Origin of the sequence: Pseudoalteromonas porphyrae, from assembly GCF_001298125.1 — a bacterium.
Lineage (GTDB): Bacteria > Pseudomonadota > Gammaproteobacteria > Enterobacterales > Alteromonadaceae > Pseudoalteromonas > Pseudoalteromonas neustonica.
In genome coordinates, this window is the sequence record NZ_LHPH01000019.1 from 1 (window position 1) to 57,671 (window position 57,671).

The following is a 57,671-nucleotide window of genomic DNA, read 5'->3' on the forward strand; positions in this document are numbered from 1 at the left end:
GATTATGTGAATCACAATGGGGGCAATGAGATATTGATTCTTCATGGTCGGCAATGGCTTGACCTACTTGGTTAGTGGCAATATTTGATTCAACTTCGTGGCGAAGCTTTTTAAGTTGAGCGTAATTTAAGTTGGTAATGTGATGTAGTATATTTTGAAACTGCTTGGAAGCCATGTTGCACCTACCGTTATTAGGTTTCAGTATATTAAATATAGTTCACCAACACTGAAATACAACATAGCCATATATATACAGCACAACTAGTGGTGATGACATGAAAACGCGCTCTCCATTTTTAAATTATATCGCTGATTATATGTTGGTACGTCAGTATTCATTACGTACCGTGGACACGTACCTGAGATGGATTGCATCTTATATCCATTTTCATGATAAGCGCCACCCCGCCTCAATGGGAGACAATGAAGTCGAGCGCTATCTAGAGTACTTAGTGTTAAAACAAAACGTTGCACCACGAACGCAAGCCACGGCACTCAATTCATTGTCATTTCTATACAAGCACATAATAAAAAAAGAGCTGTCGTTAAACTTAAATTTTGCTCGCAGTAAAAAACAAGCAAAACTACCTGTAGTTATGACGCCAGAAGAAGTTAAGCTGCTTATGACTCATTTAAATAAGCGTTATTACCTTATTGCAAGCCTTATGTACGGGAGTGGTTTAAGAGTAATGGAAGCGGTACAATTAAGAGTGAAAGATATTGATTTTGATTACAAGTGTATTCAAGTATGGAATGGCAAAGGTAATAAACACCGTATTGTAACATTGGCCACCGAGCTAATTCCTATGCTGAGAAATCAAATTCTGCAGGTTGATGACTATCTAAAACTTGATTTAAATAATACGGAATATACTGGCGTATGGATGCCTTATGCTTTAACAAAAAAATATCCTTCTGCCTCAAAATCACTTGCGTGGCAGTATTTATTTCCCTCACATATATTAAGCACAGATCCTCAAAGTGGTGAAATAAGACGACATCATTTTCATCACTCGTGTATAAGAAAAGAAATAAAAAAAGCCGTTCAAAAATCGGGATTAACAAAAATAATAACACCGCATACCTTACGCCATTCATTTGCAACGCATCTATTGCAAAGTGGTGCCGATATCAGAACAGTTCAAGCTCAGCTTGGCCATTCAGATGTCAAAACAACGCAAATATATACCCATGTTTTACAGCAAGGAGCGAACGGTGTAATTAGTCCATTAAGTAAAATATTTTAAACTTTATCAATGTTCACTTCACGGCAAAGGTATGATGAAAAAGCACGCCTATTTGATTAAAAATGATGCCATTACAATTTTGACGAGGATTTACCAAAAGCGCAATATGAGAAAATAGTATTGGTAATTTTAGATAGTATGAAAAAGGAAATTTACAACACCCAAATGAGGAATTTGGGTGGCAGTCTTACCAGCCACATCTCGGCACACACGTCACAAACTGTGGCTGCTCCCTTCCGGGCCTGACCAGGTTCGCCTGCTAGTGTTGCGAGAGGACCAATAAGACTACCATTGAGGGCCTTGGTTGGCGCGGGAGAGATTATCGCTACTTTTGCTGTGTTATTCAAGGGTAAACACAAAAAGAAAGTGCGATTGCATGTTAAACATACAATCGCACTGTTTTTTAAGCTACTTTATCAAGATTACTGGTTATCTAGCTCTTTTTGAACGTTACGTAATACTGCTTTTACCTTTTTCATGTTTTCAGGGCCCATGCGCAATAATTGCTTTTGCGCTGCGGGTAAACGTTCCCATTCAGAGTAAGCGTACTGGTACGTTACTGAATTTCTCAGTAACGGCATGTCACCTTTTGGCTCTGGTGTATCTAGCAATAAATCAATGGCTTCTTGAAGTGTTTGATTAAATGCATCACCTGAATAGCCAATTTCGGTGTACGCGTCATTAATGAGTGGTTTATATTCATCATACAAACGCACAATTTGTGCCGCGCTCATACTGGTAAATACTTTTACATACGGCGTGTATCGCTCGTAACTGTTTGGGTCGATAGTGAGAATGTCACCTTCCATCACGCTAAAACCATCTTGTGGACGCTCTACTGGCGCATGTTTAACCGCTACTTTGCCTTTTGCTAAGTTATCTATAAATACAACAGCACGACGTATTACATCGTCTGTTAGTAGTAAGCCCATTGCTTGATCACTTAAATAATCATCTATGCGCGCGACCACTACAGCGTCACTTTCATTTAATGATGGAAGAGGTGCTACTACTGGCGCGGGTTCAACATTACGTGTTGGTGGACGCTCTACCTGCGGCTGAGCTGCTGGCGGTTCAATTTGTTCAATTTGAGGCTGTGGTTCCTCAACTGTTTGATATTCTTGTATAGGCTGTGCTGTGGGAGCAACTTCTACAATGGGTTGAGGCTGCTCATCAGAGCTCAATAATACAAATGCTCCGGCGCATAAAATAATAACCAGTATTACAGCAGCAAAGAGTAAGTTATTGTTTGGTGGACGTTTTTCGATATCTGGCGGTGTTGATTGATCTGACATACGAACTCCATAAAAATTAAAATGCACGTTTATCTCACTTAGAGTTACCTAAGTGATTATAATTCACAACTTAATGATAAAAAATTTACTATCACTAAGGTATCCTTTGATTCTTCTAGCTTAAAGACTTACAGTTAATAAATAAAGTAAAGACGGTCAACAGTTTAATTGCAATTATGAGAATCAAGCAAGTCAATAAAGATAAACCTAAAATCGCACTATTATTAACCGGTGGTGGCGCACGCGCAGCGTACCAAGTGGGCGTGCTTAAAGCGCTCGCGCAAAGCATGCCTCGTACAGCGCCTTTGCCTTTTACGATTATAAATGGCACCTCTGCAGGGGCTATTAATTCTGCAGCTTTAGCTAGTTATGCTTCATGTGCACACTTGGCGGTACGAAAGCTTGATTCTGTATGGAAAAACTTTTCTACTTCTATGGTGTATAAAAGTGACTTTATCAGTGTTTTTGGGCATATAACACGCAACATGCTCACTAGTTTTCAGTCTGAGCATATAAATCATCCCCCTGCGAGCTTATTAAACAGTCAGCCTTTACGTAATTTACTTAACGATATTTTAGATTTAAACCGTATTGAACGTAACTTACACCGCAATTATTTAGATGCTTTATCTATTACAGCATCAAGTTATACAACGGGCGATTCTGTTGCATTTTTTCAATCTAATACGCAATTACCTTGGCAACGTGCTAAGCGTGAAGGTAAAGCTACGCGTATTAATGTTGAGCATTTAATGGCGTCGAGTGCTATACCTATGGTGTTCCCGAGTGTAAATGTACAAAACCATTACTTTGGTGATGGCTCTATCCACCAGCTTTCACCTCTGAGTCCATGCGTACACCTTGGCGCTGAAAAAATATTTATTATTGGTGTTGATCAACCGAAAGAGTTGCACCCTCCGGGTTATTTACCACACTATCCGGGGTTGTCGTCTATTGCTGGCCACTTACTCGATAGTGTATTTACCGATACATTGCAATCGGACCTTGAGCGACTTGAACGGATCAATCGTACTTTGGGGCTTTTACCCGGGCGTGATAAACATCAAGAACTAAAACAAATTGATTCTTACGTGATCAATCCATCAGAAAACTTTAATGCGATTGCAGCGCAATATTATGACGATATGCCACTGCCTATTAAGATTTTATTGCGTATGATCGGGGTTAAAAAACGTTCACAATCGAGTTTAACCAGCTACTTACTTTTTGAAAAACGCTATACCCAACACTTAATTGATATTGGTTATAAAGACGGTCTAGAAAAGTTACCACAAATACGTGAGTTTTTAGAATTAGATTAGCCCACGACTCTCTATTCAGGCTACAACTTATACCCAAGTCACCTCATGATGCAGGACTCAGCGTTCGCGGGGCTTAATATTTGGGTATTATAGCTGCTCTATACGCTTAGCTACTCACTGCCGTCTAGAATATAACGTTCAACTCGTTCTACCCTGCGTGGTTTGCCTTGTAACACTAATATATCGCCTGCGAGTAAAATCGTTTTTACTGACGGCGTGTCTATTTCTCGGTCTTGACGGCGTAATGCACGTACCGACACTTTGCGCTTTTCGAGATTAAGTTCGCTGATGTTTTTATCTACCGCAAAGGCGTTTTCAGGTAACGCAATAACATGTAGGTATTCTAAGCGATCTGCATTAGTTTCTTCGCTATCAAATTTATCACCTGCAAAAAAACCATGTAAAAACTGATAACGATTACGTCGCTCTTTACTCACTCGGCGCACAATTCGTGTCATCGGCACACCTGACATGTACAAAACATGCGATACTAACATTAAGCTGGCTTCGAGCGTTTCGGGCACAACTTCTGTTACACCAAGCTCTTTAAGTGCCTCTAGCTGGCTGTCATCTCGCATGCGTACTAAAATTTTTACCGTAGGCGCTATTTGTTTAATCGCATCAATAACCACTTGGGTTTGTTCAAAATCAGTGAATGTTATAATCACTAAACGTGCATGCTCTACTCCTGCTGATTTTAAAATATCTTTTTGTTTTACATGACCAAATATAATTGGTTCGCCTGCTACTTTAGTTTCTTGTACGAGTATTGGGTTGCGTTCGATGGCAACATATTCGATCGCTTCAGGCTTTAAAAATCGTGCTATTGTTTGGCCAACCCGAGAAAACCCGCAAATAACTACGTGATTACGATATAAAATACTACTCGTCGGCTCTTGCTGCCATTTATTACGAGGCATTTTTAAGAAACCAAATTGCTTTAATAACCATGGTGTACGTTCTATTAAATACGGGGTTAAACCCATCGACATCACTGCTATTGCGATTAAAAATGAGGCATGCTCCAAAGCTAATAATTGATGCTTAGTAGCCAGTGCAATTAATACAAAGCCAAACTCCCCCATTTGCCAAAGCATAATGCCAGCGGCTATTGCATCTTGTTTGCGCTCCCCCATTAGTTGGGCAAGTAATGTGATCACCCCTATTTTTAGCACTAACATTAAAGCCAATGCTGCAATGATCCAATACCACACGCCAAGCACAAATAAAATATCAAGCTGCATGCCCACGGTAACAAAAAACAATCCCATTAAAATATCGCGAAATGGTCGAATATCGGCTTCTAATTGATGTCGATATTGGCTTTCACCCAGCATCATACCTGCTAAAAATGCTCCTAAAGCCATCGATAAACCAAATAGGTAGGTTAGCCCTGCAGCAAATAAAGCGACCACGAGTGTGGTTAATACAAATAGCTCGTCCGTACGCATTAAAGCGACTTCATTAAATACCTTAGGTAATATCCATTTGCCTATGGCCCATAATAATGCACATACAAAAGCTCCTTTAGTAAGTGCGATGATTAGCGCAAATGCAATGCCTTCTGAGCCGCTGCTTTGCGCCAAAAGAGGTAAAATAATTAAAAGGGGGACTACGGCTATGTCTTGAAACAATAACATACCGATTGCAAGCTGCCCGCGCCGCTCTTTTAAATCGCCAGATTCTTTTAATAACTTAACAACAACAGCTGTTGATGAAAGCGCCATTAATGTCGCGATGGTAAAACTGGTGAGTAGCGAAAGATTCAGTAAGAGTAAAATAAGCATCAGAACAATGCTTGTCACAATAACTTGTAAGGTCCCTAGACCAAATACAATATTACGCATTGCCATTAATCGGCCCAGTGAAAATTCTAGACCTAAACTAAATAATAAAAAAACAATACCAAGCTCTGCAATAAAGTGGATCTCATGGCTTTGTGCCATCCAGCCAATGCCATGACTGCCTGCAAGCACGCCCGTAGCGAGATAAGCTAATATTGGCGGTAAACCTACGCGTTTAAATAGCCAAACCAGCACCACAGCGCCAAGGAGCAAACCAAATATTTGGGCTAATACTGTTTGCAATGAGGCCTCCTCGCGATGCTGCTGTCAAAAATCCATCAGTTCTTATTCTAACTATAGCAACTATCTGTTTTTCAGCCAGTTTGAAATTGTGGCACAAAAATAGCTTAGTTAAGTGAGTAACTAACTCCTGGGGGGAGAATTCAATGGAAAACGTCCATATTTTGACACAACGAGTCTCAGCGCGGGGCGAGTTTTTGCCGTTTTCGGCAGAGCACTACCGTAAAAATGAACCCGCGGCTCTACACAGTTTACTAGAGAAATTACAAACGACTCTAAATGTAGAAGAGCTTTTGACGATTTATGCAAACTACGCTAAGCAAATTATCAATTTTTCGGGCTTACAGTTTCAATCCTCTCTTGGGGTTGCTCAAATCGCTAGCAGTGATAATAGCAAACCGCCTTATTCGTTTGATTTAGATATTAACAACGAACATTTAGGCCAGTTAATTTACTTTTGCCAATATCCACTCACTGGCAATATTGAAAAAAAACTCGCAGGCTTACACAGCGTATTAATTTATCCTTTACGTAATGCATTGATGTATAACCGCGTACTAAAGCTAGCAACCAAAGATGCATTGACAGGGTTAAATAATCGCAGCCAATTTAATGATGTTTTGGCGCAAAAGTTAGAGCGTTGTCGCCGTCACCATCGCCCATTTAGTTTAATGTTGCTTGATTTAGATAACTTTAAACAAGTAAATGATAATTTTGGCCATAAAACCGGTGACGATGTGCTACAAGAATTTTCTAGCGTGTTATGCAGTAGTATTCGTGGTACTGATTGCGTATTTCGTTTTGGCGGCGATGAATTTGCAGTTTTAATTGATGACCCTGAGTTTACGACCAACAAAGTCATTGCCCAGCGAGTAATGCGCCTAGTCACTGAATCAAATTTAATGAAGCAATATGAAGTAACAACCAGTATTGGTTTCACTTTAGCCAATAGCCAAGACTGCGAAAATGAAATTTTTGCACGCGCAGATAAGGGCTTATACAAAGCGAAAGCATCTGGTCGAAATTGCGCTAAAGCCTATTAGCTAACCAAAAGCCTAGCTTCCCCCTCTAGGCTTTAATTTACTATTTAGTGAATATTTTGTAGCCTAATAACGCTAAGCAAAAACCAAAAAAGAAACCACTAATTAAATATAATAGTGCGGCCATCGTTGTCAGTGGTATAACTATCACCATTAACAAAGGTATACTCACTCCCGCAATAAAGAATAACCCGCCTTTCCCCAACCAATAGGCAATTAAAATCATTGCGCAGATCAAGCCACCAGCAATAGAGTAAGCCAACGTTATGATGTCTAGTTCAAACATAACTGTAGCAATAATTGCAATCACTGCTGTTACTATAAGTCCTAACGGCGCTTTATTTACTAACGATAAGCCAACGTGTGGCTGTTGTGTCGTCATATTTTTATCTTCCAAAATATACCTTCTTGTTCATAGTGTTCTGCACTTACAAAGTGCCCTACTACAAAAACTAATTGTTCATTATAAAAAATAAGCGGTATATTTGCACGTAACCAAGGGGCAACTTTAGCATCTTTAAACCAATGCTTAAGCGTATTATGGCCCGGTTTTTTTAATGGCTTAATACGCGCTTGCGGACAATTAAAACGTACAGTTACTTGCTCATCTGCAAATGGTGATCTCACTCCCTCTCCGCGAAATGACATTAAATAACACCCGTCAGACAACTTTTGATTATCACTCGTGACTGACTGTTCTTTTTGGGCCGTTACACTTTCATTAACAAAGTACAAATAGCCTTGATGACGACGTACTTGACCTTCTGCAAGTTGAATCAATAGCTGCGCATCGCGTTGCGCCGTTAAACCTTGTAATAATATTTGCTGGGTTTGTTTTTGCGAAGGCATTAAACGGGTGAACTGCCCAAGCCAACACCGTAATACGTTCGCTTGACGAGGCAGGCTAAATACACCCATCTTTTCACAGCTTAATCCTCGATGCTCATTTTGAGATTGTGCTAAATCTAATTGGGTATATTCATCTAACACATCTTGCTGTTGCTGCAAAAGCGAAATACTACGAGATGCGCTTTTTTCAAATCCTGTAAATTTTTCCGATAAAACGGGTACAACTTTCCCTCTTAAAAAATTTCGATCGAAGCGTTCATCTGAATTTGAGTCATCTGTAATGTGTGATAGGTTAAAATCATCTGCAAATTGCTCAATATTCTGGCGCGTAACATTTAACAAGGGTCGTAAGCACATGCGACCAGAATTAAGCGTTCTAGTTTGTCGCATAGAGGCTAAACCTTGTAACCCTGAGCCGCGTTTTAATCTTAGTAAGAACGTCTCTAGTTGATCATTTAAATGTTGCCCAAGTAAAATAATACTGCCTGTGGGACTATGGTGATCAAGTGCTTTATAGCGAGCATCACGCGCGAGCTCTTCTAAACTAGTGCGGGCTTTGTTTTCGATATTTACTTGCGCTGGATAAAAAGTAATATTCAGTGTTGCACATAATTTTTTACAGAAAGACTGCCAGTTATTAGCATACTCACTTAAACCATGATTTACATATACGGCATTTAATTGCAATTGCGGTACTTCAGTTTTCAGCGCATTCATCACATGAAGTAATACCACTGAATCCACGCCACCAGAAAGTGCCACCGTAAATGAGATTTTATGCTCAACTACATAAGGTGTTATGACGTTTTTTACTTGTTGATATAAAGACGTTGAATGCATGAATTAAACCGCTGCCTAAGTGAATGATTACTTTGCTACTGATAGCTGATAGCTGATAGCTGATAAACATTTTAAAACAAAAAAGCCGCAAAAGCGGCTTTTTTCAGTAATTTGGTATTAATTAACAATAACCAAATGACATTAAACGTTTGTAACGTTGATCAAGCATTTCATCAAGGCTCAATGCCTGTAAATCACTTAAATCACGCTTAAGCTGAGCTTTAAGGTTACGAGCCATCGCTTCATAGTTACGATGTGCACCACCAAGAGGTTCATCTACCACACTATTAATTAAATCAAGCTCTTTAACACGTGCAGCGGTTACGCCCATCGCTTCTGCAGCAAGAGGTGCTTTATCGGCACTTTTCCATAGAATTGATGCACAGCCCTCTGGTGAAATAACCGAGTAAGTGCTGTACTGCAACATGTTAACACGATCGCCAACACCAATTGCCAGTGCACCACCTGAGCCGCCTTCACCTATAACCGTACAAATAGTAGGCACTTTTAATGCTGCCATTACTTTAAGGTTACGTGCAATTGCTTCTGATTGACCACGCTCTTCAGCACCTACACCTGGGTATGCGCCTGGCGTATCAATGAAAGTCATGATTGGCATTTTAAAACGCTCAGCCATTTCCATTAAGCGTAATGCTTTACGGTAACCTTCAGGCTTTGGCATGCCAAAGTTGCGCTTTATTTTCTCTGCAGTATCTCGTCCTTTTTGTTGACCAATAACCATGACTGGTTGGCCTTCAAAACGCGCAATACCACCAAGAATAGCGGGATCATTAGCAAAAGTGCGATCGCCAGAAAACTCATCAAATTCCGTGAAAATACGCTCGATATAATCACGAGTATAAGGACGCAACGGATGACGGGCTAACTGAGAAACCTGCCAAGCACCTAACTTAGAGAATATTTCCTCTTTTTGCTGGGCACTTTTCTCTTTTAATCGGCTGACTTCCTCTTCTAACTCAAGGTTTAATTCGCCAGCGCGGCTTATATTTTGTAACTCTTCAATTTTTGCTTCTAATTCTGCAATTGGAAGCTCAAAATCAAGATAATTGAGGCTCATGCTCTAAACTACCTAATTAGTTAAATTCTAGTTCTACATCTTGCGCCGCCATTAACGATAACTTATGAATTAAGTCATCGCTTGGCGTAACACACCATTCTGTCCCGAGGGTTAACTGGGCCAACGCATCTGGACGCTGATAGAAAACCTTAATCGGACAAGTACCAAACTTATAAGGTTCGAGTACTTTTTGTAACTTATCGAAAAAGTTTGCGTCGATTTGCACCATATTCAGCGTCATTTTAATCGCTTTTATACGTTTTTCTCGCGCTTGCGCTATCGTGCATATATCTCTGGCGGTCATTGTAATGCCACCGGAGAAGTTATCAAAGCTGACCTGTCCGGATATTACCAAGATATTGTTGATTTGCAGCATATCTTGGTACATTTCAAACTGTTCTGGGAATAAGCGTACATCAATACGGGCACTCTTGTCATCTAAAGTTATAAGTCCCCAGCGATTTCCCTTTTTATTTACCAGTACTCTTGCTGCAATCACTAGGCCTGCGGCGGTTGATTGCACGTCTCGATTTGTTGGTTGTAAGTCTACTAATCGCCCACTGGTGTAGTATTTTAGCTCTTTACGGTACTGATTAATCGGATGACCCGTTAAATAAAGCCCTAGAGTTTCCTTTTCTCCATCAAGCCACTGATTATCAGTCAGTGGTATCGCTTTTATAAACGCTTGTTCCACTTCATCAGGCTCTGTGGCTAGCAGGCCAAATAAATCAGTTTGCCCTAACGACTCCGCTTTATTGTGCTGATCAGCAGCGCGCATAGCGTCTTTTAAGCTGGCTAATAAAGTGGCGCGTGCTGGCTGTGTTTTCTCCGGGCCAAGTTGATCCAAAGCGCCAGCATAAATAAGTTTTTCAGTAACACGCTTATTTATACGCTTTAAATCTACACGTGCGCAAAAATCAAAAAGATCTTTAAATGGACCGCCTTCAGCGCGCGCTTCTAATATCGCATCAACTGGCGCCTCGCCCACTCCTTTAATCGCACCGATACCATAAACAATTTCCCCTTTGAGGTTAACCGTAAATTTGTATTCGCCTGCATTAACATCTGGCGGTAATAAAGTGAGTTTCATGTTCTCACACTCATCCACCAAGGTGACAATTTTTTCAGTGTTGTCCATATCCGCTGACATAACCGCTGCCATAAATTCAGCTGGGTAATGGGTTTTCATCCAAAGCGTTTGATACGACACGAGTGCATAAGCTGCAGAGTGAGATTTATTGAAGCCATAACCTGCGAATTTTTCTACCAGATCGAAGATTTTAATCGCTAGTTCGCCGTCAATGCCGTTATTTCGTGCACCATCTTCAAAGGTTGAACGCTGCTTGGCCATCTCTTCGGGTTTTTTCTTACCCATTGCACGACGTAGCATATCGGCGCCACCAAGGGTGTAACCTGCCAATACCTGTGCAATTTGCATAACTTGTTCTTGATACAAGATAATGCCGTAAGTTGGCTCCAAAATAGGCTTTAAACTTTCGTGCTGATATTGCGCATCAGGGTAAGATATTTCTTCGCGTCCGAGCTTTCGGTCGATAAAGTTATCTACCATGCCCGATTGCAATGGCCCTGGGCGGAATAAAGCCACCAAGGCTATCATATCTTCAAAGCAATCTGGTTTTAAACGCCTAACTAAGTCTTTCATACCGCGCGATTCAAGCTGGAATACTGCGGTCGTTTCAGCTCTTAGCAATAACTCAATGCTCTTTTTATCATTGAGTTCTATGGTGTTGATATCTATTGGCTCTTTGCCCTCTCGGGCTAAGCGCACATTGGTCATATCAACCGCCCATTGCAAAATGGTGAGCGTACGAAGGCCTAAGAAGTCAAATTTTACCAAGCCTGCGGTTTCTACGTCATTTTTATCAAACTGAGTAACCGGAAACTTACCTTCGTCATCACAATACAGTGCAGCAAAGTCGGTAATGGTGGTTGGTGATATAACAACACCACCGGCATGCTTACCGGCGTTACGCGTACAGCCTTCAAGGATGCGACACATATCAATGAGATCTTTTACCTCAGAGTCACCATCGTAGGCTTCTTGTAAACGTGGCTCGACATCAAACGCCTTAGCGAGCGTCATCCCTGGATCGCCTGGGATCATTTTCGATATACGGTCAACAAAACCATATGGATGACCGAGCACACGTCCAACGTCGCGTATAACCGCTTTGGCCGCCATGGTGCCAAAAGTAATAATTTGCGATACCGCATCGCGCCCATATAAGGCTGATACGTGATCGATTACTTCATCTCGTCTATCCATACAGAAATCGACGTCGAAATCCGGCATTGAAATACGTTCTGGATTTAAGAATCGCTCGAATAGCAAGTCAAATTCGAGTGGATCAAGATCAGTGATTTTTAGTGCGTAGGCCACTAATGAACCGGCACCTGAACCACGCCCTGGGCCTACAGGGATGTTATTATCTTTACTCCACTGGATGAATTCCATTACGATCAAGAAGTAGCCTGGGAAACCCATTTGGTTGATTACATCGAGTTCGATTTGCAAACGCTCGTCGTATTCAACGCGTTTTTCTTCGCGCTCTGCTTCATCAGGAAATAAAAACAGTAGCCGTTCTTCTAGGCCATCTTGCGATACTTTAACTAAGAACTCGTCAATTTTCAGTGAACCTGTTGGGTAATCAGGTAAGAAATACGTGCCTAGTTGTACTGTTACATTGCAACGTTTTGCAATTTCTACCGTATTTTGTAGTGCTTCTGGAATATCGCTAAAAATCTCAGCCATTTGTTCAGGCGTTTTTAAATACTGCTCTTCGGAGAAGCGCTTTGGCCTGCGTTTATCATCCAGCGTATAGCCATCAAAAATGGCCACGCGTATTTCGTGCGCTTCAAAGTTTTCAGGCTTTAGAAAGACCACCTCGTTAGTAGCAACAACAGGTAATTGCTCAATGCTGGCAAGCTCAACCGCTAAATGGAGGTACTCTTCCTCTTGTGCGCGCTTGGTGCGCACTAATTCAATGTAATAGTTATCACTAAAATGCTGCTTATAAAAGCTCACCACCGATTCTACAATCGCGGGGTTGCCCTTTAATAGCGCCTTACCTAAATCGCCATCTTTAGCACCTGAAAGTAATATAAGCCCTTCTTTGTGTTCAATAAGCCAGTCACGGTCAATCACTGGACGGTGAAATAAATGCCCGCGCTGATACGCTTTAGATATTAATAAGGTTAAGTTTTTATAGCCGGTATTATCTTTCGCTAAGATAACCAACCGACATGGTCCTTCAGGGAACTCTGGGCTATGTAGCCAAAAATCAGCACCGACGATGGGCTTAATGCCTGCGTTGTGCGATGTTTCATAAAAACGCACTAAGCCACACAAGTTCATTTGATCAGTTATTGCCAATGCGGGTAGTTGCAACTCTTGCGCTTTGGCGACAATTGGTTTGGTTTTGGCTAAACCATCAACCATCGAAAAGTCTGAGTGAACCCGTAAATGCACAAAATCTGGAGCGGCCATTATTTCTCCTGCATTGCCAGTACACGTTGCACTGGTTTAAAACTTTTTCGATGCTCTTCAATTGCACCGTATTGCTCAAGGGCAGCGAAGTGTGCCTTGGTTGGATAGCCTTTATGCCCCGCAAAACCATACTCTGGGTGGCGTTTATCGAGCGCTATCATTTCGTCATCGCGCGCTACTTTAGCGATGATAGACGCCGCGGAAATCTCGGCAACTAAACTATCTCCTTTGACAACCGCTTGCGCTGGCATAGCCAATGCTGGCAGGCGATTACCATCAACAAACACAAATTCAGGTGCGGTGCTTAACCCCTCTACCGCACGCGTCATGGCAAGCATCGTGGCTTGGAGAATATTCAATTCGTCAATCTCTGTGGGACTGCAACGGCCAATTGACCAACACAACGCTTTTTCTTTAATCTCAATAGCAAGCGCTTGGCGTTTTTTATCCGTTAATTTTTTTGAATCAGCTAAACCTGCAATCGGTTTAGTAGGATCGAGGATCACCGCTGCAGTGACTACATCTCCTACCAATGGGCCGCGCCCTACTTCATCAACGCCCGCGATAAGCGCTAGGTTTGGTCGTTCAATTTGCATTTATAATCTCCGCAACAGCCGTGGCAGCTTGCTCACTGGCGTTTAAGCGTATTTGTTGATGAATGGCTAAAAAGCGTGCTTTGAGTTCGCTATTGTCACTGTTTAGCATCGGCTCTAGCGCGTTAGTTAAGTTTTCAATGGTGCAGTCTTGTTGCATAAACTCAGGCACAAGTGCTTCATCAGCGAGTAAATTTGGTAAGGAAAAATATTTGATATTGAAGGTAAACAGCGTTTTAAAAATCCAGTAACTCATCGCTTTTATTTTATACCCAACAACCATCGGCTTTTTATACAACATGCCCTCAAGAGTTGCTGTACCAGAGGCTATGAGTATTACATCTGCTGCCTGCATAGCAAGATCAGATTGACCATCGAGCATTTGTACGTTTAAGTTAGGTGCTGTGGCGGCTAAAATAGTAGAAAACTGCGCTTTACGTTGCGGGTTCACTAATGGCACTACAACTTTTAAAAGCGGGTTTTTTGCTTGTAGCCCTGCGGCTGTTTTTATATACGTTTCGCTAAGCAAACCCACTTCTGAGCCTCGACTACCGGGCAATAATGCCAATACTTTATCATCGAGGTTTAAACCTAACTGCTGACGTGCTGCGCTATCATCATGCTCAAGAGCGATATCATCAGCAAGTGTATGCCCAACAAAAGTACAGGGGACGTTATGTTTATCATAAAACGCTTTTTCAAACGGTAATAAAGCCAACACCATGTTAGTTGCTGCGCTAATTTTATGAATGCGTTTTTCACGCCACGCCCATACTGATGGGCTCACATATTGAATTGTTTTAATGCCGGCGTCTTTAAGCGGTTTTTCAACTCGAAGGTTAAAGTCAGGAGCATCAATACCAATATAAACATCCGGTTTATTATCAATGAAATGCTGTACCAGTTGCTTACGAATTTTTAATAACCGCGGTAATCTACCTAGCACTTCAACTAAGCCCATAACGGCTAATTCTTCCATATCAAATAAGCTTTTGCAGCCTTGCGCCTGCATTTTAGGCCCTGCTATGCCTTCAAAAATGGCATTAGGGTAGCGCTTTTTAAGTGCTTTTATTAAGCCTTCGCCTAAAATATCACCAGAGAGTTCCCCAACGACAATCGCTATACGCAGTGGCTGTTTATGTTTATTCATATGAATTTATTTCGCAAATAACTCGAGTGTATAAAAAGAGTAGTTTACCGTGTTTTAAGGTTTCTATAAACGTTTAAGAGATCTCATTTTTTATAATATAAATAGCCCACCTGATTTGCATCTTCATAATTCTAATGTAGCATTTATTATATATATTATGTTTTTCTAATATATATTGACAATATTTCATCAAAAGTAAATAATGCAAAAAGTTTCAGTAATTACTGAAACTTTGTGCGTTAAATGTTTGCTACTTTAATCTGTTGTGTGATTCGTCATCACATACTAGGAGCTATAAAAAATGATAGATGAAACCTTTGTGGATCTATCGCGATTACAGTTTGCTGTCACCGCCCTATTTCACTTTTTATTTGTACCACTGACCCTAGGTATGACTTGGATTTTGGTGATCATGGAATCGGTCTACGTTATGACTGGTCGTGAGATATACCGAGATATGACCAAGTTTTGGGGAAAATTATTTGGTATCAACTTCGCTATTGGTGTGGCTACAGGCCTAACCATGGAGTTTGAATTTGGTACTAACTGGTCTTATTACTCTCATTATGTGGGCGATGTGTTTGGCGCTCCCCTTGCTATTGAAGGCTTAATGGCATTCTTTTTAGAGTCTACCTTTGTGGGTATGTTCTTTTTAGGGTGGGAACGACTAACCAAACGCCAACACTTAGCCGTTACTTTTCTAATGGCCTTTGGTACTAGCATGTCAGCATTATGGATTTTGATTGCTAACGCGTGGATGCAAAATCCTGTTGGCGCTGAATTTAACTACCAAACAATGCGTATGGAAATGACCAGTTTTGCCGAGCTGGTATTTAATCCTGTTGCGCAGGTTAAATTTATTCATACCGTCTCTGCCGGTTATGTAGCCGCATCGATGTTCGTACTGGGGATCAGCAGTTGGTACATTCTAAAAGGCCGCGATTTAGCCTTTGCTAAACGATCTTTCTCTGTTGCCAGTGGCTTTGGTTTAGCGTCAATACTGTGTGTTATTTTGCTAGGTGATGAATCAGGGTATGAAGTGGGCGAAGTACAAAAAGTAAAACTCGCCACCATTGAAGCTGAATGGCATACCGAAGAAGCACCTGCTGCATTTACGTTAGTCGGCATACCTGACTCACAGAAGCAAGTTACCTACGGCGCAGTTAAGATCCCTTACGCTTTAGGCTTAATTGCTACTCGTTCTATTGATGAGCAAGTTACAGGTATTAATGATTTAGAAAAACAGCATGAAGTGCGAATTCGTAACGGTATGATTGCTTACCAATACCTAGAAAAACTAAGAAATGGTCAGGACACACCCGAAAACATAGCAAAGTTTGATACCTTAAAAGACGATTTAGGCTATGGCTTATTACTAAAACGTTACACCCCAAATGTGGTGGATGCGACTGAGGAGCAAATTCAAAAAGCAGTAAAAGACTCATTTCCCAAAGTGGGCCCGATGTTTTGGTCATTTAGGATTATGGTTGGCTGCGGCATGATCATGCTTATCGTGTTTATATTAGCCTTTTACTACAATGCACAGCGTGTAATTGAGCAAAAACGCTGGCTGTTATGGGCTGCCGTATGGAGTATTCCTCTACCATGGATTGCTATTGAATTTGGCTGGATTGTTGCAGAATATGGCCGCCAACCTTGGGCTATATCAGAAATATTGCCGACTTTTTTAGCTACCTCGTCACTGACTGTGAATGATATTTTAATAAGTTTAACTGGGTTTATCTTGTTCTATATTGGCTTAGCTATTGTAGAGGGCTGGTTATTGCTCCGATTTATTAAAATTGGTCCAAGCTCATTACACACAGGTAAATATCATTATGAACACCAAAATGACAACTCGCATAATGAACAATTAAGTGATGACCGAGGAGCAAACTGATGATTTTTGATTATGAAACATTAAAGCTATTGTGGTGGGTGATCATCGGTGTGTTATTTATCGGCTTTGCAATCACTGACGGCATGGACATGGGCGTAGCGATATTATTACGCCTTGTTGGTAAAACAGATTCCGAACGCCGCGTTGTAATTAATACTGTTGGCCCGCATTGGGATGGCAATCAAGTGTGGTTTATTACTGCTGGAGGCGCTTTATTTGCAGCATGGCCGATGGTGTATGCGGCTGCGTTTTCAGGCTTTTATTTCGCTATGATGCTCGTGTTATTCGCCTTGTTTTTTAGGCCGCTTGGTTTTGATTATCGTTCTAAGATTGATTCTAAGCGCTGGCGTAACAATTGGGATTGGGCATTATTTGGTGGCAGTGTGATCCCCGCATTGGTGTTTGGTGTGGCATTTGGTAACTTATTCTTAGGTGTGCCTTTTAATTTAGATGAGTATTTAAGAGCAAGCTATCAAGGTTCATTTTTTGCCTTACTCAACCCATTTGCATTATTAACAGGTTTGATAAGTGTCATTATGCTGATTGCACATGCTGGCATGTGGCTGCAACTTAGAACCGATAGCCATGTTGCTCGAAGATCAGCGCAGTATGGCCGCTGCGCATTATTAGTTTTTATTGTGCTATTTGCTATAGCTGGGTTTTGGGTTGCTAATATTGATGGCTACCAAATTGTGTCGATGCCTGACAAACAAAGTTTTGCTAACCCTCTTGGTAAAGTAGTGACAACCTCAGCTGGCGCATGGCTGAATAACTATACGTTAATGCCATGGACCGTTATTTTTCCTACTTTAGCGTTTGTTATGGCTGCGCTTGCATGGGTGCTATCAAAAGTGAATAAATCAGGCCTTGCTTTAATATGCACAAGCTTGATGTTAATTGGCGTAATAATGACCGCAGGTATTTCACTGTTTCCATTTGTGATGCCATCGAGTAATAACATGAACATTAGCCTCACATTATGGGATGCAGTATCAAGTCATATGACGCTAAATGTCATGTTTATTGCGGTTGTTATTTTTGTACCACTTATTTTAACTTACACAACATGGTGTTATGTGAAAATGTGGCGCAAGGTAACCGTTGAAGAAATTGAAAATAACAGCCATGGCAGCTACTAAGGAGACATAAACTATGTGGTATTTTGCTTGGATACTCGGTGTGCTTTTAGCCTGTACGCTAGGAGTTATCAACGTTATGTGGTACGAATTTCAACAAAATAAAGACAGTATTGCTGACGACGAAAAAGATCTTCACGATAGGCTTAATCGCCAAAATGACGACTAACCCCCGACCAGATCGCGCGCAGCAAACTACCCTGCGCGCGTTCTTAAAAATACACTCCAACCACGCTGGTAGTCTGCTAAAACTGAGTATTGCGTTAGGTACTTTAAATGCAATACTCATGATTGCTAGTGCTTATTTGGTAGCACGTTCAATTCATCTAGTAATGTTTGAACATGCTGATTTAGCAACAGTTACTCCTTTACTTTGGCCATTATCTATATTGATTTTAGGGCGCGGCCTATTACTGAGTTTATCTGAACGTATTAGCGCGCAAGCGGCACTAAAAATTAAAACTGCGATGCGCCACACTTTACTTGAAAAACTGACACTCCTTGGCCCAAGTTACATTGAACAACAAGGCCATGGTGCAACTTTAAATACCTTGCATAATGGTGTTGAAGCACTGCACGACTATTATGCTAATTACTTACCCAGTGTGGCGTATAGCGCACTTGTCCCTTTAGCGATTCTGATGGTGATTTTTCCTACTGACTGGAAAGCGGGATTGATTTTTTTATTTACAGCGCCTTTAATTCCTTTATTTATGATTTTAGTTGGTCACAAAGCCGAACGGCTAAACCAGCAACGCTGGCAACAATTAGCAGTGTTAGGTAATTACTTTTTTGACCGTTTACAAGGACTCACTCAACTTAAATTGTTTAACGCCACAGCACGTGAGTTAAAACAAATTGCCAAAATTTCAGATGATTTTCGCCATGCCACTTTAAGCGTATTAAAAATAGCATTTTTATCCTCTTTTGCATTAGAGTTTTTTGCAACTCTTAGCGTCGCATTAGTCGCCGTAATAATCGGTTTTCGGTTATTTTTTGGTACCTTAGATTTCTCGACCGGCTTTGTAGTGTTATTGCTCGCACCAGAGTTTTATTTACCGCTGCGTCAACTTGGTAGTCATTATCATGCACGATTAGAAGGCATAAGTGCTGCTGCTGATATGCTCAAGATATTAAATGAACCATTACCAGATGAGAGCCTTATAAGCACAAAAACAAATATTCAAAGTAGATTAGACGTGCCGAACATAAAGCAGCTCAGTATTGGTAATTTAAGTTTTCACTATCCAAATAGTAATGAAGGCGTTAGCAATATAAACCTGACATTTTCAAGCTCTGGTATGTATGCCATTGTTGGCCAAAGTGGCGCGGGGAAAAGTACCCTACTTGACTGTCTATTGGGCTTTCATCCACAAGTGATAAACTCCATCGCGGTCAATCAACGCTCATTATCAGTCTCGCAAATTAAACAGTGGCAACAGCATATTGCTTGGATCCCACAGCAACCCACCTTGCTATTTAATAGCATAAAAGCCAATTTACTATTAGCAAAACCAGATGCCAGTATGCAAGAACTCGAAAATGCTGCAGCGCAAGCGGGTGCGCTTGAGTTTATTCTTGCTTTACCTCAAGGTTTTGACACCCCTATTGGCGAGCAAGGCGAAGGACTTTCCGGCGGACAAAAACAGCGCATCGCGTTAGCACGGGCTTTTTTAAAAGAAGCTCCCATTTTAGTTCTTGATGAGCCAACCGCTCACCTTGATAGTCAAACCGAGCAACTTGTCCAAACAGCTATTAATGATTATGCAAAAAAGCATTTAGTTATAGTGATCGCCCATCGCTTAAATACCATTGAACACGCTAAGCAAGTTATTGTAATGAAAGACGGTGCTGTTATTGAGCTGGGTAACTTTAACACCCTCATAGCTGCTAAAGGCGCGCTATTTGATTTAGTGCATGCAAGGAGTCAACAGCATGACTAACTTTTTACGCTTATTAAAGCTGTGCAAGCCACACCTTGGGGCAATGTTACTAGGGGCATTTTTAGCTACATTAACGGTACTTGCAAATGTAGGCTTGTTGGCTGTTTCTGGCTGGTTTTTAGCCGCAATGGCTGCTGCAGGTCTAGCTAATACACAAATGAACTACTTTACGCCCGCTGGCGTCATACGCTTTTTAGCAATAGTGAGAACAGCGTCTCGTTATGGTGAACGTCTAGTCACTCACAACGCCACATTTTTACTGTTAAGTGAAATTCGCGTCAGTGTTTTTAATACGCTAAGCCAATTGAGTAATGTTGATTTGGCCATGAGCCGCAGTGCCGATCTATTCAATCGTATGCAAAATGATGTTGAAGCCCTCGATAAATTCTACTTAAATGTATTATTACCCATGATTGTTGCGATAATAAGTGTGCCAATTGTGATTGCGATTATGGCTGCATACAACGCTGATGTGGCACTGCTGTGCTTTATTGCGCTGTTATTCGTGGGTGTTGCCCTACCTTTAATACTGAGCAGGCAACTACAGAACACTGCAGACCTCGAAACGCAGTACTCTGCCACTTTACGCGCTGAATTATCTGATACCCTAAATGGCTTGAGAGAGCTGGCTATTTATCAAGCTACCGAGCAACAAGTTAAACAATGCCGTGATGCCAGCGAACATTATAATCAGCAGCTGTTTGTACGCCATAGTGCACAGGCACGTAGTAATGGCTTATCACTGCTGGTAGTACAACTAAGTATGTTAGGTGCCATTATAGTTATCACCCCATTGGTTTATAACGGTACAATGGCTAATGTTGAATTGGCCATGCTCAGTTTATTCGTACTTGCCAGTTTTGAAACGGTACTCACGTTGCCCAATGCATTTATCCAACTACCGGTCGCATTAAGCGCTGCAAACCGTATTTTCGATTTAGAAGACAAACTCCGCCCTGTCGCTAAAAATGCTCACGAGTCAGTGCCTGTACAGCCTTTAGGACTTGAATTTAAAGACGTTAGCTACTGTTATCTCAGCGATACTTTTGCGCTTAACAACTTAAGCTTTGTAATTGAGCCACTACAAAAAGTAGCCATTGTGGGCCAAAGTGGCAGTGGAAAAAGTACCCTGGTTAATTTACTCAGTGGCTTATGGCCACAGCAAAGCGGTGAAATAAACTTAACATTTGCACACAAAACGATGCCTATTAATATGACCAGCCAACAAAACCGCTGCGAACTTATAAGTATCGTCGCACAACAACATCATATTTTTGATGGCACAATTGCGGAAAACTTACGCTACGCAGCACCTGCGGCGACGAAAGAGCAAATGATCAACGCTTGCCAACAAGTGCAATTAGCAGACTGGCTCTGTGAGTTAAAGTTAGGGTTAAATACTCGCTTAGGCACAGGTGGTAGAAGTTTATCTCGCGGGCAATCTCGACGTTTAGCTTTGGCACAAGCATTACTGCGCGCACCGGCTATTTTAATCCTTGATGAACCTACAGAAGGTCTAGACAATCAATCTAAGCATCACGTGATGGATGCAATATTGACCAGCATGCAGCAATGTACCGTGCTGAGTATTACTCACGATCCTGCTTTGCTATCCAATATGGATCAGGTAATTTGGTTAGAGCAAGGCTGTGTAAAAGCGATTGCAACTCATCAGCAACTATTAATAGCGCAACCAGAGTACGTAAACTTGATCACACGGTTTTAATCATTTTCACCAATTGAAACAGCTTGAACTCAAGGTAAGTAATACGAAAAAGCCACCGACTATTACTCATAATCGGTGGCTTTTTTTATAAAGCGAACTATTAACGAACAATACCACGCTCTGAATTTTTAACAAAATCAACCATCAACTGTACTGCAGGGTACTTAGCAGCGTCATCTGCAAGTGCAACAAGCGCTTCATCAACACCTAAACTCTTACGATACAGTGTTTTATAGGCACGGCGCGTTGCCATTACTTCATCACTTTCAAAGCCACGGCGTTTCATACCCTCGGTATTAATCGCTACAGGGCCTGCAGGGGTGCCAATCGTTGTTACAAACGGTGGAACATCTTTATTTACACCTGAATACATGCCAACAAACGCATGTGCACCTACTTTACAAAACTGATGAATACCTGAATTGCCTGCTAAGATAACCCAATCACCAATGTGTACATGCCCTGCAACCGATGCATTATTAGCAAAAATAACGTTGTCGCCAATTACTGCATCATGGGCAACATGAGTGTAAGCCATAAATAAGTTATTGCTACCAATCTTAGTCACGCCTTGATCTTGAATCGTACCGCGGTGAATAGTGGCACATTCACGAATAATGTTGTTATCACCAATAATTAGCGTGGTTGGCTCATTATTATATTTTTTGTCTTGGCAGGCTTCACCTACTGACGCAAACTGAAATATATGATTGCCAGAACCTATTGTTGATGGCCCTTTGACCACAACGTGAGATTCAATAATACAATCATCACCAATAACCACATTGTCACCAATGTAGCTATATGGGCCAACCGATACATTATTACCTAGCTTTGCACCTGATTCGATTATCGCTGTAGGATGGATCACAATTAAAGCTCTCTTCTCGCACACATGATTTCGGCAGCACAAACAACTTTGCCATCAACTTTAGCTTCTGCTGCAAACTTCCATATATTGCGGCGCTCTTTTAAAAACTGTACATGCAAATGCATGGTATCACCAGGTACCACAGGCTGCTTAAAACGTGCGTTATCAACGGCTGCAAACAAATACAGTTCATTCTCACTGCGGTTTTCAACAGTTTTGAAACCTAATAAACCCGTTGCCTGTGCCATAGCTTCTAAAATAAGCACACCAGGAAAAATTGGCTGATTAGGAAAGTGGCCTGTAAAAATAGGTTCATTAAATGTTACATTCTTAATTGCATGTAATGATTCACCTGGCGTGTAATCAAGTACACGGTCAACCAGTAACATTGGGTAACGGTGTGGTAGTAAGCTTAAAATTTCTTGTATATCAAGGCTATTTAATTCGTTTGCCAAAATAGCATCCTTATTCATTATCAAGGTTTAATGACTTAGTCAGAGTCTCTAGCGCTTTTAGGCGATCTTTCATCTCTGGCAAATTACGCAAATGGGCAATATTGCGACGCCACTCTTTATTTGAAGAGTGTGGGAGCCCTGATGAATAAACACCGGCTTCCTTAATCGCTTTTGTCACCATACTCATGCCCGTTAGTATAACACCATCACATATTTCTATGTGACCATTTATACCAACAAGTCCAGCAATCTGACAATTCCTACCTATGGTTGTGCTACCTGCAATTACCGTACAGCCTGCGATAGCAGTACCAGAACCAATCTCAACATTATGGGCAATATGAACTTGGTTATCGATAATTACATTGCTGTGAATAATCGTGTCGTCAATTGCACCACGGTCAATAGTTGCACCTGCGCCAATTTCAACTTTATCGCCAATGATCACTGAGCCTAATTGTGGAATTTTAATCCACTGGCCTTTATCATTTGCGTAACCAAACCCGTCGCTGCCGATAATAGCGTTAGCTTGAATTAAACAATCACACCCAATTTCAACACTGTGGTACACACTAACATTAGACCAAAGCTTAGTATTATCACCAATGCTAGCATTTTGACCAACAAAGCAATTTGCACCAATTTGTGTGTTTTCACCAATTGTAGCGCCCGCTTCAATAACTGCATTAGCTGCAATAGAGGCCGTCTTAGCAATACAAGCTTCAGGGTGAACAACAGCACTTACGTGGATACCTTTAGCAGCAGATGCCGGTGTGGTGTCCATTATTTGTGCTAATTGTGCATAACTATTATAAGGGTTAGCTGTAATCAACTTGTTACCCGAATAATACTGTGCGTCTGCGGCAGATAAAATTACAGCACTGGCGTTTGTATTATCAAGTTGTGGGCGATATTTCTTATTCGCTAAAAATGCAATATGCCCAGAGCGGGCATTTGCAAGTGTAGCAATTTTTGATATTTCTAAGGCGCCATCACCATGAAGCTCAGCGCCTAGAAGTTCCGCTATCTGCGAAAGCGTATAATTTTGCATATATTCGTTCTATTGCTTACTTACTTTATCAACAACTTTGCTTGATAAGTCAGATACTTTTTTAGGGTTAAAGTAAATTGTAGTATCTTTTACTTTAACTTCATCAAAATTACCATCTTTAGCAACGTCTTCAATTGCTTTTATGATCAGTGCTTGTACTTTAGCTAGCTCTTGATTTTGACGAGTTTTAATTTCTTGCTCTAAAGGACGACCCTTTTCAGCAAGTGTTTTTTGCATACCTTCAACTTTTGTACGCAGCGCATCTTTTTGAGCTTGGCTCATTGTTGTGCTTTCACGTTTAAATTTTTCAGCTTCAAAACGAATGTCACCTTGAAGTTTTTCAAGCTCTTGGCGGCGCTCAGCAAACTCTGTTTGCAATGCTAATTCAACAGATGCCATTTGTGGGATTTGTTTGTAGATTTCTTGCATGTCTACAATACCGACTTTATGTGCAAAAGCACTCGCAGATGTACCCATCATAAGTGTTGCTAAAATGGCAATCGCCGATGATTTAATTGATTTTTTCACAAAAAACTCCTTTAGAAAGTATTACTAATATTAAAGCTGATAGTCTTCGTATCGTCATTTTCTTCTTGTTGCAATGGATACGCAAAACTAATCAACATTGGACCCATTGGAGAAATCCATTGTAATGATAAACCCGTTGAGACTCTAAAACGCATCGGATCTGAATAATCGTCAAGTAATGCACGATCGTTATCACTTAAGCTTTGATAGCGCTCTACGTTAAACTCAGTATCCCACACGTTTGCTGCATCAACAAAAAAGCTGGTACGCACAGAACTGGTATTATCTTCATCTAAAAACGGTGTAGGAACGATTAATTCCATACCTGCAACCGCTTTTGCATTACCACCAATGCGCCCAGCAGGACTTAACTGATCAAAGACTGGATCACCGCCAATAACACCGTTGATCTTTCCGTCTTTTTCTGGAGTACCACCTACATTTGAAGAGTTACGTGAAATAGCATTAGGCAAAATAGTGTTACGATCAAAACCACGCAGTTCCATTTCAGTTATCCGAAAATACTCTTGAAATGGGAGGGTTTGATCATATCCATTTGTATTACCATAACCATTACCGTACCCCAATGCTGCACGCGTTGAAAATACCCAACGATGATCATCACTAATTGGCCAGTAAAAACGCGAGTCATAATTTAACTTAAAGTAAGTCAAATCTGAATTTGGCGTAGTACCAGTTAAGTTTAACGTTTGACGAGAACCTGCTGTTGGGAATAAACCTCGGTTTACAGTAACACGTGACCAACCAACGCTTAGTTCATATTTAGTAAAGTTATAACCTGCATCTGGATGAGCAGGATCTAAAAATGTCTCACGTAATACACGTGTTTGTTCGTAAACAGCGATATCAGATAGTTCTTCTTCAATCCAACGTGCCCCAAAATTAATACGGTTCACTGCATCGATTGGGAAGCCTATGTTAGTGCCTATACCATAGCTTTTTGATTTATAATCAATAAGGCTAAATTTACTGGCATCGTAATTACTGTAAAAAATACTGCTACCTTGTGATACACCATCCGGCGTAAAGTAAGGGTCAGTGTAAGATAAACTAACACGCTCTGAACCACGTGAAGTATTGATATTCAGACCAATCTGATTACCAGTACCCAAAAAGTTAGATTCAGTTACACCAATGTTAAACTGTAAACCTAGGTACGAACCATAAGCAAGGCCTGCGTTAAAGCTACCAGCTGACTGTTCTTTAACTGTAAAATCTACATCAACCTGATCATCAACGCCTGGTACAGGTATAACGTTAAAATCCACTTTTTCCATATATGGTAAGCGTTGGATTTGTAATTTTGAACGTTCAAGATTTTGATTTGATAACCATGCACCTTCAAGCTGTGTCATTTCACGGCGCAGTACTTCATCTGCCGTATTTTGGTTGCCACCAACAATAATACGACGAACATAGACACGTTGCCCAGGTTTAACTGATAGCGTTAACTGTACTTCTTTGGTTTCATCATCAATCTCAGGGATTGTACGCACTTCAGCGTTTGCATAACCAAAACGCGCTAAATAGCTTTTAATAAACTCTTCTGATGAAGTAACCACTGAACCGTTATAAAGTTCACCAGCACGCAGCGGTATCACACTTTTAATTAATTCTTCGCGACCGAGTAAATCACCAATAAAGTCAAAGCCTTTAACTTTGTATTTAACACCTTCATTGATGTTCGCTGTTACATACACTGATTCACGTTCTGGGCTCACTGATACTTGAGTTGAATCAATATTAAAGCGTAAGTAACCACGATCTAAATAAAAACTACGAATTTTCTCAAGGTCACCTTCAATGGTTTGTTTCTGATAGCGATCGCTACCCATAAACTGCCACCAAGGTAAATCTTGTTGTGATTCTGCAAGCGCTAACAGCTCTTCATCTGAATATAATTCGTTACCAACTAAGTTGATTTGACGAATAGATGCTGCATCACCTTCATCAAATTCAAGTTTTAACTTAACGCGGTTACGCGGTAATTTAGTGATGCTAACATCGATTTTTGCATTGTATTTACCAATACTATGAAAAAACTCAATTAAGCCTTTTTCAATGTTATCAATCACGGTTTTATCAAGCGGCTCGCCTTGGCGAATATCTTGTTGATCAAGTGACTGCGTTAGCTGCTCATCTTTGATGTCTTTGTTACCATCAAATTCGATAAAACTAATCGTCGGGCGCTCAGTTACTTTAAAAATAACGTTGTTACCATCGCGTAATGCTTTGATATTGTCAAAGTGACCTGAGCTGTACAGTGACTTAATTGTTTTTGAAATTGTATATTCATCAACATCGTCACCCACATTTATTGGGATGTGTGTGAGCGCAGCACCTAGTGCAACTCGCTGTAAGCCTTCAACTTTTAAATCTTCAACAATAAAGGAGGTTTGGCCTAGGGCTGCAAAGCTGGCGCCTAATAAACTTGTTACTGCCAAATGTTTTTTTATAGCCATTTTATTATCTTTATCCTTTACAACTGTATTACCGCTCAACACCATAAAATTATAATTTAGCAGTGTCTTACAATCGTGTTTTTAATTCGAGACTGTCGGGATTGTTATAATCGCGATACATCATTGAACAAAGCGAAACATGTTAGAAAAATGAGTAGCAGAGCTCCCACTTTAAAACCAAACTCTTGTGTCTTTTCAGAGACCGGCTTTTTACGAAAAAGTTCAATTATGTAATACATTAAGTGACCGCCATCAAGCACTGGCAAGGGTAATAAGTTAAATACACCCAAGTTCACACTGATCAAAGCCAAAAAGCCTAAAAAGGCGACTAAGCCATAGCTTACGCTAGTTCCTGCCCCAACGGCAATGCCTACTGGACCACTTAAATTCTTTACTGACACTTGGCCTGTAATTAAATTACCAATCATATCGAAACTTAAGGCAATCAAGCGCCATGTTTCATTTACGCCACGCACAATACTATCGAGTGGGCCATAATGTCTAGTTTCAATATAACCATCGGGCCATTTTTCAACAACCGGTGCAACACCTAAAAACCCTTGAAGCTGCCCTTCGTTGCCAGCACGCCCTTTAGGAGTCACTGTTAGCAACTCCATACTATCTTGTCTTTTTACACTAAATTGTAATGATTTGTTAGCGGATTGCTCAATAACATTAACTAATTGCTGCCAACTGCCTATTGTTTCACCATTTACTGCGAAGATTGTATCTCCAACTTGTAATTTAGCCTCAGCCGCAGCTGAGTTTACGGTAATTGCTGCGATAGTTAATGTCGCTTGTGGACGAAAAGGCACAATGCCTAAAGATGCTAAAGGCGGTACATCTTGTTGATCTAGTTTCCAGCCATCAATATTTATGGTTTTAATTTGTTCTTGGTATTGCTCATTACGCACAGTAACAGCGACGCTTTTATTGCCAAGGTTTGCCATTAATGCAAATGTAGCATCTTGCCATGTACCTATATCTTCATCGCCAATTTTGAGTATATGTTGATTGGGTAATATACCGGCTTGTTCAGCGCGACTCCCCTCATTGATAGTACCAACAACTGGCTTAACTGATTGCACACCAATCATATACATTGCAGCTAGTGCAAAAATAGCAAAAATGAAATTTGCCATAGGTCCTGCAGCTACAATCGCAATACGCGCTTGCACTGACTTGGCATTAAACGACAAATGACGTTGTTCTGACGGTACATCATCGACACGCTCATCGAGCATCTTTACATAACCGCCAAGTGGAATAGCAGCTATTACATATTCTGTATCGAGCTTATCGCGCCATGTTAACAATGGCTTACCAAAACCAATTGAAAAACGCAGAACTTTAACGCCTGCTTTGCGAGCTACCCAAAAATGCCCATATTCATGCACTGTAACTAAAATACCCAGCGCTAAAATAAAAGACCCTAAATTCCACATAAAATCGAACATATTAGCGTACTACCTTTGCAATGAGTTGCGTCGCTTGAAGTCGAGCTAAACGGTCACATTCAAGAATTTCATCCAATGTATGCACGTTTACATCAACCGTTGCTTCTAATGTTTGTGCATTAATACGGTAAATATCCGTAAAGCCAATCATCCCTTGCAAAAATGCATTAACGGCAACTTCATTGGCTGCATTAACCGTAGTGGTTGCCCCCTGCCCTGTATTACAAGCGGCAATTGCTAACTGTAAATTTGGGTAACGAGTAAAATCAGGTTTAGTGAAAGTAAAATCGGCGAGTTGTGAAAAATCAAGTGGCGTAACCCCCGCATCAATGCGCTGCGGGTATGCTAAAGCATGCGCAATGGGTGTGCGCATATCGGGATTACCCATTTGTGCTAGTACTGAGCCATCTTGATACTGCACCATTGAATGAATAATACTTTGCGGATGAATAACCACTTCAATATCTGTTGCCTGGCAGTTGAATAGCCATTTAGCCTCAATAAACTCTAAGCCTTTATTCATCATCGTAGCCGAATCGACTGAAATCTTTTGCCCCATTGACCAATTAGGGTGAGTAACGGCCTCTTGCACCGTGACAGTATTTAAAGTGTCAATATCACGAGTTAAAAAAGGTCCGCCAGAGCCTGTCAGTAAGATTTTACTAACACCATGCTCATGCAATTGTGTGTTTGTTTTTGAACCTTGCAGAGCACTTGGCAGGCATTGGAATATTGCATTATGCTCACTATCAATTGGCAACAATGTGGCTTTATGTTGTTTTACTTTATCGATAAACAACTGGCCTGACATCACTAAGGATTCTTTATTTGCCAATAAAACCTTTTTACCCGCTTCAACCGCGCTGAGTGTAGGAATGAGCCCCGCGGCACCAACTATCGCCGACATAACAGCATCAACATCTGGGTGTGCAGCAAGCTCACTCATTGCAGCAATACCGCTGAGCACAATCGTTTTAGATTCTGAACCAGATAAGTACTGAATTAACTGCTGCGCAGCATGCTCATCCGCCATAACAGCAAAGCGAGGGCGATGAGCGACGCATAACTGCGCCATTTTTTTTGCATTTTTACCTGCCGTAAGTGCAAATACGCAAAACTGCTCTTGATTTCGAGCGACAACATCTAAGGTACTTAAACCGATTGACCCCGTCGCACCAAGAATCACTAGTTGCTGTTTACAACTCATAGACTAAGCGTCCACGCATAGCATAAAACGAAAATAGGCGCTGCAGCGGTTAAGCTATCAAGGCGATCTAAAATACCGCCATGCCCAGGTAAACATGATCCACTGTCTTTGAGACCAGCCTCACGTTTAAACATACTTTCGAGTAAGTCACCTATCGCTGAAAATAATGCGATAAATACAGTCATAACAGCATAAATTGGCCAAACTGACATATCAACATTGGTAAAATGACAAAAAGCCAAAACAAATATTACCGCAGCGACTACACCCCCAGCTAAACCTTCAATCGTTTTGTTGGGGCTCACTTTTGGCATTAACTTATGTTTACCAAAGTTTTTGCCCGTAAAGTACGCACCAATGTCTGCGCTCCATACGATACCTAATACCACTAAAATAAGCATAGAACCAAAGTGCGTTGACTCACCATAATTTGCGCTTCGTAATGTATTCAACGCAAGCCACAATGGCACTAACGTCAAAATACCTGCAATGGCACGCATTACTATGCCTTCATTCCATGCTTTTGCCATGGCTGGGTAACGCCACACTAAGTAGGTAGCAACAATCCACCAAGAAAATGACAGAGTAAATATATAATTTGCATCCCCCACTAATTGGCCGTCAAACCACAAGCTCTCAATTGGCCAATGCCAGTTAAGCAGTACCAGTAGCAGCGCAATAAATACGACAAATGAAAAACGCTTTAATTTGTCACATAGGCCCATAAATGCAGACCATTCCCACGCACTTAATAAAACTATCGCGCCAGCAATATAACTAAATAATGTAAGTGGTGTATAAAAAACCAAAAGTAATGCTAAAGGGGCTAGCACTAAAGAGGTTAAAATTCGTTGTTTTAGCAAAGTATTACCCTTTTAATTAGGTTTCGGCGAGTAATTGTTTTATTTGTTCGCCAGTACAACCAAATCGTCGCTCTCTGGCAACGTAACAAGCGATCGCATCAGCAAAAGCAGCTTCATTAAAGTCAGGCCAAAGCGTATCGGTAAAATAAAGTTCGGCATAAGCAACTTGCCATAATAAAAAGTTACTAATGCGTAAGTCCCCCCCCGTGCGGATCAACAAGTCAGGTTCAACCTGATCCTGCATACTCATCTGCGAGGCTAAGTGCTCTTCTGTAATATCATTGGGATCTAACTCTCCAGCAGCGACTTGTTTCCCAAGCTGCTTAGCCGCATTAGCTATATCCCATCGTCCGCCATAATTTGCTGCAATATTAAGTTGCAGCCCTGTATTATCCACGGTCAATTGATGTGCTGCATCGACTTTTTTTCGCAACGTATCTGAAAACCGAGATAAGTCGCCAATAATAGTTAATTTAACATTATTTTTATGAAGTTTTTTAACTTCCTTGCTCAGTACAAATAAAAACAATTCCATTAAGGTACTAACTTCATCATCAGGGCGTCGCCAATTTTCACTACTAAAAGCGAATAAAGTCAACGATTGTACACCTAACTTAGCGCAAAATTGCACCGACTGACGAACTGCATCAACGCCTTTCTTATGACCGTACACACGAGGCTTATTCTTCGCCTGTGCCCAACGACCATTTCCATCCATGATTATAGCGACATGCTTGGGTAAACATTGCTGGGAAATTTTATCAGCGTTAAGAACCATAAATATCGAGTATTCCATAAAAAAACGCCGCCTAGTATACCCTAGACGGCGTCCCAAAACTAATAAATTTCATAACCCAAATTCAGGTTATTTAACTGCTTAGATTTCCATCAATTCAGTTTCTTTTGCTGCTAACAGTGTATCCATTTCTTTGATAAATTTGTCAGTAAGCTTTTGAATTGCATCATCAGATTGGCGTGCTTCATCTTCAGAAATATCTTTATCTTTCAATAAGCTTTTAACATCACCATTTGCATCACGACGAATATTACGAACAGCAACACGACCGCCTTCAACTTCACCACGAACGATCTTGATTAAGTCTTTACGACGTTCCTCTGTTAGTGGAGGAAGTGGAACACGAATAACCGTACCTGCTGACATTGGATTTAAACCCAAGTCAGATGCCATAATTGCTTTTTCTACTGCTTGCGCAAGTGATTTATCAAACACACTGATCGCCAGTGTGCGGGCATCTTCAATCGACACATTAGCAACTTGATTTAACGGCGTTGGTGCACCGTAATATGACACCATAATGCCATCTAAAAGTGCCGGATGAGCACGGCCAGTACGAATTTTAGATAGTTGACTGCCAAGTGCCGTTACACTTTTCTGCATACGTTCTGCAGCATCTTTTTGAATATCGTTAATCACGGTTCAATCCTAATCTAGTTAATAACTTCATCTGAGGCTTGTGAAGAGATAAGTGTGCCTTCTTCTTCGCCCATAATAACGCGCTTTAATGCGCCTGACTTATTCATATTAAATACGCTCAATGGCATATTGTGATCTCGCGCAAGTGTAAATGCCGCAAGATCCATTACTTTTAATTCTTTTTCAATAATTTCATTGTAGCTTAAGTGACGATAAAGTGTCGCTTCCGGATTTTTAACAGGATCATCACTGTAAACACCGTCTACTTTCGTCGCTTTAATAACGGTATCTGCTTCAATTTCGATACCACGTAAACACGCTGCGGAATCAGTTGTGAAGAAAGGATTACCTGTACCCGCTGCAAAAATAACAACGCGACCTGTTTTTAATAAGCTAATTGCTTCAGCCCAGTTGTATGCATCACACACGCCGTTAAGTGGGATAGCTGACATTAAACGACAGTTAACAAATGCACGATGCAACGCATCTCTCATTGCAAGGCCATTCATTACAGTCGCGAGCATTCCCATATGATCGCCTACAACGCGATTCATACCTGCTTCAGCTAACGAACCACCGCGTAAGAAGTTACCGCCACCGATAACTAAACCCACTTCTACGTCGAGTTCTACAAGCTCTTTAATTTCTTGCGCCATACGGTCGAGTACTTTTGGGTCGATGCCGAAGCCTTCGTCTCCCATCAGTGCTTCACCACTTAATTTGAGAAGAACGCGTCTAAAAATAGGTTTACGATTGATAGTCATAGTATTTGGGCCAACTTTTAAAAAAAGGATAAAAAATAACCGCGCTTATGATAAACATAAAGAGCGCGGTTATTTTAAAGAATTTCTAGCCGTGACGCAAAAGCAAATAGCATATTAATTGCATATAATTACTTCATTCATCACAGATAGTTAATCTTACTGACCTTTAGCTGCAGCAATTTGCGCAGCTACTTCAGCAGCAAAATCTTCTTCTTTCTTCTCAATACCTTCACCAACTTCTACACGTACGAAGCTAGTAACTGTTGCGTTTTTCTCTTTAAGAATATCGCCAACAGATTTTTTAGGTTCCATGATGAAAGCTTGACCAGTAAGAGAAACCTCACCAGTGAACTTCTTCATGCGACCAACAACCATCTTCTCAGCGATTTCAGCAGGCTTGCCTTCATTCATCGCGATTTCGATTTGTACTTGCTTTTCTTTTTCAACAACGTCAGCTGGTACGTCAGAAGGCGATAAGTATTCTGGACGTGAAGCAGCAACGTGCATTGCAACGTGCTTAAGTGTTTCTTCATCAGCAACACCCGCAACAACAACACCAATACGGTCACCATGGCGGTACTCAACTAGGTTTTCACCTGTGATGTACTGTAGGCGACGTACGTTGATGTTTTCGCCAATTTTAGTAACTAGCTCAACACGGTCTTCTTCAAACTTAGCTTGTAAGTCTTCGATAGACATTGTGTCAGCAATTGCAGCGTCAGCAACTTTATTAGCAAATGCTAAAAAGCTTACATCTTTTGCAACGAAGTCTGTTTGACAGTTAACTTCTACTAGTACAGCAACACCGGCATTTTGCTTGATGATGATAGTACCTTCAGCAGCAATGTTGCCTGCTTTTTTAGCAGCTTTAGCAGCGCCACTTTTACGCATGTTTTCAATCGCTAACTCGATGTCACCATCAGTCTCAGTCAACGCTTTTTTACAATCCATCATGCCAGCGCCTGTACGCTCGCGTAATTCTTTAACTAGGGCAGTAGTTACAGCCATTAGTAAATCCTCAAATCTGAAATCTGGTTAGATAAGCGGGTTCCCGCTCTACAAGAATAGCAAGTCTTCACCTAAAATTAGATGAAGACTTGATGACAGCTAATTACTCAGCTTCTACGAAGTCGTCTTTCTCAGCTTGAGCAACGATATTGCTCTCACGACCTTCAGTGATAGCTGCTGCAACTGCACCAGTGTAAAGGTTGATTGCACGGATCGCATCATCGTTACCAGGTACGATGAAATCAACACCGTCTGGGTTAGAGTTAGTATCAACGATCGCAACAACTGGAATACCTAGGTTGTTAGCTTCACGGATAGCGATATGCTCATGATCAGCATCGATAACGAAAAGTGCGTCTGGAAGACCACCCATGTTCTTGATACCACCAAGGCTCTTCTCAAGCTTGTCCATTTCGCGGTTAAGCATTAACGTTTCTTTCTTAGTTAATTTCTCGAAAGTACCGTCTTGGCTTTGGATTTCAAGGTCTTTAAGACGCTTGATTGATTGACGAACTGTTTTCCAGTTAGTCAACATACCACCTAACCAACGGTGATTTACGTAATACTGGTCACTTGCGATAGCGGCTTCTTTAACCGACTCGCTTGCTGCGCGCTTAGTACCAACGAAAAGAACTTTACCTTTGTTTGACGCAGCACCAGTTAAAAACTTAAGTGCGTTGTTGAACATTGGAACTGTTTGCTCAAGGTTGATGATATGAACACGGTTACGTGCGCCGAAGATGAAAGGCTTCATCTTAGGATTCCAGTAACGTGCTTGGTGACCGAAGTGAACACCAGCTTGAAGCATATCGCGCATTGAAACGTTTGCCATTTTGTATTTCCTCTGTTTAGTTTAGGGTTAGGCCTCCACATATCCCATAGCACCAACACCGCAGTTAAATGAAACTGAAATGCACCCAAGTGTATGTGACGATACGTGTGTGTGTTAAAATAAAATTGTGTTTGCCTTAAAATACAAAAAATCATTTAAGAATTTATTTGTAAAAAGACGGCGCGCTTTATACCATATTAAAAACAAATACTCAACGTCGCGTGCAAAATTTGTGCGACAATAAATGTGTTAAAACTCGACAATGGAGCCTCCATGAGTGCTGTGATAAAGACCCCTGAAGAAATAGAGAAAATGCGTGTAGCCGGGCGCTTAGCGGCAGAAGTTCTAGAAATGATAGAGCCGCATGTAGTCCCTGGTGTGACCACTGATGAATTAAATACAATTTGTCATAATTATATTGTCGATGTGCAAAAAGCCATTCCGGCTCCATTAAATTATCATGGCTTCCCTAAATCAATTTGCACCTCAGTAAACCATGTAATTTGTCATGGTATTCCTAACGACAAAGCATTAAAAGATGGCGACAGTGTCAATATTGACATCACTGTCATCAAAGATGGTTACCATGGCGACACGTCTAAAATGTTTCATGTTGGTACACCTGATATTCAAGGCAAACGCCTTGCTGAGATAACTCAACAAAGCTTATACCTTGCTATTAAAATGGTAAAACCAGGTGTACGTTTAGGTGATATTGGCGAAGCGATTCAAAAATACGCTGAAAGCCATAAATATTCAATCGTGCGCGAATATTGCGGCCATGGCATTGGTGCTGAGTTTCACGAAGAGCCACAAATTATGCACTATGGTCGTGCTGGCACTGGTGAAGCCCTAAAAGCGGGTATGTGTTTAACAATTGAGCCAATGGTTAACGCTGGTAAACGCCAATGTAAACTGCTTAAAGATGAATGGACGGTTGTTACTAAAGACCGTAGTTTATCTGCGCAGTGGGAACATACATTGTTAGTTACTGAAAATGGTGTTGAAATTTTAACGCTTAGATCAGATGATACTATCGATAGAATCATTGAGCATTAATACCAATTTGGTATAAATACTAATTCGCCCAATTAATTGGACGAATTAGTATTCTAAGGAGCCAACCCACGTGGCATTACCTAATAAAGTTAAAAAGCTACTCAGCGATGCTGAGTTGCTCACCGATTACAAAGACTGCTCTAATTATTTTTATAAATGGTTACAAAACGAGTTTTCAAAACAACCAGTCGGTAATTTAATTAATGCCCGGGCTGAGTTTATCGATCGGTTACTAATAAAGCTTTTTCATGTTTATGATTTAGCCCATGAGCCAGATTTAGCCCTGATTGCCGTTGGTGGGTATGGCCGCGGTGAATTACACCCCTATTCTGATATCGACTTTTTATTACTTGTTACACAACAACCTAGTGAAGCAATTTGTGAAAAGATTGGTCAGTTTGTCACTATGCTGTGGGACCTTAATTTAGAAATTGGCCACAGTGTACGTACCATAGAACAAGCTATTGAACAAAAACGTGAAGATGTTACGTTTGCCACAAGCTTGCTTGAAAGCCGGCTATTGTTTGGCAATCATATAGAGTATGAAAAACTTAAAAATCATATCCTCGACACCCCTGTTTGGCACTCTGATGAATTCTTTTTGGCTAAAGTACAAGAACAACAACTACGCCATAAAAAATGCCATGGCACAGCGTATAACCTAGAGCCAAACATTAAAGAAAACCCCGGTGGTTTACGTGATTTACAAACTATCATTTGGGTTGCAAAAAAGCACTTTAGGGCTGAAACCTTACAAGAGCTTATTAGTCACGGTTACCTGACTCACGAAGAATACCAAGAGCTACTTGAGTGCTTAGAAAACTTATGGAATATTCGTTTTGCACTGCATTTAGCTGCAGGGCGATCAGAAAACCGCTTGTTATTTGACCACCAACCACTGGCTGCTGATTTACTCGGTTTTGGTAGTGATGGCAAAGCGTCTGTTGAGCGAATGATGAAGCGCTTATTTAGAATAATGAGCCGTGTTCGTGAGTTAAATCAAATGCTATTGTCGTACTTTGAGCAAAGCATTTTACCGGAATCAAGCGAGCAACCGGTTATTGAACTTGACCGCAACTTTGAGCGCATTGGTCATCAAATAAGAGTTAAAAACCCATCAGTATTTTTTCGCCGCGATCAGCTCTTCGTCTTATTTGAGCATATTGCCGATAACCCAACAATGACGCACATTTATCCAAGTACCATAAGAACAATTCGCCAAGTGCGTCGTCGTCTATTAGGTGACTTACAAGATTACGCGGCCTGTAGAGAAGCCTTTCTGCGCCTTGTTAAACATCCCAATGGCATGGGTCGTGCTTTTACGTTAATGCACAAACATGGCATGTTAGCGGCTTATCTCCCGCAGTGGCGTAACATATTTGGACAAATGCAGTTTGATTTATTCCACGCTTATACCGTAGACGAACACACGCATAAACTTATCAATAATATTTATCAGTATTTTGATAAATCAAGTGCCAACAAATTTCCAATTTGTTGTGAAATTGTCACACGTATGGATAAACCCGAGCTGTTATATCTCGCAGGGATTTTTCATGACATTGCCAAAGGTCGCGGTGGCGATCATTCTGAACTTGGCGCTGTTGATGCCATTGCTTTTGCTAAGTTGCATAACTTCACAAACTCAGATGGTAAGTTAATAGCATGGCTAGTAAGTAACCACTTACTTATGTCAGTTACTGCACAACGTAAAGATATAAATGATCCTGATGTGATAAAAGAATTTGCCACACGGATAAAAAACGAACGTCAACTTGATTACCTTTATTGCCTAACCGTGGCTGATATTCGCGCGACCAATGACAACTTATGGAATGACTGGAAAAATACGCTACTACGTGAGCTTTACTTACACACGCAACGCGCATTGCGATTAGGGCTTGAAAACCCAATGGATCAGCGCGACCAAATTCGCGATAAAAAGCATCAAGCAAAACAACGCCTACTTAATCATGGCTTTGGCGAAGAACAAATAGATTTAATTTGGGCCCGCTTTAAAGCAAACTACTTTACCGCATTCAGTGAGCAACAAATCTCATGGCACAGTGAGCATTTGTTAAAAGCTGATTTAAGCCAACCCAGTGTTGTGGTATCTAATGAAGCCATGCATGGTGGCACACAAGTATTTGTTTACAGCCCCTACTCGGGTGGTTTATTTGCCCGTTTAGTGAGTGTGATTGGCTCAAAAAAGGCACAGATCCAACATGCACAAGTACTTACCACCCGCGATGGTTATGTCTTGTTTAGCTTTGTAGTACTTGAAGTAAGCGGTGAGCCCATTGCCAGCGGCCGTGCGCAATCAATTAAACGCGGTCTAGATTTGGCACTTGCTGATCCAAGAAAGAAAATTCGTTTTAAAAAGAATCGCTCGCAACGCTTTAAAGATTTTAATATTAAACCAAAGATAATTTTACGTCCTCATCCGCGTAAAGATCGCAGTTTAATTGAAATTCAAGCCGTAGATATACCTGGTTTATTGACCAAAATTGCTGAAGTATTTCAAGCACATTTATTACACATACACGCCGCACGGATCACCACTGTGGGTGAGCGTGCAGAAGATTTCTTCGTAGTATCAAACAACGAATACCAAGCCCTTACGGACGAAGAACAAGCAAAAATTCATCAAGCATTGCGTAAAAAACTCAACGCAGAAACAGAATAAGAGGACCTTATGTCAGATTTAAAAACCATGATTGAAAACGCCTGGGATAACCGCGATAACATCAGCCCAAGCACAGTATCAAATGAAGTTAAACAAGCCATTATTGATGCACTTGAGCTGCTTGATAGCGGCGCTGCACGCGTTGCTGAAAAAATCAGTGGTGAGTGGGTTGTCCACCAATGGTTGAAAAAAGCCGTGTTACTGTCGTTCCGTATTCGTGATAACCAACCAATGCATGACGGCGTAAACCAGTTTTACGACAAAGTACCGCTTAAATTTAGTGACTACACGCCAGAGCAGTTTCAACAAGGTGGCATGCGCGTAGTACCAAATGCAGTCGCGCGTAAAGGTAGTTTTGTAGGTAAAAATGTAGTGCTTATGCCATCATACGTAAACATTGGCGCATACGTTGATGACGGCACCATGGTTGATACATGGGCTACTGTAGGCTCGTGTGCACAAATTGGTAAGAACGTACACTTATCTGGTGGTGTGGGTATAGGCGGCGTTTTAGAGCCGTTACAAGCTAACCCGACCATCATTGAAGACAACTGCTTTATTGGTGCACGTTCTGAAATCGTAGAAGGCGTTGTTGTTGAAGAAGGCGCTGTTATCTCAATGGGCGTTTACATCAGCCAAAGCACGCGTATTTACGACCGCGAAACTGGCGAAATCCACTATGGCCGTGTTCCAGCAGGCGCAGTTGTTGTACCAGGTGCATTACCATCAAAAGATGGTAGTCACAGCTTGTACGCTGCAATCATCGTGAAAAAAGTAGATCAACAAACCCGTGAAAAAGTAGGTATCAACGCCCTGCTTCGTTCGATAGACGAATAAATCATAGCTGTAAGCTTTCAGCCGTCAGCGATCAGCTGATTTGAGTTAATCGTAAGTTGGTATGAAGTAACACCCGCTCACAGATTATCTTAAGTTTAGAATATCAACTGAACTTTATTTGTATTAAAAAGCCCTAAGTATTGCTGTTTAGGGCTTTATTTATATTCGCTACTAATCACTCTTTTCAAAATTAACACCACTTATAACTTACCGCTTAAAATTTAAAGCTCCTCTCTACCACTTCGCATAGTGATCTTCGGTAAAGCCCCACTCGCCATTAAGTGTAATCACTTCATTTTCGAGGGTGATTTGGCCATAGTAACGGCCGAAGTGTTGAGTAAAGTTGCTGGCGATGATGAGTAAATTAGTTTTATCTTGGCGTTTACCAGCGGGTTCAAAGGTTAGATTTATAATACCGTCGTTTGAGCGTAGCCGCCATTTACTCGTTGCTTTAGTATTACCATAACGCTCAAATTGAAAATCGACCATATCAATTTTGTAAAGCGTGCCATCGAGCCACAAGGCGTTTTCGGTAAAACCTGTTTCAATAACCCCTGCACTTAAATTTAAACCTAAACGGCGGCCATCGGTTAATATGCAGGCTAAACTCCCCCAGTTCCAAAATGTTTCTCGGCGCATGTAACCTGCGCTCCAATCTACACTTGCGAGTGAGTTATGCGTTTGAAGATCAAATAAACGACCACGCCACTTCACGGTTCCATCACATGGAAGCGCTGCGCTTTTCTGAGTAAAATGAAACCCTGTAAAACCCGCGCGAACACATACGGCAAGCGAATTGTAATTAGCTGACTCATCTATGTTGGCATTAATTTTAAGCCCTGATTTTAAATCAACTTTCACATTGCGTATGCGCGGATCATTCGTTGTCTGAATCACTACGCTGTTACGCCCTTTTTGAAAGGTAGCTTGCCCTGTATTTGGTGTCGGATCTATACACGTATTTAAAGAGAATAAGTTTATAAAGCTATATTCATCAAACTCTTGGGTGTTTGGGTCATATATGTATACAAAGCAATTGCTGGCTATTTTTAAGTCAACAATTGCTAAACCAATAATTAACTGACCGCTGGTAAAACTAATAAACTGAAATTGATTAAATCTTAACTTTTTAAAAAGTGTATTACTGGGTTTACCCATTGCGCTACGAAGGTCAAAATCCATATAATTGATACTATCCACTCCATCTGGAAAAATACCAAAGTGGGCTTGTCCATGTTGATTAATCAACTCTTTTTTAGCCATGTAGAAAGCTTCCTTTAGTATCTAAAAATACAATCATTCGCTTAAAGCTTACGCATTATACCCAAACTACCTCAAGATGCAGAATTCAGCGTTTCACAGGGACTTAATATCAAGGCGTTACTTTGCGAGAATGGTAGTCCCTTTTAAGAAGTAACAACGATGAGAGTCAGTGCCTGTGAAACGCCCAAAGGGTTGGTTTAAAAGCGATTTATACGGCGTTAATGATTTTAACAATAGAACCACTATTACTTGCAATCAATGCCTTGCCTAAATCGCTTTTAATTCCAACTGAAACTTGTATATTGAGGTGGTTTGGGTATACAACCAAACCCACTCAGATCAATTTGTTTAATTTTCTCACCTTTATCACTTTGGCCGTTATACGTGATGATCAACGTATTTGCTTTTTCTTTAAATGTAAAAGTGCCAAGCCAGTCGAGCGTCACGATAGGTTGAAGTGTATAAAAACCGGTTGAATCGGTACATTGATATGAAAAGTAATGAGTCGCTTTGCCAAACGCGCCTACATCGGACGTATAAACACTAATGTTTCCTTGTTGTTTATAGTCGTCGGCCTGAGTTCCTACTACTACATACAATACACTAATCACAGTAAATAAAATAAACTGAATACCTGCCAAAATAAATATACCGACATCAACTACTTTTAAAAACCACGAACGCGGCGCATCTATATAAATTTGACGGCGGGTATGATGTATAAGAAAAAAGCCGCCCATAATCACAAGGGCTAACTTGATAGGTATTAAATACGCACTAAATAAATACATACTTTTTGCGCTATGCCATTGCAGGCCAAAGGCGGTAGGTATAAGTAAACTATCAATTAAAGGAGCTAATATCAGTAAATACGCGATAATGCGTTTTTTATCTTTAATCATTTATAAGCGTTGGTAATAAATCATGTTATTGAGTGTACAAATAAAAACAGCCAATAAAAAGCCCGCTAAGTTAAACCTTGCGGGCTTTTTATTATAACAATTAGTATAAGTAATTAATCGTCTTCAATGTTGTCTAATCCCTTAGTCCCTTCTTTAGCTTTAAGCTTATGATGTATCGCGGATTTTATAAGCATATACCCACTGATAGGCGCTGTGATCAATAAAAATATCGTGATCAACAGTTCTTTAACACTTATACCATCTTGAGTGTTGCTAAAAAACACCATAGCTCCAATGAGTACTCCAGCCATACCGAGTGTGGTCGCTTTTGTTGGGCCATGTAGACGCATAAAAAAATCAGGCATTTTAATAAGGCCAATTGAGCCTATTAAAATAAATGCGCCACCAATAAGTAATAAAATAGACACTACCCATTCACTGTACATACGTTTTCCTTATTCGATGATGTCGCCACGTAACAAATATTTACATACCGCTACGGTGCTTACAAAGCCGAGCATTGCTATCAATAGCGCTGCTTCAAAGTAAAGCCCAGTGCCCATGCTCATACCATATAAAATGATCAGTGCTATGGTATTTATATACATAGTATCAAGCGCTAAAATTCTATCTGGTACTGACGGACCAACAACCAAACGCCATAAATTGAGTAATAGCGATAGGCCAATCATTGCAAAGACGATTAAGAACACCGTTTCTAACATTGAAATATCTCCTTCAGTGGCGCTTCATAACGTTTTTTAATTGTATTGATAAGCTCTTGTTCGTCATTCAAATCTAATACATGTATTAGTAAATAACGTTGCTTTGGCTTCTCACCTTTTGGCAGTGATTCTGGAATTGGATACACTTCCGCACTTACTGTTCCCGGGGTTAGCGATACAGTGCTTGCCAAAATAGTAATAGGCATTGAGTGGCTTAAATCTAAAGGAACTTTAACAAACGCAGGACGTAATTTTTTAGTCGGCCCTAGTATCAGTAATGCCACCTGTAGATTAGCAGTAATAATGTCATATAACACAATAATTAGCTGCTTTAGGGCTAACCCTGGCTTAATGATCAGTGGCTGTGGGACACGAAATGGAAATGTCGCCAATGGAATTAAAATAGCAAAAACCGTAGCCAATACTAAGTGCCCAGCAGATACACTATTATTAAGTAACAGCCATACCACAAACAATAGACCACTACGAAAAGGCGTTGGCAACCAACTAAAACGTGATTCTAAACGCATTATGAACCTCCCCCAAGTACAGTGTTAATACCACCGGTTATATCATGTAGCTGCGTAGCAGCAGCGATCATATATTCACTCACTGGACCACCAAATATAACTAATAAAGGCGAACATATTAATAAACCGATTACCGCAATAATTTGTAGTGGCTGGGCTTTTACGCCTTCAGTTAACTCACTATCTTGGTGTTTACGTTCCCAAAACAGACTAGTCCCAGCACGTGATAATGCCACCAACAGCGCAAAACTGGCAATTAAGTAAACAGGCCAAAACAACAGTGCTTTTTCACTATCTAATGCTGTTTTTAAAATCCACACTTTACCTACAAACCCTGAAAGTGGCGGCATGCCGATCACACTCAAAGCGGCAATAATAAAACAAGCACCTAGCAATAGAGGTTGTCCTACCGCTCGCCCTGCTGCAAAACGATCTGCGACTTTTCCGCGTTGATGAGAAATTAAATCAGCGATTAAAAATAATGCCGCACACACTAACGTTGAATGTACTAGGTAATACAATAATGCAGCAGTAGCATTAATATTTTGAATTGCCACTAAAGCCACCAACGTACCAACCGATACGATCACCAAGTTAGCGGTGAGTTTACGCAAATCTTGAGCTGCAATAACACCGATTGCACCCGCAATAATTGTTGCCACAGCTAATCCCCACAACCAAGGTTGTGCCATGTGGGCAAGTTGCCCTGCTTCATCGCCAAAAATAACCGTATATACGCGTAACATTGTATACACGCCTACTTTCGTCATTATCGCAAATAACGCAGCCACTACGGGCATTGCACTAGCGTAAGTATTAGGTAACCATAAATGCAATGGCAATAACGCGCCTTTGAGTGCAAAAACAACAAGTAGTAATAAGCCACCTATCTTGGCTAGGTAGACATCATCACCTTGCAACTGAGACATTTTTTGCGCCATATCGGCAATATTTAATGTTCCCAGTACACCGTATAAAATACCAAGTGCAATCAAAAAAACACTAGAGCCAATTAGATTTAAGCTAACGTACTGAATGGCTGAACGGGTCTTATGTTTATCACCGTCATGCATCAATAATGAATATGAGGCAATTAATAGTACTTCAAAAAATACAAATAGATTAAATAAGTCACCTGTTAAGAAAGCGCCATTAACACCCAGTACAAGGAAATGTACTAATGGGTGAAAAAAGCCTCCTTTCTCGTCATCACCTACACAGCTATATAAAGTAACAACCAAGCCTAAGAGTGAAGTAAGACACACTAATAACACAGAGACTAAATCAGCAACAAGTACAATACCAAATGGCGCTTGCCAATCACCAATGGCATAAACAATGATGCCTGAATGCAACACTTCCCATAATAAGAACGCACTCACTAACGTACTTAGAAAAGCCATAAATACAGAAGCTACACGACGAATTGGAATACTTTTTCCACACGGTGGTAGCAGTAAAATAACCCCAGCCAACATAGGTAATAAAATGGGCCAAGAAGCAATGTGCTGAATCATTTGTGCTCCTTATGTTCAATTTTTCCTAAGTGACCATCAACATGATCATTGCCTAAATCTGCACGGCCACGAATTGCAAGTATCACAACAAATGCGGTCATTGCAAAACCTATTACTATTGCTGTTAATACCAGTGCTTGTGGCAGCGGATCTGCATAATCAGCACCGGTACCTAATACTACTGCTTTATTAATAGTTAAACGCCCTGACGAGAATAAAAACAAGTTCACTGCATATGAAAGCATTGTAAGCCCTAATACAACCGGAAAAGTCCGTGCTCGTAGGATCAAATAGACCCCACAAGCGACTAATACACCAACGCATGATGCGTATAACAATTCCATTAAATATTTACCTCATTTTTTGGAGTATCGGCTGTTAATTTACCTAAACTGGCGAGAATCATTAATGTCGCGCCCACAACAGTCAAATACACACCTAAATCAAATATAATGGCACTTGCCAATTCTGTTTTGCCCACAAATGGGAAGTCAAAATAATCAAACCATGTTGTTAGAAAAGGCCTATCAAATGCCCAACTACCCAATCCAGTAAACATTGCGATAGCAATACCTGAGGCGATAATTTTACGGTAATTAACATCAAAGCGTTCAGTGATCCAAATAGAGCCGTGAGCCATATATTGCAAAATAAATGCAATAGCGGTTACCAAGCCTGCGATAAATCCACCACCAGGTAAGTTATGACCACGTAAAAAGATATATGCTGACACTAATAGCGCTAATGGTAATAAGCTTTGTGAAATACTTGCTAATAATAGTGGGTGGCGCTCACGTGCCCATGGGCGACCTTCGCTATCACTTGCTGGCATAAATAAAGGTAAGTTAGTAAGTACTTTATAAATACCTAATGCAGCAATACCTAATACCGTGATTTCACCGAGCGTATCAAACCCCCTAAAATCGACAAGAATTACGTTCACTACGTTTGTACCACCACCGCCAGTTTTAGCATTAGCAATAAAAAAGTCTGATATTGACTCAAGCGGCCTTGTTAATAACGCATAACAAATACTCGCTACAACAACTCCCATTGCAGAAGCAATACTTAAATCACGTATTACACGTAATGAGCTTGATTCTTTTGGTGTACGCTGTGGTAAAAAGAACAATGCTAGCATCAGCAGAATCACCGTAACTACTTCGACTGTTAGCTGTGTTAGTGCTAAATCAGGTGCTGAGAAACGTGTAAACGCCACTGACACCATCAACCCAACAATTGACAACATTAATAAAGATACCACGCGTGAGCGATGCCAAATTACGGTGCTAATTGCACCTATAATCAACAGCCCAGCGCCAATTGCATTATGAAAATCGATCGGAGTACGCGGCGCTGTGCCTGCCAGTGCTTCCATTTCGAATAATGGCCAACCCGCGCACAATAACACCACGCCTAACATTACAACAATGTAGCGTTGTAATGAGCCATTCTCTACACTGCGTACTTTATCTCGACTCCATTTAATAATGTTATAAACAAAACGTTCAAAAGTTTTCTTGGCATTTAATGGCGGCAATGACGCCTGGAATTTAAACAAATGTTTACGCTGAATATAAATAAACACGCCACCCACTACAGCCATCGCGCTCATAAGTAATGGTAAATTAAAGCCATGCCAAATTGATAATTTAAACTCTGGTGTAGCCTCTCCAAGCACCGCTAATGACGCCGCTGATAAAATACCGTCAACCACAAAGTGTGGAAACATACCGACCAATAAACACAACACAACCAGAATTTCGATTGGTACACGCATATAACGCGGTGGTTCGTGCGGTGTTTTAGGTAAATTAATTGGGTCACCATTAAAAAACACATCGTGAATAAAGCGTGCAGAATAAGCCACAGAGAAAGCAGCCGCTAGCGTTGCTAACACAGGGATAAGCCACGACATTGAGCCTAATATCTGTTGGTGTAGCGTTTCTGCAAAAAACATTTCTTTTGACAAGAAACCATTTAATAACGGTACTCCTGCCATTGCAGCGGCTGCAACCATCGCAAGAGTGGCGGTATAAGGCATAAAACGCCACATTCCGTTGAGCCTGCGCATATCACGCGTGCCAGTTTCGTGATCGATAATACCCGTGGCCATAAATAATGACGCTTTAAAGGTCGCATGGTTAATGATATGAAATATCGCCGCGACAGTGGCAAGCTCAGTATCCAAACCAAGTAACAGTGTTATTAAACCTAAGTGACTAATCGTTGAGTACGCCAATAGCCCTTTTAAGTCATGCTTAAATAAAGCGATATAAGCACCGACTAATAACGTTGCTAAACCAGTCATAGCGACCAAGATAAACCAGGTATCAGTGCCCGCCAGTGCAGGGTAAAATCGTGCTAATAAAAAGATACCGGCCTTAACCATTGTTGCCGAATGTAAATATGCACTAACTGGCGTCGGCGCAGCCATTGCATGTGGCAGCCAAAAATGAAACGGAAACTGTGCAGATTTAGTGAAGGCGCCCAACAATACAAGTACTAATGCAAGCTCATATAAATCATGCGATTGGATCAACGCTTTGCTAGCTAAAATAACATCTAAATTATAGCTACCAACTATATCACCTAGCAATAACAAGCCACCAAGTAACGCTAAGCCACCTGCACCTGTAACGGCCAGTGCCATACGAGCACCTTTTCGCGCTTCAGATTTATGCCACCAGTAACTAATTAATAAAAATGAGCTGATACTGGTCAATTCCCAAAATAACCAGAGCTGGATGACGTTATTTGACATAACAATACCCAGCATTGCCGTCATAAACAGCATTAAATAGCTGTATAGCTTAGGCATTGAATCATTACTACTTAAGTAATAACGGGTATAAAAAATAACGAGTAAGCCAATACCTAGAATCATAAAAATGAACAGTAAGCTTAAACCATCTAAACGAAAGGCTATTTCCATGCCAAGAGCGGGGATCCACTGCGCGGTAAAGCGAATCGTCTCACCAGCCAAAACGGCGGGCGTATGATAAATCGCAATTGCTAAAGCGCACAGTGGCGCCATCATAGTAAGGCTCGTAGATTGGTTACGAGTCAATTTGCCGGTGCATGAAGAAATAACACTGCCAATTAAGGATAGCAAGGGTATCCAGAGCAAAGTCATAGTGAGAAACCTTTTAAAGTCATAAGAATATCAATACGTCGCTAGTTAATTTTAGTTGTGTACTGGTCATTGTGAATGGTTATTTATTTTTGCTTATTAAAACAATTATAGTGGGTATAGTTATACTGATCAGGGATCATTTTGTCTATAGTGAGGGCACCTACCCGCCGTTATTTTGAACAAATTTAACGTCGATTTTATATTATTTACAACTTTTATGCCTATTCGTTTTATTTATCATTTTATCTAAAAAGAAATTTTCTCTTCAAGCTGCGTGAAATAATCACCAAAACGTATCGGTTGCTCTGCTGGGTTTGCTATTTGCTTTAACCATAATTGCTGATATTGTTGCGAGAGTGGGATCTGTTGATATTGCATTATTGACCAATTTTCACTGGGTTTATACGCTTTTATTGCTGTCTGACAACTATCACTTTGTTGCCAACCAATAGGCGGCGCCACTCCATTTGCAATAAATAAGTTTGGCGCTACAAAGCCTTTTTGCTGGCATAACCATGCTTGCTTAGTTGCTGGTAAAACGTACTCATCTTCAAAACCACTGAAATGCATGAGCTCATGTAAAAATAATCCGTAGTGACTCGCTGAATTTAGGTGCATGATTCCACCACTGACGTTACCTAAACCACTGCGTGTCATCATCACAATAAAGTCAAATCCAGTTGGCCATACTTTATTATTAACAAGCGGCCGCCAATCGCATCGTGCTGCATGCTCTGGATGTTGTTGACAGTTTATTGAGTCCCCTAAGTAAATGGGTTTACTAAAACAAAAGCTTCCTGCTCTTGGTTGAGGTTCTATTTGATAGCGGGTTTTAAATATATTGAGTTGTGCTAAGCCTTGGCGATGATCTGTCATCATCAGCACATTAAACTCACAATGCGATTGTGCTTGTTGCTGTGCAAAAGATAATAAAAAACCCTCATGGCTTGCAAAGCGTTGATCAATACTCGCTGGCGCCGCACTATATTGTAATTTTAATTGCTCTGCTGCATCGCTTTCAGGCAACAACTGCAGCTGTGATAATGCGGTTAAATCGTCCCAACGCTCTAATTTCAGCAATAACGCACTGAGTTTACGGCGTTTATCAGCATTTTGTTGGGCAGCGCTCGCTCGCCAAAAAGGTAAGGCAGATTGCCCCTTACCATTTTTTAATAAGCGTAATGCCCAAACAAACTGTGCATCAGCTTCACCGCTCAAAGCTAATAAATATAATGTAGGATCGGGCAAAGAACTCAACAGGGATTTAAAATCATCAGCAAAGCGGTAATAGTTTATAAAAATCGAAGTCGGGGTATGTTTTACATGCCAAAAAGCAAGAGCGTGATGCTGATTCACCGAGCTAGGTAACCCTCCTAAGCTCAGTATAACAACAACGCTGATTAGCCATTTAACTAGCGTTATCACCAGCCATTAACTCAAGCTCTAAACGTGCATATTTATATTCAACAAATTCATGGACATTAGTTGCAAGCGTTAACCTAAAAAAGTCTGCTGCTTGATAATTAAGCCCTTCTGCTTGATACATTTTTGCAAGATAAAAATAAGCCTCACATAAACGTTGAGCATATTCTTGCTCTGACTTTACACCTTCGCTGATGGTTGCCAAAAAAGAATGTTCGCTCATATCACCTAAATACAATGAAATTAGCCCATATGCCCACTGGCTATCGTCTAGTCCTTGTGCATTTGCTTTTAGATTTGCAAGAGCTTTTATTGGTTCATCATCAGCTTGCGCAAGGTAAAGCCATAAAACACGATATGGGTCACTTGGTGCACGGGCTAAAAACTCAGACAGATCAGCCGATGCTAATACAGGTCTGTTTCCATAATAGAGCGCAATACCACGATTCAAATATGCATATTCATGCTGTTCATTGAGCTCTAGTGCAGAATCAAAAAGTTCGTAAGCTTTTTCATATTGCTGCATCAAGGTGTGGTGAATACCTAAAAAGTTATACACCTCAGCCAAGTTGGGCTTTAATTGTACAGCGCGATTAAAATCAATACGTGCCAGCGTCGGCATCCCTAAGCTATCGAATAATACTCCACGGTCGTAATATAACTTAGCTTGTTGTTCTGGCTCTAAATCAGTACGATTTAATAGCTCTGAGTAACGCGCTATCGCTATTTCACTACGAAAATCAGACGCTAAAGGAGCTGTAAAAGGGACGTTTACAATTGGCGTTGGTTCAGCTTGAGACGTTGACTGACAAGCGCTTAAAGACAAAACAGCAAACGATGCTAAAGCGATGTGTTTAAGTATCATTAAAATCCTTAATACCTAGATAAGTAGCAAACAGATAAGACAAGTGCTATCCAAAGAGGTTTCATTAAAGCATAAAAAAAGAGGCTATACAGCCCCTTTTTTATGCTATCCAGAGAATATCTGGATTAAATATCAACAATTAAGCGTCAGTAGGTGCGTCAGCTGCAGGTGCTGCTGATTCCATTGCTTCTTTGATACTTAGACGTACGCGACCTTGGCGATCTACTTCTAGTACTTTAACTTTAACTTCTTGACCCTCAGAAAGGTGATCAGCAACGTTATTTACGCGCTCAGTACTAATTTGAGAAATATGTACTAGACCATCTTTACCAGGAAGAATGTTTACGAACGCACCGAAATCAACGATACGTACAACTTTACCTTCGTAGATAGTACCTACTTCAAGCTCAGCTGTTAATTGCTCAATGCGGCTAATTGCATTTGCTGCGCTTTCGCCGTCAGTTGCTGCAATTTTGATTGTGCCATCATCACCGATTTCAATCGTAGTACCTGTTTCTTCAGTAAGTTGACGAATAGTTGCGCCGCCTTTACCGATAACTTCAGCAATTTTCTTCTGTGGTATCTTCATTGTGTAGATACGTGGAGCAAACATTGAAAGTTCTTCAGACGGTGCAGATATTGCTTCGTCCATCACACCTAGAATGTGTAAACGTGCAGCTTTTGCTTGTTTAAGCGCAATTTGCATGATTTCTTGTGTGATACCTTCAATTTTGATATCCATCTGTAGTGCAGTGATACCAGCAGCAGTACCCGCCACTTTAAAGTCCATGTCACCTAAGTGATCTTCATCACCTAAGATGTCAGAAAGAACAACGAACTTCTCATCTTCTTTAACTAGGCCCATCGCGATACCCGCAACAGAAGCTTTGATTGGTACACCTGCATTCATAAGTGCAAGTGAAGTACCACATACAGAGGCCATTGAAGATGAACCATTTGATTCAGTGATCTCAGATACAACACGGATTGAGTAAGGGAACTCTGTCAATGTTGGCATTACAGCTGCAATACCACGCTTAGCTAGGTTACCATGGCCGATTTCGCGACGCTTAGGAGAACCAACAAAACCAGTTTCACCTACGCAGAACGGAGGGAAGTTGTAGTTAAGCATAAAGTGGTTTTTGTGCGTGCCAGTTAAATCATCGATTAACTGTGAATCACGCTCTGTACCAAGTGTAGCTGTAACAAGTGCTTGAGTTTCACCGCGCGTAAAGATTGCAGAGCCGTGAGTACGTGGCAATACGCCAGTCATTACATCTAGTGCACGGATCATATCTGGTTCACGACCATCAATACGTTTCTCGCCAGAAGCGATACGGCCACGAACGATTTTCTTCTCTAATGAACCGAATACTTTGCCAACTTCTTGCTTGTCTAGAGACTCGCCTTCAGCAAGTTCAGCTGTTAATACTGCAACAACTTCATCTTTAGCTACGCCAAGTGCTTCTTTACGAGCAACTTTATCAGTGATGCGGTAAGCTTCGCCTACTTTCTCAGCTGCAATAGCGGCTACTTTATCTTCAAGCGCTACGTTTTTCGCAGGTGCAGTCCAATCCCATGTAGGCTTACCTGCTTGTGCTTTAAACTCTTCAATTGCAGTAATGATCGCTTGAGATTGCTCATGACCATATACAACAGCACCAAGCATTACGTCTTCTGCAAGTACGTTAGCTTCTGACTCAACCATAAGTACCGCTTTATCAGTACCTGCTACCACTAAATCAAGTTGGCTTTCTTCAAGCTCTTTTAATGTAGGGTTAAGTACATATTCACCGTTGATATAACCAACGCGAGCAGCACCAATTGGACCACTGAATGGGATACCTGAAATAGCTAACGCCGCTGAAGTACCAATCATCGCAACCATATCAGGTTGGATTTCAGGGTTAACAGAAACAACAGTAGCAATAACTTGTACTTCGTTTACGAAACCGCTTGGGAAAAGTGGACGAATTGGACGGTCAATAAGACGTGCAATAAGTGTTTCACCGTCGTTAGGACGACCTTCACGCTTTAAGAAACCACCAGGGATACGACCAGCAGCGTACATACGCTCTTGGTAGTTAACTGTTAGCGGGAAAAAGTCTTGGCCAGGTTGCGCTTCACGCTTACCAACAACAGTTACTAAAACTGATGTATCACCAATGCTTGCTAGTACTGCGCCGTCAGCTTGACGTGCGATAGCACCTGTTTCGATGGTCACTGTGTGCTGACCTAGTTGGAATTCTTTAATAATTGCTTGCACTTAAAATGTTCCTTAAATGTGTTCTAATAAGTTGTCATCAAAGTACCAATTACAGTACATAATTGTATTCAGTTGGAAATCAATTAAGTACTACAATTGGCAATGATGCGAATAAGCGTAGACAAACCTTTTTATCTACGCGCGTAGTATATACCAAAGCCACATAAAAATGCGAGTCTAGCGACTAGATAATACAGACTCTTGATGTCACTTTACTTACACGTATAGTCCAGAAGTTATGATGGGGATTTCAACTTACTTTTCAAGCGTTTTAGGATAAAAGCAGCAAAATATTTGACAAATTTTAGGCACAAAAAAAGGAGCTAAAAAGCTCCTTTCTATGTAATCTAGTTCTTAGCGACGTAGGCCAAGTTCTTGGATTAACGCAGTATAACGTGCAATGTCTTTACCTTTAAGGTAATCAAGCAGTTTACGGCGGGTGCTTACTTTACGAAGCAGACCACGACGTGAGTGGAAGTCATGCTTGTGATCAGCAAAGTGACCTTGAAGCTTGTTGATATCAAAAGTTAAAAGTGCAACTTGTACTTCAGGTGAACCAGTGTCGCCTTCAGCGCGTGCGAATTTTGCAATGATATCGATCTTTTCTTGATTACTTAGTGACATAATAACTCCAAAAATAAAATTTAAAAGGTGTCTTAGCCGATCACTAATTCAGCCAAAACGATTAAGCGGGCGTATTCTACCAAGTATGGGGATAACTACAAGTTAATTATCCCCATCTATGGCTAATAGCCAGCTTTAAATAACAACTTTAGCTATTCAGGTTTTACGTAATCATCTTGCTGACTGGCAAGTCCACGCTTCACTTTTAAGTGACCATTAGCATTCGCTTCGCCTGTACCGATGAAAACACCATCAGCCAATACCTTAATTGAACCATCAGGTAACGCTATTGGTAATTCGACCGCCTGCCCGTGACTAAACACAGAGCCTTGCGCTTTCGTTATTTCAACAACCGGTAAATCAACTAACGCAGTATCAATTGGTAATAGCAACGCATCTAAATAAGTTGAAAGAACAATTTCTTCACTTTTCGCTTTTGCAAGTAGCGCTTCAACTTCATCCAAGGAGACCATTTTATCTGCCGGGTACTGACCAACAGCGGTTCTGTGTAGCATAATAACATGTGCGCCACAGCCTAAATTTTCACCTAGATCGTCTACGATGGTACGAATATACGTCCCTTTTGAGACGTGGGCCGTCATTTGAATTTCATTGCGCTGTTCATCAAATTCATCGAACGTTAAGCTAAACACATTTATTTTTCTGCATTTACGAGGTACTTCAATCCCTTCGCGCGCATACTTATATAAAGGTCGCCCTTGATACTTAAGTGCTGAGTACATTGACGGGTATTGATCAGACTCGCCAACAAATGCGGCAATTTCTTTTATCAGTTGCTCACGCGTCACATTGACATCTTTGGTACTGACAATTTCACCATCAGAATCAGACGTTGTAGTACGCTCGCCTAATTTGGCGCGCACAACATAGGTTTTGTCAGTATCAAGTAAAAACTGCGTGAACTTGGTAGCCTCACCAAAGCAGATCGGCAGCATACCCGTTGCAAGCGGGTCAAGAGCACCTGTGTGCCCCGCTTTTTGTGCAAAATAAGCACCCTTAGCTTGCTGTAATGCTTTATTTGATGAAATACCGTGTGGTTTGTTTAACAACAAAATACCGTCAACAGGACGGCCTTTACTGCGCTTTGCCATCTGTATTTGTGCCTTCTTCGCTATCTGTTTCGTCATCTACTTGATTAACGTCATCAACGCTATCAGCTTCGTCATCTACATGCTTAGCATTGTCTTCACGAATGATTGAATCCACTAAGTTAGAAATGCGCATGCCTTCCATCAGTGAGTTATCAACTACAAACTTCAGCTCCGGCATAATACGGGCGCGAATACGTTTACCCAATAATGAGCGGATGTATCCTGTTGCTTCGTTTAATACGTTAGCACTTTGCTTCGCTGCATTTTCATCTTCTATATTAAAAACAGTAATGAATACTTTAGCGTAAGACAAGTCGCGTGATACTTCTACAGCAGACACTGTCACCATGCCTAAGCGTGGATCTTTTATTTCACGTTGCAATATAACAGCAATTTCTTTTTGAATTTGCTGAGCAACACGATCAGTACGAGAAAATTCTCTCATTATACTTTACTCTAAAATTATAACTCATTGAGAAATATAAATAAGTTATTTAAATAATGGATACACAAATGGGGGCTAAGCCCCCATTTATAATCTTAGCTTACGAGCAATTAAAGAGTACGTTGTACTTCAACTGTCTCGAATACTTCGATTTGGTCACCAACGCGAACGTCGTTGTAGTTCTTAACGCCGATACCACATTCCATGCCGTTACGAACATCAGCAACATCGTCTTTAAAGCGACGCAGTGACTCAAGCTCACCTTCGTAGATAACCACGTTTTCACGTAATACACGAATTGGCGCGCTACGCTTAATCGTACCTTCAGTAACCATACAACCAGCGATAGCGCCAATTTTTGGTGACTTAAATACGTCACGTACTTGAGCAAGACCAATGATCTCTTGCTTGAACTCAGGTGCTAACATGCCAGACATGGCTTGTTTAACTTCGTCAATCAAGCTGTAGATTACACTGTAATAACGTAAATCTAAGTTTTCAGTCTCAATCACTTTACGAGCAGATGCATCAGCACGAACGTTAAAGCCAACCACGATTGCGTTAGATGCTGCAGCAAGTGTTGCATCTGTCTCAGTGATACCACCAACACCAGAACCAACAATCTTCACTTTAACTTCATCTGTTGACAATCTAGTCAATGAATCAGAAATCGCTTCGATAGAACCCTGAACGTCTGCTTTAAGTACTACATTAACTTCAGACACATCGCCTTCAGTCATGTTAGTAAACATGTTTTCAAGCTTCGCTTTTTGCTGACGCGCTAACTTAACATCACGGAATTTACCTTGACGGTAAAGTGCAACTTCACGCGCTTTACGCTCATCTTTAACAACAGTTGCTTCATCACCAGCAGCTGGAATGCCTGATAAACCTAGGATTTCAACTGGGATAGAAGGACCTGCAGAGCGAATGTCTTTACCGTTCTCATCGCGCATTGCACGAACACGACCATACTCAAGACCACATAATACAATGTCACCTTGATTAAGCGTACCTGATTGAACAAGTACAGATGCAACTGGACCACGGCCTTTATCAAGACGAGATTCAATAACAACACCAGCCGCCATACCAACACTTGGGGCTGTAAGCTCAAGTAGTTCAGATTGGTTTAATACCGCTTCTAGAAGCTCATCAATACCTAAACCAGTTTTAGCAGAAATATGCACGTACTGTGTATCACCGCCCCACTCTTCAGGAATAACGTCTAGTTGAGCAAGCTCATTCTTAACGCGATCTGGGTCTACGCCTTCTTTATCCATTTTGTTAACAGCAATGATTAAAGGAACGCCAGCTGCACGCGCATGCTGTACTGCTTCTTTAGTCTGTGGCATTACACCATCATCTGCTGCTACCACTAGGATTACAATATCAGTCGCTTTAGCACCACGAGCACGCATTGATGTAAACGCCGCGTGACCTGGAGTATCTAAGAACGTGATCATGTTGCCATTAACATCAACATGATAAGCACCAATATGCTGTGTGATACCACCCGCTTCACCTGATGCCACTTTCGCTGAGCGAATGTAATCAAGTGTTGATGTTTTACCATGGTCAACGTGACCCATTACAGTTACTACTGGAGCACGAGGCTCAGACTTACCATCTTCATGGCGGTCATTTAGTACTGTTTGCTCTAATTCATTTTCTTTAACAATGATAACCTTGTGACCCATTTCTTCTGCAACTAACTGTGCAGCTTCTTGGTCAATCACTTGGTTAATAGTAACCATGTCACCCATTTTCATCATTGTTTTAACAACTTCAGCGCCTTTAACTGCCATGCGTGATGCAAGCTCAGCGACTGTAATTGTTTCACTAATACGCACTTCGTTTTTAACATCAACAGTTGGTTTTTGGAAACCGTGCTGTAATGATGCTGGTGCTTTTAGCTTACCTTTTTTGCCTCTCGAAGGAGAAAACTTCTCTTTCGCTGGGGCTTTTTTCTTTTTCTTCGCACGGCGTGTACCTTGCTCATCACGAGCATCGGCAACATCTTCTGCTTCACGTGCGTAAGTTGAAGTCGTAAGATGGTGATCCGCTGTCTCTTCGCGTTTCTTACGTTCTTCTTCTTCTTTCTTCCAGCGTGCTGAGTTTTCTTCAGCTAGCTTTCTTGCTTCTTCTGCTTGACGTTTCGCTTCTTCTTCAGCTTTCTTCAATGCGGCCTCTTCTGCTTCTTTTTGCAGACGCTCAGCTTCAACGCGATCTTTCTCTGACTTAGCGCTTTGCTCTGGGGTCATCTGCTTCTGTTTTGCTGCACGTTCAGCATCTGCTTTACGTTTAGCTTCCTCTTTTGCTTTACGGTCAGCCTCTTCTTTGGCTTTACGCTCTGCATCTTGTTTTGCTTTAAGCTCAGCAGCTTCTTGCGCTGCCTTTTGCTCAACTTCACGACGAGCGGCTTCTTCAGCTGCTATACGTGCTTGTTCTTGCTCTTGCTCAATAGCGCTTTTCTTCACGTAAGTACGGGTTTTGCGAACCTCAACCTGTACAGACTTTGCTTGACCTGTAGAGCCAGTTACACTCAGTGTGCTTTTGCTCTTACGTTGTAAAGTCATACGTGCAGGGCCATCTGAGCCTGTGCCGCCATGTTGCTTGCTTAAGTGATCAAGTAACGTTGCTTTTTCAGCTTCAGTTACATTATCACCTGCTTGCTTAGTGATACCGGCTTGCGATAGTTGTTGAAGTAATTTATCAACAGTTGTACCAATATCCCCGGCTAGTTTTTCAACATTTACTTCTGCCATAGTCTCTAATACCTCCGTTAATAAATTACTCGTCTGCGAACCAACAAATATTACGTGCAGCCATAATTAGCTCACCCGCTTTCTCAGAAGAAAGCTCTGTAATATCTACTAATTCGTCAATACCTTGCTCTGCTAAATCTTCTAACGTAACAACCCCTTTGCTTGCCATAACAAACGCTAGGTGACGTTCTAACCCTTCAAGTGCTAATAAATCTTCAGCAGGCTCTGCACCTTCAAGGCTTTCTTCTGTTTTCAATGCTTTCGTTGTTAATGCATCTTTTGCACGCGAACGAAGTAAATCAACCATTTCTTCATCTAAACCATCAATTTCTAAAAACTCAGCAGCTGGTACATAGGCTACTTCTTCAAGTGTTGAGAAACCTTCATTAATAAGCAATGACGCAAAATCATCATCGATATCAAGGTTTTGTGTAAATAAGTTAATTAGCTTGTCTGACTCAGCTTCGTTCTTAGTACGCATGTCTTCAACTGTCATTACGTTTAATTCCCAACCAGTTAACTGGCTAGCAAGACGAACGTTTTGACCGTTACGACCAATTGCTTGTGCTAGGTTATCAGCTTCAACAGCGATATCCATAGAATGCGTATCTTCATCCATTACGATAGATGCAACTTCAGCCGGTGACATTGCATTGATAACAAACTGTGCTGGATTATCGTCATATAGTACGATATCAACACGTTCACCACCAAGCTCTGTAGACACAGCTTGTACACGTGCGCCACGCATACCAACACACGCACCAATTGGATCAATACGTTTGTCGTTAGATTTTACAGCGATTTTAGCACGTGAACCTGGATCACGTGCAGCGGCACGTAATTCAA

General features: G+C 41.0%; 48 protein-coding genes and 1 other RNA gene (1 of these 49 running past the window's edge). 11 read left to right on the top strand and 38 right to left on the bottom strand.

Features of this window, described 5'->3' with window-relative positions:
• Nucleotides 1–275: 275 nt before the first annotated feature.
• Nucleotides 276–1,247 (top strand): integron integrase, encoded by a 972-nt coding sequence (locus ADS77_RS15040; protein WP_054455168.1) that lies wholly within the window; start codon nt 276–278, stop codon nt 1,245–1,247.
• A gap of 185 nt (nt 1,248–1,432) precedes the next feature.
• Here the strand turns inward: ADS77_RS15040 and ffs are convergent.
• Both ffs and ADS77_RS15045 read right to left on the bottom strand, forming a co-directional pair.
• Nucleotides 1,433–1,529: signal recognition particle sRNA small type (ffs, locus tag ADS77_RS21450), an RNA gene on the bottom strand.
• A 140-nt stretch (nt 1,530–1,669) separates the two neighbouring features.
• Nucleotides 1,670–2,542, bottom strand: coding sequence for a DUF3014 domain-containing protein (locus tag ADS77_RS15045; RefSeq protein WP_054455170.1), 873 nt, complete (start codon nt 2,540–2,542; stop codon nt 1,670–1,672).
• A 176-nt stretch (nt 2,543–2,718) separates the two neighbouring features.
• On the opposite strand from ADS77_RS15045, the gene ADS77_RS15050 reads away from it, so the two are divergent.
• Complete coding sequence (locus ADS77_RS15050; protein ID WP_054205984.1) at nt 2,719–3,864, top strand: patatin-like phospholipase family protein; 1,146 nt, start codon at nt 2,719–2,721, stop codon at nt 3,862–3,864.
• Between the two features lie 110 nt (nt 3,865–3,974).
• On the opposite strand, the gene ADS77_RS15055 is transcribed toward ADS77_RS15050, so the two are convergent.
• Nucleotides 3,975–5,951 carry a cation:proton antiporter gene (locus ADS77_RS15055; protein WP_054455172.1) on the bottom strand — a complete coding sequence of 659 codons (1,977 nt, stop codon included), beginning with the start codon at nt 5,949–5,951 and terminating at the stop codon, nt 3,975–3,977.
• Nucleotides 5,952–6,094: 143 nt separating this feature from the next.
• Here ADS77_RS15055 and ADS77_RS15060 point away from each other — a divergent pair, with 143 nt between their 5' ends.
• Entirely contained in the window at nt 6,095–6,991 is an 897-nt protein-coding gene (locus tag ADS77_RS15060; protein WP_054205986.1) for a GGDEF domain-containing protein, read from the top strand.
• A 40-nt stretch (nt 6,992–7,031) separates the two neighbouring features.
• Here ADS77_RS15060 and ADS77_RS15065 read toward each other — a convergent pair whose 3' ends face one another.
• The 6 genes from ADS77_RS15065 to lpxB all read right to left on the bottom strand — a co-directional run bounded on the left by ADS77_RS15065 (nt 7,032) and on the right by lpxB (nt 15,006).
• A complete protein-coding gene (locus ADS77_RS15065; protein WP_054206053.1) occupies nt 7,032–7,370 on the bottom strand; it encodes a hypothetical protein in 339 nt (112 codons plus the stop codon).
• Nucleotides 7,367–8,677: a tRNA lysidine(34) synthetase TilS gene (gene tilS, locus ADS77_RS15070; RefSeq protein WP_054455174.1), complete on the bottom strand. Its 1,311-nt coding sequence runs from the start codon at nt 8,675–8,677 to the stop codon at nt 7,367–7,369. The genes ADS77_RS15065 and tilS overlap by 4 nt, the downstream gene beginning before the upstream one ends.
• A gap of 121 nt (nt 8,678–8,798) precedes the next feature.
• Nucleotides 8,799–9,755, bottom strand: coding sequence for an acetyl-CoA carboxylase carboxyl transferase subunit alpha (gene accA, locus ADS77_RS15075; RefSeq protein ID WP_054205988.1), 957 nt, complete (start codon nt 9,753–9,755; stop codon nt 8,799–8,801).
• 16 nt (nt 9,756–9,771) lie between these two features.
• Complete coding sequence (gene dnaE / locus ADS77_RS15080; RefSeq protein ID WP_054455176.1) at nt 9,772–13,263, bottom strand: DNA polymerase III subunit alpha; 3,492 nt, start codon at nt 13,261–13,263, stop codon at nt 9,772–9,774.
• Complete coding sequence (gene rnhB, locus ADS77_RS15085) at nt 13,263–13,859, bottom strand: ribonuclease HII (RefSeq protein ID WP_054205990.1); 597 nt, start codon at nt 13,857–13,859, stop codon at nt 13,263–13,265. The genes dnaE and rnhB overlap by 1 nt, the downstream gene beginning before the upstream one ends.
• Nucleotides 13,849–15,006: a lipid-A-disaccharide synthase gene (lpxB, locus tag ADS77_RS15090; RefSeq protein WP_054455177.1), complete on the bottom strand. Its 1,158-nt coding sequence runs from the start codon at nt 15,004–15,006 to the stop codon at nt 13,849–13,851. The genes rnhB and lpxB overlap by 11 nt, the downstream gene beginning before the upstream one ends.
• A gap of 301 nt (nt 15,007–15,307) precedes the next feature.
• Between lpxB and ADS77_RS15095 the strand changes: the two genes are divergently transcribed.
• Genes ADS77_RS15095 through cydC form a run of 5 tightly spaced genes read left to right on the top strand, consistent with a single transcriptional unit; the run spans nt 15,308 to nt 21,711 of the window.
• On the top strand, nt 15,308–16,906 hold the full coding sequence (locus ADS77_RS15095) for a cytochrome ubiquinol oxidase subunit I (protein ID WP_054455180.1): 1,599 nt from the start codon (nt 15,308–15,310) through the stop codon (nt 16,904–16,906).
• Nucleotides 16,906–18,045 carry a cytochrome d ubiquinol oxidase subunit II gene (gene cydB / locus ADS77_RS15100; protein WP_054455183.1) on the top strand — a complete coding sequence of 380 codons (1,140 nt, stop codon included), beginning with the start codon at nt 16,906–16,908 and terminating at the stop codon, nt 18,043–18,045. Before ADS77_RS15095 ends, cydB begins: the two co-directional genes overlap by 1 nt.
• Before the next feature lie 13 nt (nt 18,046–18,058).
• Nucleotides 18,059–18,211 carry a cytochrome bd-I oxidase subunit CydX gene (gene cydX / locus ADS77_RS15105; RefSeq protein ID WP_054205994.1) on the top strand — a complete coding sequence of 51 codons (153 nt, stop codon included), beginning with the start codon at nt 18,059–18,061 and terminating at the stop codon, nt 18,209–18,211.
• Complete coding sequence (gene cydD, locus ADS77_RS15110; protein ID WP_054455185.1) at nt 18,201–19,985, top strand: thiol reductant ABC exporter subunit CydD; 1,785 nt, start codon at nt 18,201–18,203, stop codon at nt 19,983–19,985. The genes cydX and cydD overlap by 11 nt, the downstream gene beginning before the upstream one ends.
• Nucleotides 19,978–21,711, top strand: coding sequence for a thiol reductant ABC exporter subunit CydC (gene cydC, locus ADS77_RS15115; RefSeq protein WP_054455188.1), 1,734 nt, complete (start codon nt 19,978–19,980; stop codon nt 21,709–21,711). Before cydD ends, cydC begins: the two co-directional genes overlap by 8 nt.
• A gap of 100 nt (nt 21,712–21,811) precedes the next feature.
• On the opposite strand, the gene lpxA is transcribed toward cydC, so the two are convergent.
• From lpxA to rpsB, 13 genes are all read right to left on the bottom strand, one after another.
• On the bottom strand, nt 21,812–22,582 hold the full coding sequence (gene lpxA, locus ADS77_RS15120) for an acyl-ACP--UDP-N-acetylglucosamine O-acyltransferase (protein WP_054205997.1): 771 nt from the start codon (nt 22,580–22,582) through the stop codon (nt 21,812–21,814).
• A 2-nt stretch (nt 22,583–22,584) separates the two neighbouring features.
• A complete protein-coding gene (fabZ, locus tag ADS77_RS15125; protein WP_054205998.1) occupies nt 22,585–23,037 on the bottom strand; it encodes a 3-hydroxyacyl-ACP dehydratase FabZ in 453 nt (150 codons plus the stop codon).
• A gap of 10 nt (nt 23,038–23,047) precedes the next feature.
• Nucleotides 23,048–24,088, bottom strand: a complete 1,041-nt coding sequence (gene lpxD / locus ADS77_RS15130; protein WP_054455190.1) for a UDP-3-O-(3-hydroxymyristoyl)glucosamine N-acyltransferase — start codon at nt 24,086–24,088, stop codon at nt 23,048–23,050.
• Nucleotides 24,089–24,097: 9 nt separating this feature from the next.
• Nucleotides 24,098–24,616, bottom strand: a complete 519-nt coding sequence (locus ADS77_RS15135; protein ID WP_054206000.1) for an OmpH family outer membrane protein — start codon at nt 24,614–24,616, stop codon at nt 24,098–24,100.
• Between the two features lie 11 nt (nt 24,617–24,627).
• On the bottom strand, nt 24,628–27,099 hold the full coding sequence (gene bamA / locus ADS77_RS15140; protein ID WP_054455229.1) for an outer membrane protein assembly factor BamA: 2,472 nt from the start codon (nt 27,097–27,099) through the stop codon (nt 24,628–24,630).
• A gap of 104 nt (nt 27,100–27,203) precedes the next feature.
• The gene (rseP, locus tag ADS77_RS15145; RefSeq protein ID WP_054455192.1) at nt 27,204–28,556 is read right to left on the bottom strand and encodes a sigma E protease regulator RseP; all 1,353 of its coding nucleotides are present in this window, start codon (nt 28,554–28,556) and stop codon (nt 27,204–27,206) included.
• Nucleotide 28,557: 1 nt separating this feature from the next.
• On the bottom strand, nt 28,558–29,763 hold the full coding sequence (gene ispC / locus ADS77_RS15150) for a 1-deoxy-D-xylulose-5-phosphate reductoisomerase (protein ID WP_054455194.1): 1,206 nt from the start codon (nt 29,761–29,763) through the stop codon (nt 28,558–28,560).
• On the bottom strand, nt 29,760–30,626 hold the full coding sequence (locus tag ADS77_RS15155; RefSeq protein ID WP_054206003.1) for a phosphatidate cytidylyltransferase: 867 nt from the start codon (nt 30,624–30,626) through the stop codon (nt 29,760–29,762). The genes ispC and ADS77_RS15155 overlap by 4 nt, the downstream gene beginning before the upstream one ends.
• Before the next feature lie 16 nt (nt 30,627–30,642).
• Nucleotides 30,643–31,422 carry an isoprenyl transferase gene (locus ADS77_RS15160; RefSeq protein WP_054206004.1) on the bottom strand — a complete coding sequence of 260 codons (780 nt, stop codon included), beginning with the start codon at nt 31,420–31,422 and terminating at the stop codon, nt 30,643–30,645.
• 81 nt (nt 31,423–31,503) lie between these two features.
• On the bottom strand, nt 31,504–32,025 hold the full coding sequence (gene frr / locus ADS77_RS15165) for a ribosome recycling factor (RefSeq protein WP_211842138.1): 522 nt from the start codon (nt 32,023–32,025) through the stop codon (nt 31,504–31,506).
• A gap of 50 nt (nt 32,026–32,075) precedes the next feature.
• On the bottom strand, nt 32,076–32,825 hold the full coding sequence (gene pyrH / locus ADS77_RS15170) for a UMP kinase (RefSeq protein ID WP_016707641.1): 750 nt from the start codon (nt 32,823–32,825) through the stop codon (nt 32,076–32,078).
• 156 nt (nt 32,826–32,981) lie between these two features.
• Nucleotides 32,982–33,833: a translation elongation factor Ts gene (tsf, locus tag ADS77_RS15175; RefSeq protein ID WP_054206006.1), complete on the bottom strand. Its 852-nt coding sequence runs from the start codon at nt 33,831–33,833 to the stop codon at nt 32,982–32,984.
• Nucleotides 33,834–33,936: 103 nt separating this feature from the next.
• Entirely contained in the window at nt 33,937–34,665 is a 729-nt protein-coding gene (gene rpsB, locus ADS77_RS15180) for a 30S ribosomal protein S2 (protein ID WP_054206007.1), read from the bottom strand.
• A 273-nt stretch (nt 34,666–34,938) separates the two neighbouring features.
• On the opposite strand from rpsB, the gene map reads away from it, so the two are divergent.
• The 3 genes from map to dapD all read left to right on the top strand — a co-directional run bounded on the left by map (nt 34,939) and on the right by dapD (nt 39,247).
• Nucleotides 34,939–35,724 (top strand): type I methionyl aminopeptidase, encoded by a 786-nt coding sequence (gene map / locus ADS77_RS15185; protein ID WP_054206008.1) that lies wholly within the window; start codon nt 34,939–34,941, stop codon nt 35,722–35,724.
• A gap of 70 nt (nt 35,725–35,794) precedes the next feature.
• Complete coding sequence (gene glnD, locus ADS77_RS15190) at nt 35,795–38,410, top strand: [protein-PII] uridylyltransferase (RefSeq protein WP_054206009.1); 2,616 nt, start codon at nt 35,795–35,797, stop codon at nt 38,408–38,410.
• Between the two features lie 9 nt (nt 38,411–38,419).
• Complete coding sequence (dapD, locus tag ADS77_RS15195; RefSeq protein WP_054206010.1) at nt 38,420–39,247, top strand: 2,3,4,5-tetrahydropyridine-2,6-dicarboxylate N-succinyltransferase; 828 nt, start codon at nt 38,420–38,422, stop codon at nt 39,245–39,247.
• A gap of 234 nt (nt 39,248–39,481) precedes the next feature.
• Here the strand turns inward: dapD and ADS77_RS15200 are convergent, their stop codons facing one another.
• From ADS77_RS15200 to nusA, 16 genes are all read right to left on the bottom strand, one after another.
• Entirely contained in the window at nt 39,482–40,510 is a 1,029-nt protein-coding gene (locus tag ADS77_RS15200) for a DUF2804 domain-containing protein (protein WP_054455196.1), read from the bottom strand.
• A gap of 278 nt (nt 40,511–40,788) precedes the next feature.
• Nucleotides 40,789–41,412: a hypothetical protein gene (locus tag ADS77_RS22400; RefSeq protein ID WP_054455197.1), complete on the bottom strand. Its 624-nt coding sequence runs from the start codon at nt 41,410–41,412 to the stop codon at nt 40,789–40,791.
• A 113-nt stretch (nt 41,413–41,525) separates the two neighbouring features.
• Nucleotides 41,526–41,858 carry a Na+/H+ antiporter subunit G gene (locus tag ADS77_RS15210; protein WP_054206013.1) on the bottom strand — a complete coding sequence of 111 codons (333 nt, stop codon included), beginning with the start codon at nt 41,856–41,858 and terminating at the stop codon, nt 41,526–41,528.
• Between the two features lie 9 nt (nt 41,859–41,867).
• Nucleotides 41,868–42,137, bottom strand: a complete 270-nt coding sequence (locus ADS77_RS15215; protein WP_016707651.1) for a K+/H+ antiporter subunit F — start codon at nt 42,135–42,137, stop codon at nt 41,868–41,870.
• On the bottom strand, nt 42,131–42,667 hold the full coding sequence (locus ADS77_RS15220) for a Na+/H+ antiporter subunit E (protein ID WP_054206014.1): 537 nt from the start codon (nt 42,665–42,667) through the stop codon (nt 42,131–42,133). The genes ADS77_RS15215 and ADS77_RS15220 overlap by 7 nt, the downstream gene beginning before the upstream one ends.
• The gene (locus tag ADS77_RS15225; protein WP_054206015.1) at nt 42,667–44,184 is read right to left on the bottom strand and encodes a monovalent cation/H+ antiporter subunit D; all 1,518 of its coding nucleotides are present in this window, start codon (nt 44,182–44,184) and stop codon (nt 42,667–42,669) included. Before ADS77_RS15225 ends, ADS77_RS15220 begins: the two co-directional genes overlap by 1 nt.
• Nucleotides 44,181–44,528, bottom strand: coding sequence for a Na+/H+ antiporter subunit C (locus ADS77_RS15230; RefSeq protein WP_054206016.1), 348 nt, complete (start codon nt 44,526–44,528; stop codon nt 44,181–44,183). Before ADS77_RS15230 ends, ADS77_RS15225 begins: the two co-directional genes overlap by 4 nt.
• Nucleotides 44,528–47,320, bottom strand: a complete 2,793-nt coding sequence (locus ADS77_RS15235; RefSeq protein ID WP_054206017.1) for a monovalent cation/H+ antiporter subunit A — start codon at nt 47,318–47,320, stop codon at nt 44,528–44,530. The genes ADS77_RS15230 and ADS77_RS15235 overlap by 1 nt, the downstream gene beginning before the upstream one ends.
• A gap of 246 nt (nt 47,321–47,566) precedes the next feature.
• Nucleotides 47,567–48,676, bottom strand: coding sequence for a hypothetical protein (locus tag ADS77_RS15240; RefSeq protein WP_152960628.1), 1,110 nt, complete (start codon nt 48,674–48,676; stop codon nt 47,567–47,569).
• A gap of 52 nt (nt 48,677–48,728) precedes the next feature.
• Nucleotides 48,729–49,607, bottom strand: coding sequence for a lipoprotein NlpI (gene nlpI, locus ADS77_RS15245; RefSeq protein WP_054206019.1), 879 nt, complete (start codon nt 49,605–49,607; stop codon nt 48,729–48,731).
• 139 nt (nt 49,608–49,746) lie between these two features.
• On the bottom strand, nt 49,747–51,873 hold the full coding sequence (gene pnp, locus ADS77_RS15250) for a polyribonucleotide nucleotidyltransferase (protein ID WP_054206020.1): 2,127 nt from the start codon (nt 51,871–51,873) through the stop codon (nt 49,747–49,749).
• 354 nt (nt 51,874–52,227) lie between these two features.
• The gene (rpsO, locus tag ADS77_RS15255; protein WP_016707659.1) at nt 52,228–52,497 is read right to left on the bottom strand and encodes a 30S ribosomal protein S15; all 270 of its coding nucleotides are present in this window, start codon (nt 52,495–52,497) and stop codon (nt 52,228–52,230) included.
• 152 nt (nt 52,498–52,649) lie between these two features.
• Entirely contained in the window at nt 52,650–53,609 is a 960-nt protein-coding gene (gene truB / locus ADS77_RS15260) for a tRNA pseudouridine(55) synthase TruB (protein ID WP_054206021.1), read from the bottom strand.
• Nucleotides 53,593–54,054: a 30S ribosome-binding factor RbfA gene (rbfA, locus tag ADS77_RS15265; protein WP_054206022.1), complete on the bottom strand. Its 462-nt coding sequence runs from the start codon at nt 54,052–54,054 to the stop codon at nt 53,593–53,595. Before rbfA ends, truB begins: the two co-directional genes overlap by 17 nt.
• Nucleotides 54,055–54,164: 110 nt before the next feature.
• Entirely contained in the window at nt 54,165–56,822 is a 2,658-nt protein-coding gene (gene infB, locus ADS77_RS15270; RefSeq protein ID WP_054206023.1) for a translation initiation factor IF-2, read from the bottom strand.
• A gap of 25 nt (nt 56,823–56,847) precedes the next feature.
• Nucleotides 56,848–57,671: the 3' portion of a transcription termination factor NusA gene (gene nusA / locus ADS77_RS15275; RefSeq protein WP_054206024.1), read on the bottom strand. The gene runs 676 nt beyond the window's last position; the window shows 824 of its 1,500 coding nt (coding positions 677–1,500); its start codon lies beyond the right edge, outside the window; its stop codon occupies nt 56,848–56,850.

Coding starts and splice junctions, on each gene's coding strand:
- ADS77_RS15040 (WP_054455168.1), top strand. CDS start 276: ATGAAAACGCGCTCTCCATTTTTAAATTATATCGCTGATTATATGTTG.
- ADS77_RS15045 (WP_054455170.1), bottom strand. CDS start 2,542: ATGTCAGATCAATCAACACCGCCAGATATCGAAAAACGTCCACCAAAC.
- ADS77_RS15050 (WP_054205984.1), top strand. CDS start 2,719: ATGAGAATCAAGCAAGTCAATAAAGATAAACCTAAAATCGCACTATTA.
- ADS77_RS15060 (WP_054205986.1), top strand. CDS start 6,095: ATGGAAAACGTCCATATTTTGACACAACGAGTCTCAGCGCGGGGCGAG.
- ADS77_RS15065 (WP_054206053.1), bottom strand. CDS start 7,370: ATGACGACACAACAGCCACACGTTGGCTTATCGTTAGTAAATAAAGCG.
- tilS (WP_054455174.1), bottom strand. CDS start 8,677: ATGCATTCAACGTCTTTATATCAACAAGTAAAAAACGTCATAACACCT.
- accA (WP_054205988.1), bottom strand. CDS start 9,755: ATGAGCCTCAATTATCTTGATTTTGAGCTTCCAATTGCAGAATTAGAA.
- dnaE (WP_054455176.1), bottom strand. CDS start 13,263: ATGGCCGCTCCAGATTTTGTGCATTTACGGGTTCACTCAGACTTTTCG.
- rnhB (WP_054205990.1), bottom strand. CDS start 13,859: ATGCAAATTGAACGACCAAACCTAGCGCTTATCGCGGGCGTTGATGAA.
- lpxB (WP_054455177.1), bottom strand. CDS start 15,006: ATGAATAAACATAAACAGCCACTGCGTATAGCGATTGTCGTTGGGGAA.
- ADS77_RS15095 (WP_054455180.1), top strand. CDS start 15,308: ATGATAGATGAAACCTTTGTGGATCTATCGCGATTACAGTTTGCTGTC.
- cydB (WP_054455183.1), top strand. CDS start 16,906: ATGATTTTTGATTATGAAACATTAAAGCTATTGTGGTGGGTGATCATC.
- cydX (WP_054205994.1), top strand. CDS start 18,059: ATGTGGTATTTTGCTTGGATACTCGGTGTGCTTTTAGCCTGTACGCTA.
- cydD (WP_054455185.1), top strand. CDS start 18,201: ATGACGACTAACCCCCGACCAGATCGCGCGCAGCAAACTACCCTGCGC.
- cydC (WP_054455188.1), top strand. CDS start 19,978: ATGACTAACTTTTTACGCTTATTAAAGCTGTGCAAGCCACACCTTGGG.
- lpxD (WP_054455190.1), bottom strand. CDS start 24,088: ATGCAAAATTATACGCTTTCGCAGATAGCGGAACTTCTAGGCGCTGAG.
- bamA (WP_054455229.1), bottom strand. CDS start 27,099: ATGGCTATAAAAAAACATTTGGCAGTAACAAGTTTATTAGGCGCCAGC.
- rseP (WP_054455192.1), bottom strand. CDS start 28,556: ATGTTCGATTTTATGTGGAATTTAGGGTCTTTTATTTTAGCGCTGGGT.
- ispC (WP_054455194.1), bottom strand. CDS start 29,763: ATGAGTTGTAAACAGCAACTAGTGATTCTTGGTGCGACGGGGTCAATC.
- ADS77_RS15160 (WP_054206004.1), bottom strand. CDS start 31,422: ATGGAATACTCGATATTTATGGTTCTTAACGCTGATAAAATTTCCCAG.
- frr (WP_211842138.1), bottom strand. CDS start 32,025: ATGCAGAAAAGTGTAACGGCACTTGGCAGTCAACTATCTAAAATTCGT.
- pyrH (WP_016707641.1), bottom strand. CDS start 32,825: ATGACTATCAATCGTAAACCTATTTTTAGACGCGTTCTTCTCAAATTA.
- tsf (WP_054206006.1), bottom strand. CDS start 33,833: ATGGCTGTAACTACTGCCCTAGTTAAAGAATTACGCGAGCGTACAGGC.
- rpsB (WP_054206007.1), bottom strand. CDS start 34,665: ATGGCAAACGTTTCAATGCGCGATATGCTTCAAGCTGGTGTTCACTTC.
- map (WP_054206008.1), top strand. CDS start 34,939: ATGAGTGCTGTGATAAAGACCCCTGAAGAAATAGAGAAAATGCGTGTA.
- dapD (WP_054206010.1), top strand. CDS start 38,420: ATGTCAGATTTAAAAACCATGATTGAAAACGCCTGGGATAACCGCGAT.
- ADS77_RS15200 (WP_054455196.1), bottom strand. CDS start 40,510: ATGGCTAAAAAAGAGTTGATTAATCAACATGGACAAGCCCACTTTGGT.
- ADS77_RS22400 (WP_054455197.1), bottom strand. CDS start 41,412: ATGATTAAAGATAAAAAACGCATTATCGCGTATTTACTGATATTAGCT.
- ADS77_RS15210 (WP_054206013.1), bottom strand. CDS start 41,858: ATGTACAGTGAATGGGTAGTGTCTATTTTATTACTTATTGGTGGCGCA.
- ADS77_RS15215 (WP_016707651.1), bottom strand. CDS start 42,137: ATGTTAGAAACGGTGTTCTTAATCGTCTTTGCAATGATTGGCCTATCG.
- ADS77_RS15220 (WP_054206014.1), bottom strand. CDS start 42,667: ATGCGTTTAGAATCACGTTTTAGTTGGTTGCCAACGCCTTTTCGTAGT.
- ADS77_RS15225 (WP_054206015.1), bottom strand. CDS start 44,184: ATGATTCAGCACATTGCTTCTTGGCCCATTTTATTACCTATGTTGGCT.
- ADS77_RS15230 (WP_054206016.1), bottom strand. CDS start 44,528: ATGGAATTGTTATACGCATCATGCGTTGGTGTATTAGTCGCTTGTGGG.
- ADS77_RS15235 (WP_054206017.1), bottom strand. CDS start 47,320: ATGACTTTGCTCTGGATACCCTTGCTATCCTTAATTGGCAGTGTTATT.
- nlpI (WP_054206019.1), bottom strand. CDS start 49,607: ATGATACTTAAACACATCGCTTTAGCATCGTTTGCTGTTTTGTCTTTA.
- rpsO (WP_016707659.1), bottom strand. CDS start 52,497: ATGTCACTAAGTAATCAAGAAAAGATCGATATCATTGCAAAATTCGCA.
- truB (WP_054206021.1), bottom strand. CDS start 53,609: ATGGCAAAGCGCAGTAAAGGCCGTCCTGTTGACGGTATTTTGTTGTTA.
- rbfA (WP_054206022.1), bottom strand. CDS start 54,054: ATGAGAGAATTTTCTCGTACTGATCGTGTTGCTCAGCAAATTCAAAAA.
- infB (WP_054206023.1), bottom strand. CDS start 56,822: ATGGCAGAAGTAAATGTTGAAAAACTAGCCGGGGATATTGGTACAACT.